At 45.7% G+C, this 57,475-nt stretch carries 56 protein-coding genes and 2 riboswitches (1 of these 58 cut by a window edge); of the genes, 26 read left to right on the top strand and 30 right to left on the bottom strand.

All coding sequences use genetic code 11. The annotated features are described in order from the left end of the window. Both QUB16_RS17295 and QUB16_RS17290 read right to left on the bottom strand, forming a co-directional pair. A protein-coding gene (locus tag QUB16_RS17295; RefSeq protein WP_333317865.1) for a hypothetical protein crosses the window boundary here: on the bottom strand, window positions 1-434 show its beginning. The gene continues 1,489 nt to the left of window position 1, outside the view; the window shows 434 of its 1,923 coding nt (coding positions 1-434); it begins with the start codon at window positions 432-434; its stop codon lies beyond the left edge, outside the window. 34 nt (window positions 435-468) lie between these two features. Further along, window positions 469-1,890 carry a glycosyltransferase family 4 protein gene (locus QUB16_RS17290; protein WP_333317863.1) on the bottom strand — a complete coding sequence of 474 codons (1,422 nt, stop codon included), beginning with the start codon at window positions 1,888-1,890 and terminating at the stop codon, window positions 469-471. 76 nt (window positions 1,891-1,966) lie between these two features. Between QUB16_RS17290 and QUB16_RS17285 the strand changes: the two genes are divergently transcribed. Beyond that, window positions 1,967-2,437, top strand: coding sequence for a tetratricopeptide repeat protein (locus tag QUB16_RS17285; RefSeq protein WP_333317860.1), 471 nt, complete (start codon window positions 1,967-1,969; stop codon window positions 2,435-2,437). Window positions 2,438-2,641: 204 nt separating this feature from the next. Further along, a complete protein-coding gene (locus QUB16_RS17280; RefSeq protein WP_333317876.1) occupies window positions 2,642-3,619 on the top strand; it encodes a glycosyltransferase family 2 protein in 978 nt (325 codons plus the stop codon). Window positions 3,620-3,675: 56 nt separating this feature from the next. On the opposite strand, the gene QUB16_RS17275 is transcribed toward QUB16_RS17280, so the two are convergent. Next, on the bottom strand, window positions 3,676-3,957 hold the full coding sequence (locus tag QUB16_RS17275; protein WP_333317858.1) for an antibiotic biosynthesis monooxygenase: 282 nt from the start codon (window positions 3,955-3,957) through the stop codon (window positions 3,676-3,678). A 338-nt stretch (window positions 3,958-4,295) separates the two neighbouring features. On the opposite strand from QUB16_RS17275, the gene QUB16_RS17270 reads away from it, so the two are divergent. Then, window positions 4,296-4,997: a diacylglycerol/polyprenol kinase family protein gene (locus QUB16_RS17270; protein WP_333317856.1), complete on the top strand. Its 702-nt coding sequence runs from the start codon at window positions 4,296-4,298 to the stop codon at window positions 4,995-4,997. A gap of 160 nt (window positions 4,998-5,157) precedes the next feature. Here the strand turns inward: QUB16_RS17270 and QUB16_RS17265 are convergent, their stop codons facing one another. From QUB16_RS17265 to QUB16_RS17225, 9 genes are all read right to left on the bottom strand, one after another. After that, entirely contained in the window at window positions 5,158-6,006 is an 849-nt protein-coding gene (locus tag QUB16_RS17265; protein ID WP_333317854.1) for an ABC transporter ATP-binding protein, read from the bottom strand. 136 nt (window positions 6,007-6,142) lie between these two features. Then, a complete protein-coding gene (locus QUB16_RS17260; protein ID WP_333317853.1) occupies window positions 6,143-7,009 on the bottom strand; it encodes a methyltransferase domain-containing protein in 867 nt (288 codons plus the stop codon). A 19-nt stretch (window positions 7,010-7,028) separates the two neighbouring features. Next, window positions 7,029-7,469 (bottom strand): hypothetical protein, encoded by a 441-nt coding sequence (locus tag QUB16_RS17255; RefSeq protein ID WP_333317851.1) that lies wholly within the window; start codon window positions 7,467-7,469, stop codon window positions 7,029-7,031. 157 nt (window positions 7,470-7,626) lie between these two features. After that, a riboswitch (cobalamin riboswitch) is annotated at window positions 7,627-7,771 on the bottom strand. A 38-nt stretch (window positions 7,772-7,809) separates the two neighbouring features. After that, window positions 7,810-8,388, bottom strand: a complete 579-nt coding sequence (locus tag QUB16_RS17250; RefSeq protein WP_333317849.1) for a Uma2 family endonuclease — start codon at window positions 8,386-8,388, stop codon at window positions 7,810-7,812. Window positions 8,389-8,636: 248 nt separating this feature from the next. Continuing rightward, complete coding sequence (locus tag QUB16_RS17245; RefSeq protein ID WP_333317847.1) at window positions 8,637-10,049, bottom strand: ABC transporter substrate-binding protein; 1,413 nt, start codon at window positions 10,047-10,049, stop codon at window positions 8,637-8,639. A 296-nt stretch (window positions 10,050-10,345) separates the two neighbouring features. Continuing rightward, window positions 10,346-11,341 (bottom strand): DUF2207 domain-containing protein, encoded by a 996-nt coding sequence (locus tag QUB16_RS17240; protein ID WP_333317845.1) that lies wholly within the window; start codon window positions 11,339-11,341, stop codon window positions 10,346-10,348. Window positions 11,342-11,773: 432 nt separating this feature from the next. Further along, window positions 11,774-12,574 (bottom strand): cobalt ECF transporter T component CbiQ, encoded by an 801-nt coding sequence (gene cbiQ, locus QUB16_RS17235; protein WP_333317843.1) that lies wholly within the window; start codon window positions 12,572-12,574, stop codon window positions 11,774-11,776. Next, window positions 12,571-12,903, bottom strand: a complete 333-nt coding sequence (locus QUB16_RS17230; protein ID WP_333317841.1) for an energy-coupling factor ABC transporter substrate-binding protein — start codon at window positions 12,901-12,903, stop codon at window positions 12,571-12,573. Before QUB16_RS17230 ends, cbiQ begins: the two co-directional genes overlap by 4 nt. A 6-nt stretch (window positions 12,904-12,909) precedes the next feature. After that, entirely contained in the window at window positions 12,910-13,626 is a 717-nt protein-coding gene (locus QUB16_RS17225) for an energy-coupling factor ABC transporter permease (RefSeq protein WP_333317875.1), read from the bottom strand. A 61-nt stretch (window positions 13,627-13,687) separates the two neighbouring features. Beyond that, window positions 13,688-13,834: riboswitch (cobalamin riboswitch) on the bottom strand. Between the two features lie 179 nt (window positions 13,835-14,013). Between QUB16_RS17225 and QUB16_RS17220 the strand changes: the two genes are divergently transcribed. Further along, window positions 14,014-14,733, top strand: coding sequence for a Uma2 family endonuclease (locus tag QUB16_RS17220; protein ID WP_333317839.1), 720 nt, complete (start codon window positions 14,014-14,016; stop codon window positions 14,731-14,733). A gap of 248 nt (window positions 14,734-14,981) precedes the next feature. Next, the gene (locus QUB16_RS17215) at window positions 14,982-16,556 is read left to right on the top strand and encodes an FAD-dependent oxidoreductase (protein WP_333317838.1); all 1,575 of its coding nucleotides are present in this window, start codon (window positions 14,982-14,984) and stop codon (window positions 16,554-16,556) included. A 166-nt stretch (window positions 16,557-16,722) separates the two neighbouring features. Here QUB16_RS17215 and QUB16_RS17210 read toward each other — a convergent pair whose 3' ends face one another. Beyond that, window positions 16,723-18,855 (bottom strand): pentapeptide repeat-containing protein, encoded by a 2,133-nt coding sequence (locus QUB16_RS17210; protein WP_333317836.1) that lies wholly within the window; start codon window positions 18,853-18,855, stop codon window positions 16,723-16,725. Between the two features lie 500 nt (window positions 18,856-19,355). Continuing rightward, window positions 19,356-19,658 carry a hypothetical protein gene (locus QUB16_RS17205; RefSeq protein ID WP_333317834.1) on the bottom strand — a complete coding sequence of 101 codons (303 nt, stop codon included), beginning with the start codon at window positions 19,656-19,658 and terminating at the stop codon, window positions 19,356-19,358. A 97-nt stretch (window positions 19,659-19,755) separates the two neighbouring features. Between QUB16_RS17205 and QUB16_RS17200 the strand changes: the two genes are divergently transcribed. Beyond that, on the top strand, window positions 19,756-20,205 hold the full coding sequence (locus tag QUB16_RS17200; RefSeq protein ID WP_333317832.1) for a hypothetical protein: 450 nt from the start codon (window positions 19,756-19,758) through the stop codon (window positions 20,203-20,205). Between the two features lie 102 nt (window positions 20,206-20,307). On the opposite strand, the gene QUB16_RS17195 is transcribed toward QUB16_RS17200, so the two are convergent. The 4 genes from QUB16_RS17195 to folK all read right to left on the bottom strand — a co-directional run bounded on the left by QUB16_RS17195 (window position 20,308) and on the right by folK (window position 23,889). Then, window positions 20,308-20,955, bottom strand: a complete 648-nt coding sequence (locus QUB16_RS17195; protein ID WP_333317830.1) for a Uma2 family endonuclease — start codon at window positions 20,953-20,955, stop codon at window positions 20,308-20,310. Window positions 20,956-21,069: 114 nt separating this feature from the next. Beyond that, a complete protein-coding gene (locus QUB16_RS17190) occupies window positions 21,070-22,521 on the bottom strand; it encodes an FAD-binding domain-containing protein (protein WP_333317873.1) in 1,452 nt (483 codons plus the stop codon). A gap of 149 nt (window positions 22,522-22,670) precedes the next feature. Continuing rightward, a complete protein-coding gene (locus QUB16_RS17185; RefSeq protein WP_333317871.1) occupies window positions 22,671-23,219 on the bottom strand; it encodes an NUDIX hydrolase in 549 nt (182 codons plus the stop codon). 181 nt (window positions 23,220-23,400) lie between these two features. Continuing rightward, window positions 23,401-23,889 carry a 2-amino-4-hydroxy-6-hydroxymethyldihydropteridine diphosphokinase gene (gene folK, locus QUB16_RS17180; protein ID WP_333317828.1) on the bottom strand — a complete coding sequence of 163 codons (489 nt, stop codon included), beginning with the start codon at window positions 23,887-23,889 and terminating at the stop codon, window positions 23,401-23,403. A 360-nt stretch (window positions 23,890-24,249) separates the two neighbouring features. Between folK and QUB16_RS17175 the strand changes: the two genes are divergently transcribed. Next, a complete protein-coding gene (locus tag QUB16_RS17175) occupies window positions 24,250-24,717 on the top strand; it encodes a hypothetical protein (protein ID WP_333317826.1) in 468 nt (155 codons plus the stop codon). Between the two features lie 284 nt (window positions 24,718-25,001). Beyond that, window positions 25,002-27,350 carry a PhoX family phosphatase gene (locus tag QUB16_RS17170; protein WP_333317824.1) on the top strand — a complete coding sequence of 783 codons (2,349 nt, stop codon included), beginning with the start codon at window positions 25,002-25,004 and terminating at the stop codon, window positions 27,348-27,350. A 335-nt stretch (window positions 27,351-27,685) separates the two neighbouring features. Here the strand turns inward: QUB16_RS17170 and QUB16_RS17165 are convergent, their stop codons facing one another. After that, complete coding sequence (locus QUB16_RS17165) at window positions 27,686-27,919, bottom strand: Uma2 family endonuclease (protein WP_333317823.1); 234 nt, start codon at window positions 27,917-27,919, stop codon at window positions 27,686-27,688. Between the two features lie 152 nt (window positions 27,920-28,071). Next, entirely contained in the window at window positions 28,072-29,526 is a 1,455-nt protein-coding gene (gene larC, locus QUB16_RS17160; RefSeq protein WP_333317821.1) for a nickel pincer cofactor biosynthesis protein LarC, read from the bottom strand. A 204-nt stretch (window positions 29,527-29,730) separates the two neighbouring features. Between larC and QUB16_RS17155 the strand changes: the two genes are divergently transcribed. Then, window positions 29,731-30,396: an L-threonylcarbamoyladenylate synthase gene (locus QUB16_RS17155; RefSeq protein ID WP_333317869.1), complete on the top strand. Its 666-nt coding sequence runs from the start codon at window positions 29,731-29,733 to the stop codon at window positions 30,394-30,396. A 643-nt stretch (window positions 30,397-31,039) separates the two neighbouring features. Here the strand turns inward: QUB16_RS17155 and QUB16_RS17150 are convergent. Then, window positions 31,040-31,324 carry a DUF427 domain-containing protein gene (locus QUB16_RS17150; RefSeq protein ID WP_190738299.1) on the bottom strand — a complete coding sequence of 95 codons (285 nt, stop codon included), beginning with the start codon at window positions 31,322-31,324 and terminating at the stop codon, window positions 31,040-31,042. 97 nt (window positions 31,325-31,421) lie between these two features. On the opposite strand from QUB16_RS17150, the gene recQ reads away from it, so the two are divergent. After that, window positions 31,422-33,617, top strand: coding sequence for a DNA helicase RecQ (recQ, locus tag QUB16_RS17145; protein WP_333317819.1), 2,196 nt, complete (start codon window positions 31,422-31,424; stop codon window positions 33,615-33,617). A 43-nt stretch (window positions 33,618-33,660) separates the two neighbouring features. Then, on the top strand, window positions 33,661-34,254 hold the full coding sequence (locus tag QUB16_RS17140; RefSeq protein WP_333317817.1) for a hypothetical protein: 594 nt from the start codon (window positions 33,661-33,663) through the stop codon (window positions 34,252-34,254). 11 nt (window positions 34,255-34,265) lie between these two features. Here QUB16_RS17140 and QUB16_RS17135 read toward each other — a convergent pair whose 3' ends face one another. Next, window positions 34,266-35,525, bottom strand: coding sequence for an ISAs1 family transposase (locus QUB16_RS17135; protein WP_333271927.1), 1,260 nt, complete (start codon window positions 35,523-35,525; stop codon window positions 34,266-34,268). Between the two features lie 91 nt (window positions 35,526-35,616). Between QUB16_RS17135 and QUB16_RS17130 the strand changes: the two genes are divergently transcribed. The 7 genes from QUB16_RS17130 (at window position 35,617) to QUB16_RS17100 (ending at window position 39,780) form a co-directional block, all read left to right on the top strand. Then, window positions 35,617-36,258 (top strand): hypothetical protein, encoded by a 642-nt coding sequence (locus QUB16_RS17130; RefSeq protein WP_333317815.1) that lies wholly within the window; start codon window positions 35,617-35,619, stop codon window positions 36,256-36,258. Between the two features lie 248 nt (window positions 36,259-36,506). After that, window positions 36,507-37,622, top strand: coding sequence for an AAA family ATPase (locus QUB16_RS17125; protein WP_333317813.1), 1,116 nt, complete (start codon window positions 36,507-36,509; stop codon window positions 37,620-37,622). Then, window positions 37,622-38,311, top strand: a complete 690-nt coding sequence (locus QUB16_RS17120; protein ID WP_333317811.1) for a hypothetical protein — start codon at window positions 37,622-37,624, stop codon at window positions 38,309-38,311. Before QUB16_RS17125 ends, QUB16_RS17120 begins: the two co-directional genes overlap by 1 nt. A 46-nt stretch (window positions 38,312-38,357) precedes the next feature. Beyond that, on the top strand, window positions 38,358-38,660 hold the full coding sequence (locus tag QUB16_RS17115; protein WP_333317809.1) for a UPF0175 family protein: 303 nt from the start codon (window positions 38,358-38,360) through the stop codon (window positions 38,658-38,660). 248 nt (window positions 38,661-38,908) lie between these two features. Next, window positions 38,909-39,106: a DUF433 domain-containing protein gene (locus QUB16_RS17110; protein WP_333317807.1), complete on the top strand. Its 198-nt coding sequence runs from the start codon at window positions 38,909-38,911 to the stop codon at window positions 39,104-39,106. Between the two features lie 9 nt (window positions 39,107-39,115). Next, complete coding sequence (locus tag QUB16_RS17105) at window positions 39,116-39,409, top strand: DUF433 domain-containing protein (RefSeq protein ID WP_332946314.1); 294 nt, start codon at window positions 39,116-39,118, stop codon at window positions 39,407-39,409. After that, a complete protein-coding gene (locus tag QUB16_RS17100; protein WP_333317805.1) occupies window positions 39,409-39,780 on the top strand; it encodes a DUF5615 family PIN-like protein in 372 nt (123 codons plus the stop codon). The genes QUB16_RS17105 and QUB16_RS17100 overlap by 1 nt, the downstream gene beginning before the upstream one ends. A gap of 119 nt (window positions 39,781-39,899) precedes the next feature. Here QUB16_RS17100 and QUB16_RS17095 read toward each other — a convergent pair whose 3' ends face one another. Continuing rightward, the gene (locus QUB16_RS17095; RefSeq protein ID WP_333317803.1) at window positions 39,900-40,853 is read right to left on the bottom strand and encodes a leucine-rich repeat domain-containing protein; all 954 of its coding nucleotides are present in this window, start codon (window positions 40,851-40,853) and stop codon (window positions 39,900-39,902) included. Between the two features lie 135 nt (window positions 40,854-40,988). On the opposite strand from QUB16_RS17095, the gene QUB16_RS17090 reads away from it, so the two are divergent. The 4 genes from QUB16_RS17090 to QUB16_RS17075 all read left to right on the top strand — a co-directional run bounded on the left by QUB16_RS17090 (window position 40,989) and on the right by QUB16_RS17075 (window position 45,653). After that, a complete protein-coding gene (locus QUB16_RS17090; protein WP_333317801.1) occupies window positions 40,989-42,938 on the top strand; it encodes a long-chain fatty acid--CoA ligase in 1,950 nt (649 codons plus the stop codon). 144 nt (window positions 42,939-43,082) lie between these two features. Continuing rightward, window positions 43,083-43,523, top strand: coding sequence for a YlqD family protein (locus tag QUB16_RS17085; RefSeq protein ID WP_333138001.1), 441 nt, complete (start codon window positions 43,083-43,085; stop codon window positions 43,521-43,523). Between the two features lie 173 nt (window positions 43,524-43,696). Beyond that, complete coding sequence (locus QUB16_RS17080) at window positions 43,697-44,992, top strand: dihydrolipoamide acetyltransferase family protein (RefSeq protein ID WP_333317799.1); 1,296 nt, start codon at window positions 43,697-43,699, stop codon at window positions 44,990-44,992. 205 nt (window positions 44,993-45,197) lie between these two features. Next, complete coding sequence (locus QUB16_RS17075) at window positions 45,198-45,653, top strand: hypothetical protein (RefSeq protein WP_333317797.1); 456 nt, start codon at window positions 45,198-45,200, stop codon at window positions 45,651-45,653. A 69-nt stretch (window positions 45,654-45,722) separates the two neighbouring features. Here QUB16_RS17075 and QUB16_RS17070 read toward each other — a convergent pair whose 3' ends face one another. Both QUB16_RS17070 and QUB16_RS17065 read right to left on the bottom strand, forming a co-directional pair. Next, window positions 45,723-47,150 (bottom strand): DUF3370 domain-containing protein, encoded by a 1,428-nt coding sequence (locus QUB16_RS17070; RefSeq protein WP_445251130.1) that lies wholly within the window; start codon window positions 47,148-47,150, stop codon window positions 45,723-45,725. A 316-nt stretch (window positions 47,151-47,466) separates the two neighbouring features. Beyond that, on the bottom strand, window positions 47,467-48,204 hold the full coding sequence (locus QUB16_RS17065) for a PEP-CTERM sorting domain-containing protein (RefSeq protein WP_333317793.1): 738 nt from the start codon (window positions 48,202-48,204) through the stop codon (window positions 47,467-47,469). Between the two features lie 724 nt (window positions 48,205-48,928). Here QUB16_RS17065 and surE point away from each other — a divergent pair. Both surE and QUB16_RS17055 read left to right on the top strand, forming a co-directional pair. Further along, on the top strand, window positions 48,929-49,606 hold the full coding sequence (gene surE / locus QUB16_RS17060) for a 5'/3'-nucleotidase SurE (protein ID WP_333317792.1): 678 nt from the start codon (window positions 48,929-48,931) through the stop codon (window positions 49,604-49,606). A gap of 157 nt (window positions 49,607-49,763) precedes the next feature. Beyond that, window positions 49,764-50,825 (top strand): DNA methyltransferase, encoded by a 1,062-nt coding sequence (locus QUB16_RS17055; RefSeq protein WP_333317790.1) that lies wholly within the window; start codon window positions 49,764-49,766, stop codon window positions 50,823-50,825. Here QUB16_RS17055 and QUB16_RS17050 read toward each other — a convergent pair. The 3 genes from QUB16_RS17050 to QUB16_RS17040 are packed head-to-tail and all read right to left on the bottom strand — an operon-like array spanning window position 50,815 to window position 51,992. Continuing rightward, a complete protein-coding gene (locus QUB16_RS17050; RefSeq protein ID WP_333317788.1) occupies window positions 50,815-51,297 on the bottom strand; it encodes a hypothetical protein in 483 nt (160 codons plus the stop codon). The two genes, QUB16_RS17055 and QUB16_RS17050, sit on opposite strands and share 11 nt — an antisense overlap. A gap of 42 nt (window positions 51,298-51,339) precedes the next feature. Then, window positions 51,340-51,732: a hypothetical protein gene (locus QUB16_RS17045; RefSeq protein WP_333317787.1), complete on the bottom strand. Its 393-nt coding sequence runs from the start codon at window positions 51,730-51,732 to the stop codon at window positions 51,340-51,342. Next, window positions 51,729-51,992, bottom strand: a complete 264-nt coding sequence (locus QUB16_RS17040) for a helix-turn-helix domain-containing protein (RefSeq protein ID WP_190736647.1) — start codon at window positions 51,990-51,992, stop codon at window positions 51,729-51,731. Before QUB16_RS17040 ends, QUB16_RS17045 begins: the two co-directional genes overlap by 4 nt. 1,013 nt (window positions 51,993-53,005) lie before the next feature. Here QUB16_RS17040 and QUB16_RS17035 point away from each other — a divergent pair. Both QUB16_RS17035 and QUB16_RS17030 read left to right on the top strand, forming a co-directional pair. Further along, window positions 53,006-53,878, top strand: a complete 873-nt coding sequence (locus QUB16_RS17035) for a pentapeptide repeat-containing protein (RefSeq protein WP_333317785.1) — start codon at window positions 53,006-53,008, stop codon at window positions 53,876-53,878. Next, the gene (locus QUB16_RS17030) at window positions 53,865-53,990 is read left to right on the top strand and encodes a hypothetical protein (RefSeq protein ID WP_333317784.1); all 126 of its coding nucleotides are present in this window, start codon (window positions 53,865-53,867) and stop codon (window positions 53,988-53,990) included. Before QUB16_RS17035 ends, QUB16_RS17030 begins: the two co-directional genes overlap by 14 nt. A gap of 33 nt (window positions 53,991-54,023) precedes the next feature. On the opposite strand, the gene QUB16_RS17025 is transcribed toward QUB16_RS17030, so the two are convergent. Continuing rightward, complete coding sequence (locus tag QUB16_RS17025) at window positions 54,024-55,238, bottom strand: FAD-dependent oxidoreductase (RefSeq protein WP_333317782.1); 1,215 nt, start codon at window positions 55,236-55,238, stop codon at window positions 54,024-54,026. 228 nt (window positions 55,239-55,466) lie between these two features. Continuing rightward, entirely contained in the window at window positions 55,467-56,999 is a 1,533-nt protein-coding gene (locus QUB16_RS17020; protein ID WP_333317780.1) for an NAD(P)/FAD-dependent oxidoreductase, read from the bottom strand. Window positions 57,000-57,475 lie beyond the last annotated feature (476 nt).

Genomic DNA, 57,475 nt, shown 5'->3' with positions numbered 1-57,475 from the left:
TTATCGCGGGCTCGATCGACGGGAAGTGGCAGGGGTTCTCCGGTTACGAATCCCAATTTGCGGACGCTGGCTTTGATTTGATCGAGAGTTTGGATCGAATCTCTGCTACCTGTAGGCAGGCGCGACCATTCCGGTACAAACTCAGAGATCAACCTGTTGCCATTGGGATCGACAATTAGCTGATAACTCAGCCAAGCGCCGCCTCCCATCAAAGCTGCACAGCCACACAAGACGCTGAGGGCTGTCAAATTAGTTATCAGTCTTTTCCAGGGATATCTGGCGCGAGTTCGGGGAGTAGCTATTAGAAGCTGGGACTCTTGAAGATTTTTGGGGCGTCGGGTTTGGCGCCGCCGTCTTGTCGGAGGAGGAGCAACTTTTCGATTTTCTGGGGGTTTGGCTCGATTTTTTGAGGGGTTAATTTTGTGTTCCATCATGCCATTTTAGAATTTAGATTTTAGAATTTAGAGTTTAAAATTGCAATAGCCGATCGTACTGCCGACCTATGATATCCCAGGTGTATTGGCTTTCAACGAGCGATCGCGCGTTGACAGAGAGCTCCCGTCTTAGCTGCTGATTTTCAAACAAACTGGCGATCGCCTCAACATACTCCTGAACTTTGTTCGCCCGCAAGGCCCTTCTCGGTTGTGGGCCGCCATCGACGGCTAAACCCTCCAAACCTCGATCGCTAGCAACCACGGGAGTTCCCGCAGCCATCGCCTCCAAAGTTTTATTTTTAATCCCAAAACCAATCCGCATCGGCACCACACAAACAGCAGCTTGATGCAAATATTCTGCCACCCTTTGCACCCGACCTACTACTTGAATTCCGGGAAGTTCCCCCAAGGCGAGCACTTCCGGGACTGGCGAAGCCCCTACTAGGGTGAGGGTAGCATCCCGATAGCGCTGCTGCAAAGGCGGCAGTATTTGCAAACTCAGAAACCGCGCCGCGTCAATATTCGGCAAATTGTTCATTGCGCCTGCAAAAATTAAGGTGTGTCCTCCCGGATCGATCGACCGGTACGGAAATTGAGTTAAATCCACGCCGTTAGGAATTACATCTATGGGAGGTACAAAAAAATCTTGTTTTCCTCGCCCTCGAACCGGAGGCGACAGCAATTCTAGGAGTTGCTCTCTGTCTGTGGAGGTTGTCGCAACAATGCGGGAGAATTTGGAACAGTAGCGTTTTTCGTAGCGGGCGAGTAGCGGTAAATTTAGTCGATCGCGCAGGGGTTTTTCCGAGGTGCCGGTTGCTAACATTTCCCTGCAAGTTCCCCAAACGGAACTGTGAATGTTTGCCACTGTCAGCAGTTTTTGCCGCCATTCTGGACGCACGTAAATCTCGTTAACGCTGTGTTCGCAGGTGACAACATCGCATTTGCCTGCTGTTACCAATTCGTCTGCCCAATTCTGCATTGCTTGGGAGTAGCTTGAGAGTACGTTGGGAGGTGTTCCCGACTGCAAAAATCGACCGAATCTGTGGAATTTTCCTATTATTTCAGAGAACCCCCCCTCAGTCCCCCCTTTGTTAAGGGGGGGAGGCAAGAAGCCCTCCTCAAGCCCCTGGTTAAGGGCAGGAAATAACCCCCCCTCAGTCCCCCCCTTAACAAGGGGGGGAGGTAAGAATCCTTCCTCAGTCTCCTGGTGGAGTCTTAGCCCCCCCTTAGCAAGGGGGGGTTGGGGGGGTACTTGCGGGTTGGGAAAAACTGCTAATTCTGTGACTTGCTGGCGCAATGCGTCGATTTGTGCGTCGGTGACATCGGGCGATCGTACAGTGCCGAGAATTACCTCATGCCGCCGGCTCAAGTATTGTAATAAATTAAACGTCCTTACCTGAGTTCCTCCGCGGCTGGGCGGATAGGGAAAAGTCGAGGAAAGCATCAAAATCTTCATGGGATGTGAAATAAATAAAGTTGCCGCTTGCGCGATAAAATTGATTGATAAAATCTTTTTAACAATCTTCGCACCTATGGACGAATTATCTGTTAAGGCGCTGCTGGAAGACTTGAAAAAGTCCGACGAAAGCGTGCGCGATCGGGCAACTACTGAACTCTGGCACACTTGGTTTAACCAGAAAGGTGACTATGGGATGCAAATTCTCAGGCGATCGCAAGTTTCGCTGGATGCAGGCGATGTTCACCACGCTTTGGATTTGCTGACGAAATTGATTGCGGAAGCGCCGGATTTTGCGGAAGCTTGGAACCGACGCGCCGTACTTCACTATACCCAAGGAAATTATAAAAAGTCGATCGACGACTGCGAAATTGTCCTCAAACTGAACCCGGTGCATTTTGGGGCGTTGCACGGTCTGGGTTTGTGCTACGCTGCCTTGGGAGAATACCTAAATGCTATTCAAGCTTTTCGTCGCGCTTTGGAAATTCAACCGTTTGCTTTGGTGAATCAAAAGTTAATTCTTGAATGTACGGCTCGTTTGAGTTAAAATTAATTTTCCTGGCCTGAAAAGTGTTAATGCCAAATTATAAGCTGCTACGCATTTAAATTGAATCCAGATCAGGGTTCTGGGGCCCTTTCCACAATAAGTGTAGAAAAAATGACTGTCAAATTAGATGCACAACAGCTTAGTCACTTTTTAGCAATCTAAAATCTAAAATCTAAAATCTAAAATCTAAAATTGTCTAAGTTAGTGCCGAAAATTAGCGTTTGCATTCCTACTTACAATCGAGTGCATCTGCTGGCTTGTGCGATCGCCAGCGTGCTAGATCAAACTTATACAGATTTTGAATTAATTATCTGTGATGACGGTTCCACTGACAGCACTCCTCTGTTGATGTCGGAATTTGTCGTAGCTTGCGGGGCGGGACGCCATCGCGGGATTCGCTACATTCGCCACCCGCAGAATATAGGCAAGAGTAATAATATGCGATCGGGCTTTGCGGCAGCAAGGGGCAAATATTTTATCAAGTTTGACGATGACGATCGCCTGAGCGCGCAATTTCTAGAGCGGACATCTGCTATTTTAGATAAAGACCCCAGCATCGATTTTGTCAGTACCGATCACTGGGTGATCGACATTAACAACTATATTGATGAAAACCAGACGAAACTCAATTCGCAGCGGTGGGGGCGCACCGAGTTATCGGCTGGAATTATGGAAGATTTGCTATCTGCTGTTTTTCTCAGACAAAGTTTGCAAATAGGGGCGACTTTGTTTCGACGCCGCGCCTTGGAAGAAGTCGGATTTCTGCGGCCGAATTTGCAAAATTGCGAAGATAACGATTTGTTTGTGAGACTTGCGATTGCTGGCAAAAAGTGCTATTACTTGCCGGAGCTGTTGATGGAGTATCGAGTTCATGCAGGACAGCAAGGAGTCGATCGGGCAATTCCGTATTTAAGTGATAAATTGCGCTATTTGACGGGCTACGAGTTTGAGTCGGAGAAGTTGGAAACAGTCAGGCTCAAAAGGATTGCAGAAACTCAATTAGCGCTAGGTTTGCGGCTGATTGAGGTGGGTGAAACTGCAAAAGGGCGCCTGATGGTGCGGGCTGGAAAGTCTGTTTCTGCGGCGAAAATGTGGGCGGGTTTGGGATTGTCGTTGCTGCCCGTCGAGTTGCGTCCAAGGGCGTTTGAGTTCGTGCGGGAGTTGTTGAAACGGGAGTTGTAAAGGCGTAGGATTTCCACAGAATAACCGGCCGTTTCAACCGCCAAGTCTGATTACTTTCACAATACTCCTGACTCTAATTGGTCTAGATAGATAAACTCAGGAGCTTTAACTCCCGCTTCTTCTCTAATTTTAACCAGTCTAGGCGACTCAAAAAACGCCCTAGCATCTGCGATTGATGTCCACGCGGAGAAATGAACAATTTTGTTGGGTTCATTTTCATACTTCAAGACTTGATACGAACGCTCGCCCGCTTCTTTTCGGATGCTTTCAGCATTATCAAATACCTTTTTCCAAGCTTCATATTTTTCTACTTCATGAATAATTAATACATATTGCATAGCAGTCAGATTCTCTGATAATTTCAAAAATTTAAAAAATTAATTTGCTCAGACCAAATAACCTTCTATTCAAAAAGGATTAAAGAAGAGCGACTAAATTATACCTTATCTATATCAACAAAACTAACCGACGCGGGTTAAGATCGTGTTTATAGAAAACCGGGCGGTTGAAACCCCGTCTACATAAACAAAACCCGCCGATGCGGGTTCAAGATAGGTGGTTAAAATTACGTTTGACGCGGGTTATAATTATTGATTCTCTTTAGTCCGCGCAGGCGGACTTCGTTTGACAAGACGCGGTTTCAACCGCCTATTCCACTAAGTTTTCCCTAAATATCGTGTCTATATTTTCTGAAATTCCGACTGTGTGGCTGCAAATTTCCCTCGTGGGAGTCTGGCTGGGCTTGATTTTACTGGTAGCTGAGGGGTTAAATCGCTTTACTTCTGTCGATCCTGAAGTATCGCGGAAGGTTGTTCACATGGGTACTGGAAATGTGATTTTGCTGGCGTGGTGGCTGGAAATACCCGGTTGGGTGGGGATTTCGGCGGGAATTTTAGCAGGCGCGATCGCCCTAATTTCTTATCAAGTTCCGATTTTGCCCAGTCTCAACAGTATCAATCGGAAGAGTTGGGGGACTTTTTTCTATGCTGTTAGTATCAGCGTTCTCGTAGCTTGGTTTTGGCCGCTGCAACGTCAGGAATACGCTGCGTTGGGCATTTTAGTGATGACTTGGGGCGACGGATTGGCTGCTGTCATCGGTCAGAAATACGGCAAACATATTTATCGAGTTTGGGGAATGCAGAAGAGTTGGGAAGGTTCTGGAACTATGTATTTGGTGAGTTTTGCTGTTAGCAGTTTGATTTTGCTGGCGGTTCAAGGCGCAGTTTGGCAAACTTGGGCGGTGTCGGCTGTTGTAGCTTTGGTTGCTGCTACTTTGGAGTCGGTTTCTAAGCTGGGAATTGACAATCTGACTGTGCCCATTGGCAGTGGGGCGATCGCCTTTTTCCTCAATCAATTTTTGATGATTGGTAATGTGTAATCTGAACTTCCCCCCCCCGCCGGCGGCGTTGCTGGATACAGGTATGAATTCAAGATTTCGCAATTGCTATAAGCCAAGTATGGTGAGTTTTGTAACTTCAAGCCACAAGGTAATTCCTACAGTGAATCAGCAACGCCAATTATCAATTGTCTAAGTTCCGTTAAAGCAGGCGACGTGCTTGTAAAATTTGTTGTTGCCATTGCTCGAAAGCGGGGATTTTTGAGCGATCGTCTGTGGGAAACATCGCCCTTATTTGCTCAATTAGCTCGATCGCCAGCGGTACGCCAAGCTGCAATTGTTCCAACACATCCCGCTGAGCAAAAACGCTTTCCGGTGTTCCTTCTAAAATCAATTTTCCTCGATCCATTACAAACACCCAATCTGCCCAGCGGTAGATGAAATCGAGGTCGTGACTTGCTAAAAGGATAGTGGTTCCGGCGCTGTGAATTTGTTGAAGTAAACCGATCAGTTGTCGGGTGTGACGCGGATCGAGATAGGCGGTAGGTTCATCTAACAGCAGCAGTTTGGGCTCCAGAACCATGATATCGGCGATGGAAACCCGCTTTTTCTGGCCCAAACTGAGATTGTGAATTGGTTCGCGGGCGAGTTCGCTTAGATCGAATTGCTCGATCGCCTGCTGCACCTGTTGAGCAATTTCGGATTCTCTCAAGCCTAAATTGTACAATCCATAGGAAATATCTTCTTCTACCGTCGAAGCTACTAATTGATGTTCGGGATTTTGAAAGACGAGTCCGATTTGTTGGCGCAGTTGCATCAAAGATTTGCGATCGTAGCGAAAGGGTTCACCTTGCCAGCTAATGATTCCCTGTTGCGGTTGATATAAGCCATTTGCTAACAGGAAAAAGGTAGTTTTGCCGCAGCCATTTTGACCGATCAGCCCGCAGCGTTTTCCAGCGGGGACTTTGAGGTTTAAATCATGAATTGCCGATCGCGAACCGCAGGGATAGGAGTAGGAAGTGCCAGCGAATTCGAGAATCCATTCAGACATATTCGTTATTTTTTATTTTTTATAGCCTTGTTCCCAGGCTCGGCCTGGGAATAAATACCCGGAGGCTATGCCTCCAATTACCGATTACCGATGAATGATTACCAATTACCGATTACCGATTTCCCTTGTATTTGTGTCAGCCTCGATCGGATTTTGACAACTGCCAAAGTTGCATTTCATAACAGAGATGTTTCTCAAAAAGTTGGCCAGCCTCCAATCCTTCAACCACCAGCTTCTTGAACCAGCGACGAAATATCCAGCGCAGGAATTTGTGGACGGGCGGAACTGCGATCGCAATTAAATCTGCAACATAGAGCATTGTATTTAGTCCATATCGGCGGAAAGTATCGACATACAAATCGATTGTTGGCAAAATATGGGCGGAAATATCCTCTGTTTTTACTAAAGTGAATCCAGCCTGCTTTAAGGCTGCATGAAGTTCCGTAACAACATGACAATTAGAGAACATTCCCTCTTTATAATTAGCATCAGATCGCAGCATATCAGCCAGCAAAACGTAACCGCCCTGATTGAGGATTTTAGCGGCACCGTTAGCAATATCAACAGCCGACATATACTGGCTACTTTCGCTAAAGAGAATAAGATCGTAGAAATGGGTTGCTTTGAAGTCTTCAAACCTCGTGAGGTGGAAGATTGCCCGATCGCCCGTACACTTAAGAAAGCGCTGTTGTTGGAAAGGATCGGGTGCGAGCCCTTCGACTGCAAAACCTCGATCGAGCAAATAAGCCGCATTTCCGCCAATCCCGCAGCCCACATCGAGTATCGTATGAGTGCCCTTGGGGATAGCATCCAACAGTTTTACAGTATAAGCTTGCTGAGCGAGGCGCAATCGTGCGATCGTTAGTTCATCAGCGGGCACAGGTAGAGTTTCCCAATAGCCGTAGTGAAGGTAGGGCGAATCTGTCAGGCCCAAATAGTAATTAAGCGCTGCATTTTGGTAGCGAGTCACCTTGGAAATTTCGATGGATTTTGGCTGCGACATTCGGAAAATTTAGTAAGTTTTAGGATTTCGGGCAGAGTTGAAATTCTTCCCAGCGCTTGCATACTTGTTCATAGCACTCAACAGGAGAAATTGCCAAGTTTTGCAACAAATTGATATCAATCTGACCGTTGGCGATCGACAAAAATATAATTGCTGTCTTGGGTTCGTAGCTATCAATGATAGAGAGCAGATTTGAAACAGTGTTTTCCTCTATTTCTCGTTGTTGCAAATAAACGGTTGCCTCCAAGTCGGAAATAAATTGCAGCTCATACTTTATAGTATCTACGCTCCAATTCACAGAACCGTTAATGGGAGTATTGATTTTGCAAGCAACCAAGCCTCGTCCTCGATGCAAAAAGCCATTCCAAGCAGTATGTCCGATCGACAAAATATTCTGGTGAATAAACAAGTTTTGCCAGTAGCCAAAACTACCCTGCCAAACACTATCTTCAATTCGCATTTCTTTTCCACTAAAATAATATAAGCTTCAGAGCACAGATCGAATTACATCAGCGTTCATCTGTGTTTATCTGCTGATATCTGCGGTTAAAAAAGCCCAATGCAATAATTAAAAAAATAATAAACTCACCATCACCCATACCTCGCAGATGAAAAACATGATTGTAAACAAATCGGCGGGCATCCTGACTCAGAGATGCAACGATCTCATTACAGTTGCGGGACAGCGCCGGATTCGCACCGAACTTTCCCCCTTGCGTCTGATGTGTGTTTTTCATCAGAGCCGATCGATCTACGGGAATATTACCACTATTTGGAAAATTTGACAAAAAACCGTCCGCCTATTCACCCAACTCAATATTTTCATACAAATCGGCAAGCGAAATTTCCACAGCAACAGATGTTAAACTGAGCCGATCGCCCATACAGCTATATTCCGAAAAAATCCACTTATTCGCTTCAGTTTTAGAATATTGCTCGACCTGTAGCCGATACTGGTCGATTAATAAATACTCCTGAAAACTAGGAATACTGCGATAGGCAGCAAACTTTTCATCGCGGTCATAAGCTTTAGTACCTTTAGACAGCACCTCAGCAATTAGCAGCGGATTGGTAATTGTATCCGTCCGTCCAGATTGCAGCTCGATCGGGCGGGCTACCACCATCACATCCGGGTAAGTATAATTATTAAGCTGCGGAACCCAAAGCCGCTGATCCGATGCAAAAATACTGTAAGGTTTACCCTTAAGACTCACCCTCAAAATAGCATTTAAGATGCTCGTAATTTCATTGTGATCCGGTGTGCCGCCAGCCATCAGAACAATCTCCCCATTGATAAATTCATGCCGATCATGAGAATTGATTTCTAATTCTAGATATTCCTCAGCGGTGTAGGTTTTGGTTTCAACTTGCGCGATCATACACAACGCTCTCCTTTAATCTACTCATTTCAGTTTATCTTAAAACTTCTGCTAATTCAACAGAAAAGGAGAATTTAATCATGCTAAGAAACAGGCAAGATGCCTGTTCCACAAAGAGGGAATTTTATTGTGGGGCGTGAGTTTGGCATCAAGAACAGGCAAGATGCCTGTTCCACAAAGATTGAATTTTCTTATGGGGAGTAGGGGTTGGGCCGAAGAGCCCGCCCGTGCGATCGCACTTAACAAACTTACCGCAGCGGGACAAAGTTATAGCCAGTGCTTCCTCCTTGTTTAACTTGCACTAAAATCGGCTTACCAGCCCGATCGCCCGTGGGCAAAAACTTCACATCCTCGCTCGATCCTGCTGTCGAAAAACTCGCATTTCTGAGTGCTTGTTGCAATCCTTCCCGCGTATTGCTTTGCCGCAAGCCAGCGATGACAGCTTGAGTCGCGTCAAAACTCGTTGCTGTTCGCCAATTCACAATGCCTCCCCAACGCTGGCGGGCATTTTCTGGGAAACGGCTACCGGGATTAGTGTCAGGATGCCAGGGAACGGGCAAAACAAGCCCGTCAACGTCTTTTTGTCCGTCTTTTAAAGTTTGAAAGGTGTAGAGCGTAGTGCTGCCGTAGAGTGGCAATTTGCCTCGATTGATGCGAGCCAGAGAGATGGCACGGTCAATGCGATCGATGTGGGGCGCTACCATCAATCCTTGTGCACCTTTGCTGACAGCATCGGCGATCGCACTTTCGGGATTAAAAGAGGGTAATGAAAAGTCGCAAACAGTGGGAACTAATTTGCCGCCAGCAGCAGTAAGAGATGCCACAAATTCATCTTTAAATGATATGTTATCGGGTGCTTGGGAGTCATAACAAATGGCAATATTAGTTTTGCCTGCTGTTTTGACTGCATATTCTGCTAAGGGAGCTGCCATTAAGCTAATATTGGGTACTGTCCGAAAGATGTAGCTGCCAAATCCTGATAGATTATTGGCAAAGCTCGTCGGTGTCACCATTACCAGTTTTTCTTGCTGATAGATCGGAGCAGCTTCGAGAGATGCGTTGCTAGCATTGTGTCCAATTACTGCCAGTATACTCGAATCTTTTGTCAATGTCCTTGCAACATCTCTGACCACTTCTGGACTATTGTCATCGTTGACAATTTCTACTTGCAGTTTTGCGCCGTTTATGCCACCGCTATTATTGATTTCCTCCTGAGCTTGGGCGACACCTCGGAGGATTTCTTGGGCAACATTGGGGTTGCTACCAATGGGGACGCTGACAGCAATTTTCAAGGAAGAACCATTGCTGGCGGTGGCATTATTCAAATAGATAATGGTTTCCGGGTCGTTGCGATTTTGTTGCAGCGATTTCTGAAAATATTGGGCGGCCGCTTGGTAATTTCCCTCAGCAAAAGCTTGAACTCCTGCTTGTTTGTCAGGTGTTGCGTAGGATGTCAGCAATATCTGATTTCCCAAACTGATGCGATTTGCGATCGCTCCGGGTGCGATCGTTGTCGGTGTAGATGTAGATGTAGGTGTATTTGAAGTTTTAGCTTTCAATAAACCGGGAAGGAACTTGTATGCGCCAAACCCAATTAAGCCGATGGCAATAATAAAAACAATGGGCGGTGGGCTGTTTTTTTTGTTAGTATCTTGATACATGATTTTTTCTCTTTATTTTGATACTGTTATTATTCATTCAATTACTGTTTACGTCAATTCATATAATTCATTAATTAAGTTCATAAAAGTCATATTTGTAATAGCTGTTGCAGGAAGTGCGATCGCCCTTATTCAAATCCGGCCCGCTAAACTAACGAGAATACGAGAATTATCAACAATATTTCTGGACGCGCGGGCGATCGGAAACCGGGTTTTTGGCGAGAATACTTGGTTACAACCCGCAGATTCAGTAAAAACCCGGTTTCTTTGCTTGTGATGCGTAACTCCCCTTGATATTAACCACCGCCACCGCCACCACCGCCACCGCCACCGCCACCACCGCCGCCACCGCCACCGCCACCACCACCGCCGCCACTATCATTGCTAATTACTGGAATTGTTTCTTCGTACTCTTTATGGTAAGAGCAGTTTCGACAATTGTGGGTAACTTTCTGCTTTCCTGAACTGCTAGTAGTTGCATAAATCAAAATTTGATGAGTCTGTTCGACATTGAGCGTTTTGCACTCAGGACAGTATCGGTCTTTAATGAATTTGATAATTCCTATAAGAGGGATTGACAAAAAAACCATTAGCGCAATAATTCCTCCCTGTTCGCTGGAAGAGTCTCCTCCTCCCGAAGTAGATTGATATTGACCACCACTTTGTTGCCAAGCAGCTTGAGGTATATTCAGAATCGCCTGGGGAAATGCGATTTGCACTTCTAATTCTTGTTCCGGTGGAATAGGCTGACTTGCCACAATTTCAAATGTTTTCGGATTTACTTGACGAGGAACTGCTGCTGCACCAAAATTCGTAAAGGAGAGAACTTTCCCTGACAAAGCTTCTGGTAATTGCACCGTAACTTTTCCGCTATTAATCGGCGCTTTCCGACCCGCTGCAATGGCTTTCCAATAAACTAAAGTATTTCCACCTTCTAGCTGCAATCCACCTACTACCCGATATTTGATGACAAAAATATGTGAGTCTGGCGGCTTTAATTCATGTTGCCAACGAATCCAAAGTTGATTGTTTTCAGTTCCCGTGGTACTGGGAATTATGTGATTATTTTCAGCAACGGTCACATCTTTAATTTCATCGACCTTATCTAAGGGAATATAGCGATATCGTTCATTGTTGTAGGCTGCTGTGAATACATATTTTTGCGTTTCAGTAACTAACATATCTCCGTTTGTCTGAACGTCGATTGTGACGTTGATGTTATCCCAGTAAAACGGTAGTTGTTGGGCGGCTGCATGAGTGACTGTGACTAGAAAGACGGTCAAGGAGGTCATTAAGAAAAAAACTATTTTCTTGAAAAGTCGTTGATTTATCATATAATTTGTACGGAACAACTGTTGATTACAATTATTCAACAGGTTTCTTTTAAGGTCAATTCATTAAATTCATTAATTATGTTCATAAAAGTCATAGGTTTAGTCCCGTAGTCGGACAATCGAGTAGTTCAATAGTCCGACAGGGAATGAATTCCCTGTCTCAAAGCTAAAGTCCTCTGAAGAGGACTGAAGAAAGTAGGACTTACGCAAAAAGAACCCGTTTCTTCCAAAAATCGTCACTTTTGCGATAAGTATTGACCCAGAAACCGGGTTTTTAGATCCCCGTAAGTTCTGGACAGAACTCATTAGTCCTCATAGCGAGGACTTTAGCTTTGAGCCAGGGGTTTCAACCCCTGGCGGACTAATAGGCCGAGCCTGGGAACGAGTAATTTAATGTTGAAATACCGCGCTTAACAAAGTTAAAACCGTGCAACCAAACACCGCTTCCAATGTATATCTTCGCGAAGGTTTGTAAGGGTAAGAATTCCAAACTCGCAATTCTCCATTAAAGCCGCGCGACGCTAAACTCAGCGATACTTGACGGTAGTTTTCCAAAGTTCGCTGAAGCAATTGCCCGATTAAAATGCTTAAACTGTGCATTCCCCGCTTCCAAGTGCGGTAGCCACAGCGCGAGTTTTGTGCTATCCAAAGTTCATCGGCGATCGCCAATAAGCTAAAAATAAACCGATACATTAGTAATAGCAGTTCTGTGACTAACTCTGGACACCGTAATTGTCTGAGAATTTGCAAGATTTCGGTAAATGGAACCGTCAAGAGGATGAAATACATACAGCTTGTCGATGCGAAGGCGCGGGCAAATAGCAAGCTCACTTGGTATATTCCAGTGCGGCTCACATACAGATAAAAAGTGCCGATGCTAATGCCCCAACCTTGCGAAATATCCCACTGAATTTCCTGGATTTGACTTAACTCAACCGCACCCAGCGCCAAAGCAGGCAAACTTGTCAGCAAAAACATCAACGGTAGCGACAGCAACCGCAAATACAGTTTCCCCGGAATACCCGCATAGACGACGATCCAGACGGCCAACCACAGGCCGATCGACAATTGGACGATCGCCCCAGAAACTAGAGACAGAATTAAAAGGGCGATCGCAAAGGATAACTTGTGACTTGGCGGCAACCCGCGCAAGCGATTGGTATAAGCCAGACTATCAATCTGATGGTTCATTCCGACGGTTTATTATCAGACTGCTGCCGAGATTGCGATCGGCCTTTATACAACCCAATGACGTACCCAACTACGCCAGCCCCCATCGCCGCTTGAGACGCAAACAATAGACTGGAAATTTCTCCGCTAGCCGGCTCAAACAAGTGATTGAACCAAGGTTTATAACCCGGTTGAATTTCCGTAATTGCTTTCTTAGCTTGGTCATCGGCACCGCCGTATTCACCCCGCACAAAAACGAGAGGAAACGCTGCCAGAACAATCACAGCGCCAGCCAACAGCCAATTTTGCCGCGAAGTAGATTGGTGATTTTTTGTAGTTTTTTGACTCACGGCGCCTCACTCCTGTCTCAATAATTTCAAAGTTTCCAACTCCGGCTTCCCGTAAGAATGCAGCCAATTCCAGACCAAGAGAGTCAGCAATCCCTCACTGATAGCCAGGGGTACTTGAGTGATAGCAAAGATGCCAGCAAACTTGAGAAACGAAGCCATAAAACCGCCACTTGCTGCCGGAAAAGCTAACGCTAGTTGAATCGAAGTCGTTACATAAGTCAGCAAATCTGCCAAAGCCGCCGCACAAAAAATTGCCGCCCGCTGGCTACCAGTTCGCAACAGCAATTGATAGATAAAATACGCTGCAAACGGGCCGACAATCGCCATCGAAAACATATTCGCTCCCAGCGTTGTCAAGCCACCATGCGCTAACAGTAACGTTTGAAACAGCAGAACTAAAGCCCCCAGTACAGCCATCACCGAAGGGCCGAACAAAATTGCACCCAAACCTGTACCCGTCGGGTGAGAACAACTGCCCGTTACCGAGGGAATTTTTAAAGCAGAAAGCACAAAAGTAAACGCACCCGCCAAAGCAAGCAATAGTTTAAGTTCCGGGTGTTCTTTTGTAATACGAGTAATCGATCGCAAACCTACTGCAAAAAAAGGCAACGCCACAATCCACCAAAATGCAGCCCATTGCACCGGCAAAAAACCTTCCGAAATGTGCATAGCTGCGGCGGGCGTTGCCGATCCCAGGACAATATAACAACTCAAGCCAGCCATCAATCCCAAGCTGACCAATTTCCGATTTCTGGTCTTCACACTGAACCTCGCAGATGAGACTATGTAAATTAACACATCGGCGGGCATCCTGACTCAGAAAGCGACATGACTCTCATTACAGTTGCGGGACAGCGCCGGACTTGCACCGAACTTTCCCCGTTTCCTCTAACGGCTGCTCCCCATTAGAACCGACTGGTTAGACATAGTTTAGTCGATCGCGTAAGTCTCAGCAAATCTTTTACAAAAATTACTTAAGATTAACTAAGTCAAAATTACCTCTCATCTTCTCTTCTCTTCTCTTCCTTCGCATCTTCGCGGTTCGTTCCATAAATACTATTGCCAAACAAATCAAAGGTATAATGTTAGTGAGTTTTGAGGAAAGCCGCCATGTTAGATTACAAATTTCCGAGGCACTGGCCCTCAGCCGATGAACTACCAGACTCAGATGAAACGCCTGTGGATAACGAACTGCAAGAACTAATACCAGGCTTGTTAAAAGCAATATTGCTCATACTTTGGGCAGATCGCATGGACTGGTTTTTTGGCATAGATATGGGTATTTATCATCACCCTGACGAACCGCCCATTGTCCCAGATGCTTTCTTAAGTTTAGGAGTAGAACGATTTTACGACGAAGAATTGCGTCCCAGTTACGTGCTGTGGGATGAAAATGTCATGCCACTTTTCGTGCTAGAAGTTGTTTCCCCAACTTATCGCAAGGAATACAGCACAAAATTAGACAATTATCAAGCTTTAGGCGTACTTTATTACGTCATTTATTCTTCCCGCCGCCGTCGTAAACCTCATTTGGAAGTACACAAGTTAGTCAATGGGAAGTACGAGTTACAGTCAGGAAATCCAGTTTGGATGCCTGAAATTGGTTTGGGGATTGGTTGTGAAAGGGGAAGTTATTCTGGGGTGACAAGGGAGTGGTTGTATTGGTATGATGCCGATGGAAAACGTTATCTGACTCCTGAAGAACAGGTGAAAGAATCAGCGCAGCGCGCCCAACAGGAATCGCAGCGCGCCGATCGACTGGCCCAACGTTCCGATCGACTAGCTCAGCGATTGCGGGAGTTGGGGATAGATCCTGATAATCTGGGCTGATGGCAATCAAGAGTACCAGACTGACGGACTCTGGACGCTCAGAAACCGGGTTTTTCAACGCCCGATCGATCGTCCTCAAAGGAGGATTTTCTGGAAAAAACCCGGTTTCTGCCTCCAGAAATGTGTGAATTTTATCGCAAAAATCAGGAAATATCTAGCTAGATTTGGGAAAAACAGAAAGTTGGACGGCAAACATTGAGATGCAGCTCGAAAACATGAAAATCAACAGAGGTTATTAAATAATGGTCATGAATCTGCGTTCTTACGATATCATCTGTTTTGGTGATGAAGTTCCAGGAGTTCTAGCTGTTATCTCTGCCTCCAGAGAATATCTTCGCCGAACAAAGCGTTATCCGCGAATTCTACTGATGTCGAAAGCAAGCTTGCAAGAAGGAATTGGCGGGCATTTGGTAAGAGGCGGTCTTGCTTATTTAGATAGAAGTCAGATTAGTGAAGAACTTCAACAATCTTTAAAGTTAGATACCTTTGGTTCACCAGCAACAATCTATAAAGAATTCTTACAAAAATCCGGTGTCACCGCAATTGCACTTGACCCCCGCAAAGCCAGTGCAGCCCTGAAAGAAATGCTGGTAAAAGCTGGGGCCGATCTCCTGAGCAAAGTAGAAATTAAATCAGTCAGTAAAGAAGGTCAAAAAATTGTCAGTATAACCACCTCTCAAGGCGTAGTTTATGCCGGCAAGCAATTTATTGATGCCACTGTCAATGCCGAATTAGCTCAAGCTGCCGGTGTGAGAAAGCTGAAGGGATTTGAAACATTTGGTCTGCCTAATTCAGAACTTCCAGTCACCCTCGTTTTTGAAACCCAAGGACTCAGTGCAAGAGCACTGAAAGAATTCGATTATATTTATCTAAAACGCTTTACCAACCTGGCCGATTCAGAGAGCCAAAAATTTTTGCTGTACGCTGCAGGCAAGGATGCCAAACTAGCAGAAGAACTCCGGCGGGAAATGAGGGACACTCAAGGCAATCTCAAAACTCTGTGGGCGGGTAACGATTACATCGACGTTCGCGCGCCGGCTCTGTCTGTAGCTTACCACTCCTTTAGAGGAAGAAAACTATCTTTTTCTGAAACAGGTGTAATTTTAGATGAGGGAAATATAGCAATACTTCCAAATGACAGACTTTCGTGGAATGCGCTTTTATTTGCAGTCACAGCCAGCGAAGCGGAAGCCTTAGCTAGAAGCGGGAGCAAACCCACGGCTAATATGCAAAGAGAGATGTTATTTATTACAACTTGGCTGAGGAGTTTGGGGGCTACTTCTGTTACTTATGCCTCAGAACTTTATATCAGACACGCCGGCAATGTGACAGGAGTTGTAGAACCTTTAACTGGCGCACAAATGCTGTTAGGTGGCGTACCAGCTAATGAGGCACTGGCAACATTTAGCTATCATTTTGATGTCCGCGGAGGCATCGCGGGTATTGGCGATAAAGCAACTCGTCTAGGATGGTTTAAAAGTCTGAGTTTTAAACAGCCTATCTTTAATGTTGGCATCCGCCACGCATTAATTAAAAACGTTCCTAACCTGGCAGTGGTCAGTCCCTGTTCTGGATTTGAAGGGTTGGCCTGTTCTGTCGGCAGAATTGTTGAATTCAACGCCGCAGTTGGTCAAGGTGTGGGTATCGCTGCGGTTAATGCCATTCTAAATAACAAAAATCTCGCCGATGTATCTAACCGAGAAGTGAGACAAGTTCTCGCCCAAACAGGCCAGTTACCTAGAATTTTTGGAGTTGCAAATAATGGTGATGGAATGCTGTTGGCGCAATTCGAGACTCTTGTCACTTCGGATGCTATTGCATAATCTCAATCCCGGTTGCACTCCTCATGATTATTGATTGTTGACTAAGCTGTTGTGGCATTTAAATTGTATGTCAAAAAATAATCAAACTTTTTTGGGGTGTCCCACCCGCCGTGAATATACAATTTAAATGCTCAACTGTATTAGCCTACTCGTTAACAACCAATCCTTACTTCTTCTGCGGGCAGTTCGGATGAAGGCCTCCCTGCAAACAAATGTAAGCAATTTGACTTTTATCTAAATTCTTAGCCTCCGCAAAATCAACTCCTAGGAATCTACCGGATTTACTACCAGTCGGATTTTGAATAAATTGATCCGAAGCTGCCTTCCCCAGAAACACAGCGCCTTTAAAATTCGCTCCCGCTAAATTGGCGCCCCTAAAATCAACCGAACTCACCTCCGCATTCCGAAAATTCGCATCTTGCAACCGAGCATCTTTGAAATTCACGTTGGCGAGTTTAGTCGAAGTCAAATCGGCATTTTGTAAGTTGGCGCCGCTCAAATCAGCACCGGATAAATCAGCGCCTTGCCATTCCGATTTAGACAAATTTGTCAAGGACAACTGAGCGCCTTGAGCCTTCACTTTTGCCAAACGTGCACCTGACAAATCCGCTCGCGACAAGTTCGCGCTTCCTATATCTGCCCCGGTAAAACTTGCATTTTTTAACAGTGCTTCCTGCAAATTTGCTCCAATTAAAATAGCACTGCTGAAATTAGCTGAATTCAAATTGCCGTTTGACAAATTAGCTTTGTTCATGACAGCGCGCACAAAAGTAGTGCGGTTCATTACAGCACTGTTCAAAGACGCCCCGGTCAAATTTACTCCTTCCAAATTAGCGCCGCTCAAGTCAGAAATCCAATCGTCAAAGGTAGCCGGACGCCTGTCTTCGCCGGTGCCGTAAAAGCGAGCTCCCTGCAAGCTGGCATTGGTTAAATTGGCATTTCTCAACTTAATTCCCGACAAGTCAACTTTGTTTAAAACTAAAGTAAACTGAGATGGGCCGGCAGGACTTTGAGCTAAATCCGTGCGGCTGAGATCGACACCGTTGAGCTGGCTGCTATACACTGTGAGAATTTTGCCGATCGCCCTTTGTACAGTTCGCTGGCGGGCGGCAGCTAACTCGCGTTCCGGGGCCTTGCCGCCAAACCGCAGGGAATCGAGGTCGTTGCTGAGGGCCTGGTTCAACCGCTGCAAGTCAGGCAAAGCTTTCGGGCCGCTACTGACTAAAGCTTGCTGGATCGCGTCCAACATGGCGCGGTTGTCTTCTTGAGCTAGCAAATCCGCTAGCAGGGGTACGGCGCGGGAGTCTTCCACCGCCCCCAAAGCCAAAATAGCCGATCGCCTGCCCGATGCCCCGCTAGCCGATGTGGGAGACAATTTGCTAACTAAAGCCACAAATAATTCGTCGTTCCGCTGCCGGGAATCCCGCAAATTTGCTTGACTTTGAGTGTAGATGAGAGTGCCGACAAACAAAGTTAAAATCAATCCCGCGCTGCCGACGGTAACTATCACTAAAGTTGTGCCTGGGTGTTGGCGCATCCAATTCCACAAACTGGCATTTGTTTTCAGCCCGCTTTGTGGAGTCACAACCAAAGCCGCAATCTGCGCGTCTTCCTCAGTCCAATCTGGACTCTTGACAGGATTGTCAGACAGTTGATTCGATCGAGCGTTGACGACCAAAGTATTCGCGAGGCGATCGTGTCCCGCTTGCCGTTTGTAGCGCCATGCAAAAGCGCCGTCTGCGAGCATTGCCAAGCCGCTGAGCCCCCCTAAAATTAGCAAATCAGGAAACGCACCAGTCAAGCGCCAAATGCCGTAAGCGACGCCCAGAGGCACTCCCCAGCGCCCCAAACTTTCGCGAATTAGCACTTGCCCAAAACCCGGAGGAGTGCCCGACGCTGTGACAACTTTGACGCCGAACCAGCGTTTGGGGAGAGTTTGACCGGTTCTGGCGAGCAAAAACAGTTGCCACCCCGCTAAAACTGCCGGTGCCAGCAGCGCCCCCGACCAGAATAGATTAGTTAGGGGTGCAACTCTGGGGCTGCGATCGCGCACGGGTATGCCCAAAGTACGGGCGACGGTTTCGGATGCTGCTGCTATGGAGGAATTGAGCGGCACGGTTTGAGATTCCTTGTTGACCAATGCCCCGATACTGAAGGGAACGAGGGCGCTGGCCGCAATTAACGAAATTTCCACTGCCCAAGCGCCGCACCTGCGAACCAGCAGTGGCATTTGCTTGGATTGTGTTTGCCAAGACGGATCGGGTTGATTGATGCCGCTGGGCGCGGTGGGGTTAGCCATATTTATAATTTCCTATTGTTAGTCGTTAGTTGGAGGAATCAGGAGATATTGCCAATTTATCAGAAATTTGGGTTTAAAACCCCGTCCTTGGCTTGACGGCTTTCTATTGGATGAGCGTGAATTTACGCTTGGCAAAGCAACCCCAAACCAGGTTATAATTAAGTTGTCAGGGTGAAACTCCATTGCCATCGTGAAACAGTTGAGACACACTTTCAGGCATAAATTTAGGGGCAAAGAGCGGCGAAAACTCGCTATACAGCTAGGGATAAAAAAAATAATATCCCAATACCAGAGAACCAAATACTTTGTTGACTACTGAAGTAAGGCGGGGCACGCCTGAACTCTAGGTTCATATCCTAGTACGCTTGGGGAGATAGACCCTCTGGGATTAACTAAGTTAAGCTCGTCAATTGGTGGTATTCCACGGTTGAAAGGTTTAAGTATTGCCGTAAGGATAGTGAGTAGTAAGGTCAGTCGTGGAGCCAAGAATCACCTCGCCTTTAGGACGGTCGGTGAGTGTCAAACGCTATGTAGATTAGCACTCCGAGAACGGCAAGAGTCATCAGGGCGGAAATTAGCTTTACGATGCTATTGAAGACTGTCAGGACAATTATCGCTGCCAAGGCAAAGGCTGCCACCTGCCCCGGTTTGGGGAGTCTTTGAAACTTGTCCAGTAATTGATTGTAGAAGGTTCCGACGGCTTGATACCTGTCTGAATTTTGTGTGATGAGTGGCGATCGTTCTACTTTAGCTTTTAGTTCTCCGATCGCTTGCTGCCAATTGAAGTTATTTTGAGGATTCATAAAAAAATTCGGAAGTTAGTTTAGATTAAGGTGTTTGGAACCGCCATTATCCCCTACCGTCAAAGAACTAGAACCAAATGCCATTGTGTGAGGAAACATGAAGATCAATTATCCGGGCGATCGTGGCAAACTGTGGTTTAGCTCGATCGTGACCCTAGCCTTGGCAATGATTTTAGCGGATGCCGGTGCCCTTCGGAGCCAACCGCTACAAATTGCTCCGGGATTTCCCGAACCGCTGGGAGTTTCTGGAGTTTCCGGCGGCCCGAACAATAGCGGCGACTGTGGTTTTGTGTCCCAAGGGCCGAACCACGTCATCGAAGTAACGCAGGATTTGCCTTACTGGCGGATTGCAGTACAAACCGCTGGAGCTCCGAGTTTGATGATTCAGGGGCCGAGGGGGCGTTTCTGCGTTCTGCCGGCGAATGCTGCTGCGGGGAATGTAGAATTTTCCGGTTATGGGGACAAGGGGACTTATGTTATTTTTGTGGGCGATCGAGCTCAAGGTCAACACCCTTACTCTCTCTCTATTTCCCAAAAGCGAAATTAAAAATACAACGGAATTAGGACGCTTGCTGTGAGAAAATTGCTTTTTGGCGAGCGTAAATAAGCCGGAGTTCTAACAGCAAGTGCGGGGAATAGGGATTTCATATCAATTTTGTATTTGGTCTTTAACCCACTTGCGAAACAATCTGAGAGTTTGACTCGTACCCACTGTTTGGCTTTGTTCGCAATATTGAGAAATAGCTTCAATAATTGGCAGATTGGGAAAGATCGGACTAATTTCAGATTCAACATATTTCCCATCTTGAAGCACATTAATCAGAAGCTTTTTATTTTCATAGCGCCAGATTTCAGGTACTCCCAAAGCTTCGTAAGCATCGAGTTGAGTTTTGGAAGTTATATCGACTTCAATTGCTAAGTCAGGCGGCGGATCGACAGTTAAGTCGATCCGCTTTTTACCAATCATTAGAGCGTGATTCTGAATGTAAAAGCAGTTGTCAGGTTCAATTCCTTGTAACATACTTTTTCGTTTAAAAGTCGTCGAACCAAAACATTCTCGATCAATTTCAAGTTCTTCGAGTAATATTTTCACCATATCGCCAATGATTTCCTTATTGAATTCATGTTCTGGTAGTGGCATCCTAATCTCCAAAGTTCCTTGACTGTAAGCTATTCTAGAGCCACGGTGTTCTCCCAATTCTTCTAAAATTGCTTCAAATTCCTGCCAGTTGACATCATTAAACAGCACTCTATGTCCTGGGGGTACACTGATTTGCCTTAATTGCAGCGTTACCATTTGAATCTCCGATTTCTTTAAGTTTATTATAACTGATACAATCTTTTAAGTTGAGAGGTGTACAGCGCCCCTTCAACTTAATTTACTGGTAACTATCGCCCAAAATCGAGCTGTCTAATCGGCGTTTTTTTGCTCCTTGAAAAGTTCTTTAAACTTGCGCTGCTGCTCGTTGTGATCTACGATCGGAGAGGGATAATGAAGAAGTCGGCGTTCTAAAGGCGAAATATTTCCTGTTAGCAAAACTTTAGTATCAACGCGGCGCAATTCTGGAACCCAGTGCCGAATATATTCCCCTTCCGGGTCGAATTTCTGAGCTTGACTCGCCGGATTAAATATTCGCAAAGGTTTCGGGTCCATACCGCTTGATGCGCTCCACTGCCAGCCGCCGTTATTAGCAGAAATGTCGGCATCTATCAATTTTTGCATGAAGTATTTTTCACCCCACTGCCAGTTAATAATTAAATCTTTGGTGAGGAAACTGGCGACTATCATGCGGCAGCGATTGTGCATCCAAGCTGTCTGATTTAACTGCCGCATTGCTGCATCGATAATAGGATAGCCTGTTTTGCCTTTACACCAAGCTTGAAAGAGCTTTTCATCGTTCTCCCAAGGAAAGTCTTTGAATGCTTGACGGTAGGGGCCGTCTGCTAATTCTGGGAAGTTATACATGGCGTGTTGGTAAAATTCCCGCCACGCTATTTCCTGTTGCCAAGTACGGATGCTTGTAGACGCTTCTTCGCTGCGGCAAGTGTCCATTACTATCTGGGTAGCTTGCCAAACAGTGCGGATGCCAATTGCACCAAATTTGAGGGCTGCGCTGAGTTGGGATGTGCCGTTAATGGCGGGGAAATTGCGCTGTTCTTGATATTGGTAAATTGCCCGATCGCAAAATTCTTCTAATTTTTGTTGCGCTGCATCTTCTCCTGGTTCTATTACTAATGGGTTTTCCCAAATAAATCCCAAACTAGAGGCTGTTGGCACTGTTTCCATTGCACCTGCTTGGTTGGCGATTGCTTGTTCTTCGGCGGTTAATCCGGTCATTAATTCCAGATAAGTTATCGGCAGTGTCTCTACTGGTTGGGCTTTGGGTTTACTGTTCCATTTTTTCCAAAATGGTGTATAAACTGTGTAGGGAGTCCCTGTACCGCTGCGAATTTCATCTGGGGCGTGCAGGAGTTGATCCCAGAAATTTTGAACTTGAATTCCTGCTTGTTGGAGGGCGTTTGATACAGACAGATCGCGCTGTTTGGCGTAGGGTTCTACATCCCAGTTCCAAAATACTGCTTGAGCATTTATAGCTGTTGCTAATCTCGGTATTCCTAGGATCGGGTCATCTTGAATTATCAGCAATTGGCTGCCTGCTTCCCTGTAACGCGAGGAGAGTTTTTGCAAGCAGCCGATCATGTATGTGACTCTAGCTGGCGCTACGTCATCCCGATTTATGATATTGCGATCGAGACAAAAAATTCCGACTACTTTCGGGCTTTGCTGGCGCGCTGCTGCCAGTCCGATGTTGTCAGAAATACGCAAGTCGCGGCGGTGCCAAAATAAAATTAGATTGGATATATCGGACATTCGATTTTAGATTTTAGATTTTAGATTTTACATTTTACAGTCCTGGACACACGCGGGTTCAAAAACCCGGTTTCTAAGTTAAGATTTATCGGTTTGACGCACGATTTTTATCAGAAACCGGGTTTTTCCCTCAGTCCTATTTAAGTCAAAAATGGACGGGCTAAGAAAAAGCTAGAAATTGATTTTGAATCAATGGGTTCCCCAGCTAAAATAGCTTTTTCTAATTCTTCAGGGGTGAATAAAACTGTCTCCATGTCTTCGTCATCGTCTTGTGCTGGCGGCTTTTCCAGTTTTTCCAAATCTTGGGCTAAGAAAGCATAAATGATTTCGTCGGAATAACCGGGGGCGAGAAAAAATTGCCCTAATTTCTGCCATTTTCCGGCGCGATATCCGGTTTCTTCTTCGATTTCGCGTTTGATAGTTTCGGCAGGGCTTTCATTGATTTCTACCGTACCAGCGGGAAATTCTAAAATTCGCCCTTTTGTGGCAAAGCGATATTGGCGTACCAAGACGAGTTTACCTTCGGGTGTGACGGGAACTGCAAGTGCTCCGCCTGGGTGGCGAATACATTCCCACTCGCCTTCGGAACCGTTGGGAAGACGGAGGGTGGCTACGTCAAAGTTGAATTTGCGCCCTTGGTAAAATAGGCGTTGTTTGAGGAGTTGGGGTAGTTCTTGACCGATCGACATAAGCGACAAGCGAATAATGTTAGGGTGCACCGATTTAAGACATCATAGGCGATCTAATACGATTTTAGATTTTAGATTTTAGATTTTAGATTTGGAATGACTGATGACTATCACAGTTGGCAGCTTAGCTACGGTTGCATTTTTTTTGAAACTGGTACGATCCGTGAATTGTACTCACTTTTTACAGTTGCAATTTTTGCACTCCGGAACAATCTGCGGTTTGCAGGAGTTGGGCGATCGCACTTTTCGTCACCGGATGCACCCAATCCGGGGCAATTTCTGCTAAAGGTACTAATACAAAAGCTCTTTCGGTCATCCGGGGATGAGGTAGAGTCAGTGTCGGAGTTTCTAGGATTAAATTGTCGTACAGCAGCAAATCTAGGTCGAGGGTTCTCGGCCCCCATTTTTCTCGGCGAATTCGATTAAATTTTATTTCAATTTCTAATAAAGCTGCTAGCAATTGTTCGGGTTCTAGTGCAACTTCTAGGATGGCACAGGCGTTGATGTAATCGGGTTGCGGCGGCCCGACGGGGGCGGTTTGATACCAGCTTGAGTGAGATTTTACTGCTATTCCTGGGGTGTTGTTGAGGGTTACGATCGCGTTAGAGAGTGTGGCGAGGGAGTCGCCTAAGTTGCTACCGAGGGCGATCGCACATTTTGTTAGTTTCATAAAGAGGGAAGAAGGAAGGCACGACACGGATTTTGACACGGATACACGGATTAATTATCGAGGGTTCCTTCTGATGTTGAAGGAAGAAGGAAGAAGATTAACGCGGGGGTTGGTTTATCGACATCCTTTGCTGCTGACAAGTATTTCGAGTAAAACTGAGATATTGCACCATTATCAATAACCATTCTAGGGGCGGGCAGGATGCCCACTCCACAAGAAAAAGCACTTGTTGTGGAACAGGCCGGAAAGCCTGTTAAGCGGAAATATGGTGACACAAAATATTATTTTAATTTAAGCTTAACAGTATGTTAAATTTTATTAACTATCATTGACAAGTGTTAGTATTTAGTTTCAAAGATAATGAATTTGTACCTACGCTTATTGTCGGCCGTCATTCTAGCAATTATCAGTTTAACAGCAAGTATATCGATAGCTTTGGCTGAAACCAAAGAGCGCTACCTTACCCTAGATTCGGACGGCAGTCAATCTTTTGCGAGTTTAGTGCAGCAGGCGGAAGATTTAGCGAAAGAGTCGATCGCCCGCGAGTTTCAAGAAAATCCGGCATTAACAGAAGTTACAGTCATCATTACAGCCGATCGCAGCCGACAAAGAGTTCCAGTTTTGCGATCGAGAGTCACCCGCCGCGACTGGCAAAAAGATGCGAGAATCGAACAGTGGACTAGATATTTTGCCGATGCTCAGTTGCTGCTGGGATTCAGAGACGGCAATATTTCGTCCGCCAATTCTGGGTTTTCGCAAGTGATTAATGTACCTGCACCTAGTCGATCGACATCCCGAGAAAATGATCCGGGTTTTCGAGATGATTGAAATATTGGTAATGGGGCATGGGCCAAACAGGGCATCGGGCATTGGTAACAAATAACAAATAACCAACAGCACGACAGGGAAATCACGGATACACGGATAGATGTTTTTTCCTTAATCTCTCTCTATATTCCCAATTACCAATTGCCACTTACAATATTTAACTTGTTGTTAACCTAAATATCTCCCACTTTTAATTAACCTTCAGGTAAACTTCCCTTAATTGAAAAGTGATAGAGTTTCATACGGAATCATCAGATTAGAGATGTTGGTTTGAAAAGGAATTTATGTCTAAAATAACTCGCCGACAACTGCTAATTTTCTTCGGCAGCAGTGCGGCTACCACTGTGCTTGCTCCTGGGCTAACTCAAAAACTGTTCAGCATCAATTCCAGCGCTGCTGAAGCTGTAGTTCCGACATCTTTCACTCCTGTAAGACTTCCCCACCCGCTGCCGATTTATCGAGAACTGCCCAGTTTCATGGCGATGGCGCCGGGGGGACAGGGAACCGTGATGGCTGCCTCACAGGATACTAAATTAACGAGTTACAGCATTGTTGACGATGTGGTTGTGCCGCCGGAATACGAACGTTATGTGATTGTCCGCTGGGGCGATCGAGTTTTCCCCAATCCGGCAGACTATTTCGGCTACAACTCCGACTACACCGGCTTTGTAGGCATTCGCGGCAGCAATGACGACGGTTATCTCTGGGTTAACCACGAGTACGTATCCTTCCCGATGTCGAAAGTGGCACCCGATACCCCGTCAGATCTGGCACCATTTCCATCCGCCGATCGCGCCGTCCTCGGTATAGACTTATCGGTAAAGAATCGGGATACCCTTGGCGAATTCCTGTACAATCTCGGTGGTTCGATCGTCCGCATCACCAAACAGTCTAACGGTAGATTTCAGGCGATCGCCCGCGACCCCCTCAACCGCCGCATTCACGGACTTTCCGGCCTCGGAATCAACAGCCAGCGTTCCGACAAATACAAAGATGTCACCTCCTGGGGAACCAGACAAGGGGATAACGAGTACCTCACGGGCACTGGCCCTGCAGCTACCCAAGTCTTCGCGCAAGTCAACACCGACGGACTCGGCAACCGGATCATCGGTACAGCCTACAACTGTTCCGGCGGCACAAGCCCGTGGGGAACAATCCTCTCCGCCGAAGAAAATTTCCAAGGTAGCGAAGCATTTTTCGTCGGAGTTCAGGAAAATGTCAAACCCAACGGCGCCCAAACCAGCTACGCCAAGGGCACTATCGGTGAGGAATTCGGCTTAGTCGGCGAAAAATACGGCTGGATGGTAGAAGTCGATCCCCTAGATCCGAGTTTCCGCCCCCGCAAACACACTTGGTTGGGCCGTTTCCGCCACGAAAACGTCGCGATTCGCGCCGAAGCCGGCCGCAGATTAGTAGTGTACATGGGGGACGATCGGCGCGGCGGACACACCTGGAAATTTGTCAGCAACGGCACTGTCACAAATCCAGCAGATAAAACCAACAGCCGGTTATTTGAAGACGGCGTTTTGTACGTCGCCCAATACAACCGCAACGGTGCGGGAAGGTGGCTGCCGCTAACATTAAATACCCAAACCAATCCGTTGCGTCCTTCTAAAGTTGGCGAGGCGGAATTAGCAAGTTTTGGCAAAGCTCAAAGAGATGCCGCTACTCGCTTGCCCAAACGCGCCGGAATTGCCGGTCAAACCGAAGACGGCGGTTCTTTTGTAGTAGATACAACCAATGAAGCAACAGCACTTCCGGGCTACCAAAATAAAACTCTGGCTAATTTCTACAGCAGCCAAGGTGCGGTTTTAGTTGATGCTTTCTTAGCTGCTAATTTGATTGGTGGCACTCCGACGGCGCGGCCGGAAGATTTGGAAGTTAATCCTACTACTAAGGAAGTTTTCATTGCTTATACTGACGGCGCACCCGGAAGCGACGGCTATCCAGATTCTCGCATTTTTAATGTTGCTAAATACGGTAGCGCAGTCAACAGCAATCAGCAGTCGGGAGGACTTTACAAAATAATTGAAGACAGTCCCGACGGTGCGGGTTTGACGTTCCGCTGGCAGCGTTTGGCTCAGGGTGGAGAAGCCGGTGCGGTAGATGGGGCGGGATTTGCTAATGTAGACAATTTGGCTTTTGACCCTCAAGGCAATGTTTGGGGCGTGACTGATATGTCTACGAGCACGCACAACGGTTTTGATGTGGGTGCGAGTGGAAAGCCAACGACGATCGACCATAAAAAGACGGGAAATGTGTCAGATTTTACTGGAGTTTTCGGCAACAATTGGCTGTTTTATATTCCCACTTCCGGCCCGAATGCAGGAACAGTAATTCCGTTTGCTTACGGCCCGAATCGGTGCGAAATGACAGGGCCGACTTTTGTGGGAGATACGCTGTTGCTTGCGGTGCAGCATCCTGGGGAAGATTGCCCGATCGATGACGGTACTGTACTGAGTCGGCAAATTGAAATGTTGGATTTGAACGGTGCTGTTTTCAATCAGACTCGGAGTGTGTCTCGCGGCAGTTTGTGGCCGAGCAATATCTCGAATGATTCGCGCAGATCGCCGATGCCGTCGGTGATTGGAATTCGTCGGGTGCGATCGACTCCAACGGGTCAGTTTGTTTAAATCTCACATCTTACACCATTCTCAAGAACAGGCAAGATGCCTGTTCCACAAGAAAATTCACTCTTTGTGGAACAGGCATCTTGCCTGTCCATAAAAAGTTTATTGAGAAGAGTGCAACATCTCAGTTTAAATTGGACTTACGCATCGGGGCTCAGAAACCGGGTTTTTTACGAATCTGGAGTAAGATTAAATGAACCGCGAGGCACGCAGAAGCGAAGAAAGAGAAAGAATAAGATACTGTTTTTTCTTCGCGCTCTTCGTGTCTTCGCGGTTCGTTCAAATAATAAAAAAACTCCCTAGGCTAATTAATATCAAATTCCTTATAAACCGAATTTTTAAGAAAATTGTACTTGGCGATATAAATCGGCGATCGCAATTTCTAGATTCACCGATTCAAGTTGCAAGGAATCGCCCCAACCATACTCGGAGAGAACCCATTGCCCTTGTGGATTCCGCCGAAATATTTCTACTCGTGGCTGTTCAAATTGCACCAAGACATACTCTTGTAGTGTTGAAAATTGGCGGTATTTAGCAAATAAGGGCGATCGTTGAACAAGACGATCGCTCAAAAATGCCCGCTTTCGAGGAATTGCAACAACAAATTTTACCAAGCCGCAGGCTTTAGTTATTTGTTATTTGTTATTGGTTGAATTAAATTCTTGTGGAACAGGCATCTTGCCTGTTCATAAAAATGGTGCAAGATGTAAGTCACTGTAATTGATTAAGTGCGATCGTACCAACTTTGCAGCGCCAAGCGGTGAACTTCGCGCCAACTAATATTTTTAAGTCGGGCCATTTCCGCGCAATCTTCGTATTCCGGCTGTACATTAACAATCGTTTCTCCAGACTTCGCAACTTTGATCTTGACTTCGCCGTATTCTGTTTTAACTGTCTGGATTTCTCGGTGTAAAATAGTTCTTTGTTGAGTCGATCGCCTAATTCCCAAAGTAGTAGTCTCGCGAAAGATCACAGCTTCGCAAGCATCCTCAAATTCTGGATGACAAATCGCAGTTAACAAAACCCCAAGCCGCGACTTTTTCATCACAATTGGGGCAGTAAAAACATCCAGAGCTCCGGCGGCAAACAAAGCATCAAAAACATAGCCGATCGCCTGCGGACTCAAATCATCAATTTGCGTTTCCAATACCGTAATAGTTTCTAGGGAATTGGGAATTGGGAATGGGGAATTGGGAATTGGGAATTGGGAATTGGGCATCGGGAATTGGGAATGACTACCCGTCTTTCCTCCACTCTCCCCCTCTCCCACTCTCCCACTCTCCCCCTCTCCCACTCTCCCCCTCTCCCCCTCTCCCTTCTCCCCAATCCAGAGGCGCAAAATATTAGGAATTGCCAGCATTCGAGAACCTGCACCCAAACCAATGGCCTGAATTTGCATCGACGGTGGCGGGCCGAAACCAGCGGCGAGAGTACAGGCGATCGCAGTTCCCGTAGGAGTGCACAATTCGCGATCGATGCCATTGCTATAAACCGGCACTCGGTGCGTTTCCCACAACCGCATCACCGCCGGCGTCGGCACCGCTAATCGGCCGTGTGCAGCCTTCACCGTACCGCCACCAGTCGGCATCGCCGAAAAGTAAAACTCCTGAATATCCAACCAATCCAAACCCAAACAAGTACCGACAATATCAATAATTGCATCCGTCGCCCCCACCTCGTGAAAGTGAACCTCGCTGGCGGGGATACCGTGTACGGTACCTTCTGCCTCTGCTAATTTGCCAAATACGGCCAAACTCCAAGCTTCCACGCGCGGAGGCAAATTTGCAGAGACGATGATTTGCTCAATTTGGGGTAAATTGCGGTGATGACTGTGGCTAATTTCGGCATCTGCTTCGCCGTGACTGTGAGAATGTTCTTCCCCGTGATGATGGTGATGGCGGGCGTCGAAAGTCGGGGATTCCGTTTCCGAGGGATCGATTTCGGTACCGGGATTTTCTGGTTTTAACGACAAATCTGCAGCTAAATCGACATAAAATTTAGTTGCTTGTTGAGTATTCCGGTGGACTAATTCCGTCCGCAACTGGTACTCTGTCGAAATACCGAGCAAATTGAGTTTTTCGATTAGGTATTCTAAAGGAACGCCGGCGTGGATGAGAGCTCCGATGCACATATCGCCAGCAATGCCGGTTGGACAGTCAAAATAAGCTATTTTATTCATTGTTAACAATTAATTTTTAGCATTGATTGTTTCATCTTACGCCTTGCACCATTGTCAATAAGTCTTGGACGGGCGGGCAGGATGCCCACCCCACAAGAAAATTTACTCTTTGTGGAACAGGCATCTTGCCTGTTCTTGACAATGCTGCAAGATATCGGTTTCACTCTATATTTCGATCGCCCACTTAGCCTGCAATATCTTAACATGGCAACTATTTACGAAGTGCATCCAGTTGCACCCCAAAGAGACCGGATCGAGAAAATTCAAAAAGCTCTGAAAGATGGGGCAGTGATGCTTTATCCGACAGATACAGTTTACGCGATCGGCTGCGATATCAACTCCAAGTCTGCAGTAGAACGAGTCCGCCAGATCAAGCAACTATCCAATGATAAGCCTTTAACGTTCCTGTGTTCCTCTCTCTCAAATATCACCGACTATGCTGCAGTCAGCGATGAAGCATACAGAATTATCAAGCGGTTAATACCGGGGCCTTATACATTTCTGCTGCCAGCTACCAAGTTAGTGCCGCGGTTGGTAATGAACCCAAAACGGAAAACTACTGGAATTCGCGTGCCCGACCAGCGGCTTTGTTTTACACTGTTGGAAGCCTTGGGAAATCCAATTATTTCAACATCCGCTCACATTACCACGGATGATGAAGGTGCAGCACCCGTGCCAGCAGGAAAAGCAGAAAGTTTTGGCCAAGCTGAACTTTTTGACTGTTTTTCAAAGTTAGTAGATGTCATTGTCGATGACGGTTCCGATCCGGGATATCAAGTTTCTACTATTCTAGATTTGACAGCAAGCGAACCGATTGTTGTTCGCCGTGGTTTGGGTGCGGAAGCTGTCGCCGTTTGGGAAAAAGATTAAAATTTGAGGATGCTTTCGCTTCTCCAACAGTCCGCCGGGGGTTCAAAACCCCCGTCGAGAGAGCGAAAGTCCTCTCAAAGAGGACTGTTAAATATAGCGGTTATAAGCTGTCACGCATTTAAATTGCATATTCAGGGCGGGCTCTTAGGCCCAACCCCTACTCCCCACAAGACTTAGATTATTTTTTGACATTCAATTTAAATGCACAACAGCTTACCAATTTTTTATGAGGTTGCATAGAATCCGATCCCCCCTAGCCAAGAGGGCGGGCACGGGGAGTAGGGGTCGCACCGCCCCTACTAAGGGGGAGTAGGGGGTGGACAAGATTCTTCTCAAAGTCAACCCCTACTCCCCTTATTAAGGGGGATTTAGGGGGATCGAGATATGTGCAACTTCACATTAAATTGGTATTATGGTATTGAATTTAATTAAGCTCTGTCCTATATTTTAAAGGATTGACAATTATCAGAGGAGCAATCGCTATCAGTAGATATTAGATATTATTTCTATTTGAACTCATCCCAACTTATGTTATTCCTCCCTAATTTCCCCAGTCGTCTTAAGACGACTTCAGCTATGAGCCAGGGAATTAATTCCCTGGCGGCCTGTCGGAATCGCCAGCTAACAAACCTGCGGAAAAAACCTAAGCTTCTACCTTAACTCCTTTCCAAAAAGCAATATATCCGGCAATATTTTTAGCAGCATCTTTCGGAGTAGGATAGTACCAAGCAGCATCTTTATTAACTTGTCCGCCGACTTCGACACTGTAGTAACTAGCAACACCTTTCCAACCGCAAGTAGTGTGAGTGCTGCTGTCCTTGAAATACTCGCGGTTGATGGCATCGGCGGGGAAATAATAGTTGTTGTCTACAATTTCGCACTTGTCGCTCTCGGCCAAAACGGCACCATTCCAAATTGCTTTCGGCATCAGTTTTTCTGCTTAAATTGAGATTCTCAATTATTGTAACTGTATTTGTGCTCAAAAGGCATAGAATAGTTGAGAAGCCAACAACCAACTACTGCAAATGTCAGCGTCTCATCCGCCAATATCTTCTGTGCCACTGCCCCTGGAACAAGCACTCAAACATTTTTTTGGCTATGACTCTTTCCGCCCGGGGCAGCAGGAAATTGTCGAAGCTGCTTTACAAAAACGGGATATGATGATTGTCATGCCGACTGGCGGTGGCAAGTCTTTGTGTTTTCAATTACCGGCACTGTTGAAACCGGGATTGACAGTGGTTGTGTCGCCGTTAATTGCTCTGATGCAAGACCAGGTGGAGGCTTTGCAGGATAATGGAATTGGGGCGACTTTTCTCAACAGCACTTTGAGTTCTCAGGAAACCCGATCGCGCGAAACAGCAATTCTCGAAGGTAAGATTAAATTGCTCTACGTTGCACCCGAACGCTTGCTCGGTGAGAGATTTTTACCGTTTTTAGATATAGTAGCAAATAAATTAGGAATTTCGGCATTTGCGATCGACGAAGCCCACTGCGTTTCGGAATGGGGGCACGACTTTCGACCAGAATACAGGCAAATGCAGCGAGTGCGCGATCGATATCCCGACATTCCCATTATGGGACTAACCGCCACCGCCACCGAGCGCGTCCGCCAAGACATCATCCAGCAGCTAACTCTGCGAAATCCCTACATCCACGTCGCCAGCTTCAACCGCCCCAATTTATACTACGAAGTTCGCCCCAAAACCAAGCACAGTTTTGCCGAAGTTTTGCAAATTATCCAAAAAAAAGGCGGTTCGGGAATTATCTATTGCCTCAGCCGCAAAAAAGTTGATGAAGTTGCCTATAAATTGCAACAAAGCGGCATCCAAGCCTTACCCTATCACGCCGGCATGAACGATGTCGATCGCGCAACCAATCAAACCCGCTTCATTCGCGACGACGTGCAAGTAATGGTAGCCACAATAGCCTTCGGTATGGGCATTAACAAACCCGACGTGCGGTTTGTAATTCACTACGACTTACCCAAGAATCTCGAAGGATACTATCAAGAATCCGGCCGCGCAGGCCGAGACAACGAACCCGCCCATTGCAGCTTATTTTTCGGCTACGGCGATGTCAAAATGATCGACTACATCATCGAGCAAAAACCCGATCCGCAAGAACAACGAATTGCCCGCCAACAGTTGCGGCGAGTAATCAACTATGCAGAATCCACCGAGTGCCGTCGCACAATCCAGTTAAGTTATTTTGGCGATTCATTCCCCGGCAACTGCGGTACTTGCGATAACTGTTGCAACCAAAAACCAGTAGAAGATTGGACGATTGAGGCAATGAAATTTCTTTCTTGCGTCGCCAGATGCCAAGAAAAATTCGGCATGAATCACATTATTGACGTGCTGCGCGGTTCCAAAAATCAAAAAGTATTGCAATACCAGCACCACAAACTTTCTACTTACGGAATTGGCAAAGATAGAAGTGCCGACGATTGGAAAAAATTGAGTCGTTCCCTGTTAAATCAAGGTTTTTTAGAGGAAAGAACAGACGGATTTCCCATTTTGAAACTGAATGAAAAAAGTTGGGAAATCATGAAACGTCAGCGCACAGTTGAAATCGCAATTGAACCGCAGCGGGAAGTACAGGCAAAAGTTCGTTCTTTGGCAGTAGAAGTCGAAGCTTTATTTACCATACTGCGGACACTACGCAAACAAATTGCCGACGAACAATTTGTGCCACCTTACGTGGTTTTTGCTGATAAAAGCTTGCGAGATATGGCAGAAAAACGCCCGCAAAATCTCAGAGAATTCGAGGAAGTTTACGGGGTTGGTAGCAACAAGCGAGATAAATACGGCAAGGTTTTCTTGGAGGCAATTCGCACTTTTTGCCAAGAACAAGGATTGCCAAGTGGTGCTGCATCTTCTGATGTCGCTAATCTTCCCAATCTTTCCAACGTTGCGTCTTATTCGCAGATGCAAACCTGGGAATTATACCGACAAGGTTTGACAGTTCAAGGAATAGCGAATGCGCGGGGGATGAGTCCTAATACTATTTCTGGGCATCTGATAGAATTGATGGAAATGGGCAGGGAAGTTGATATAAATTTGTTGGTGGAATCGGAACGCCAGCAGGCGATAGTGTACGCTATTGAAGTTATGGGAGATGAAAAACTGAGAGCAATTTATGATTTTTTGGAAGAACGTTATACGTTTGAGGAGATTAAGTTTGTGCGGGCTTGGTGGCGGCAAAATTATGTGGGTTTTTAACCGCAGATGTAGGCTGATTAACGCTGATGGACGCAGATAATTGATGGGAGGAAGGTTGCTCTTCGGCAGACATTACGGCTATCATGTGTTGTTTAGTTCACCCTACTTCATGCCGTTTCACCTGAGTTCGGCTCAGTTAAGGCAACTGCTAGTAATTGAGCAGCCTGCAGCTTACTCATTGCGACTTCCCAAAAGCCTTTTGCACAATAGCTGTAAAAGTTACAAACAGGTAGAAACAATGAAAGCTACTGGTAAGGTGTATACAATTGATTTGGCTGGAAATCAGTATCAAAACCCTCGCTACTTGCAAAGTCGGGCCAGGATTAACTCTCTCATTGACCATTATATGTCATTGGAAGTTTTGAGCGATCGACTTTCCGACCTCCCCCACCAATTTTCCGCCCCGCATCCCCGCCCTTGGGAACCCATAGATTGGCAAGGAATCAATCGCGACCAAATTATTGGTGTCAAGCCAGAAATATTTTTACAAATTTTGGCAAGTGCGGCAGAAATTGAAGCCCCCATCCGCAGCTACGGTAGAGAAAGTTGGTGCTACTTACAGCCTATTTACCCGCAAATGGCGCGGTTTATGGGAGGAATTTTTGATGACAACGGCAACATTTTAGAGACAGGGTAAGAGCATCTCAATTAGGCTTGACACAAGGACTCAGAAGAATCTAATGTAGGGTCAAGAAAACAAGAAAAGAGAACTTGAATCATATAATCGTTATCCATAGCAGTGCGTTTCATTTTTTGTCTGAGACTGCGTTTGTAAGTCAGTTCTCGATTGAGGGCATTAAGAGCGATGCGTCGTAAAAGAGCAAAATTCCGAGGACTGTGGAAAGAGCGAATGCGACAAGCATCCTCAGCGAATGTACAGTCAAGAGTCCAATGAGCCTGGTTTTCAATACCCCAATGTTTTCGGATAGCCAGACCAATAAGTTGAGCATTACTGTGTAAAGAAGTCAAATAAAATTGCACCTCACGGGTAGTTTTGTTCCAGAGATGACGGACTCGTACAACCATGACAACGCTTTGAAGTCCTGCCCATAATCGGGGTTGATAAAGATGATTAATTGCAGAAACCGGAACCGACCAGACTTGACGAATTTCTCGGCGATGGTGTCCTTTTTCGATGCGTTTTTCATAACTGACATCAATGCCTTGAAATTGCTGAGAAGAAGCTGTTTCAAACCATTCTTGAACCTGATTGTAGAGAGTGGGATGATTTGCCTTGAGCGCCAAAACGTAATCTCCTTTCTTGTCGATAATCTTTTTGGCAATTTCTGTTTGTGTCCCCATTGCATCAATAGTGATAATGGAACCGGTGATATCCAGTAATTCTAATAATGCAGGAATAGCAGTAATTTCATTAGATTTATCTTCTACTTTCATCTGTCCCAAAACTAAACGTTGTTCACTCGACCAGGCACTAATAATATGGAGTGCCGATTTACCTTGATTTCGGTCATACGAACCCCTAATGGTCTTCCCATCTATGGGGATTATTTCTCCTCCCATCTTGGTGACAAGGGTTTCTACCCATTGAAGAAAACAACGATTCAATTCTTCTGGGTTAATAAACTCAAATACCCGACGAAAAGTGTCATCAGAGGGAATACCGTGAGGTAATGCCAAAAACTTTTCTAACCACTGTTTTTTGCTAATGCCATAATTTTCCATGTCTTCCCATCCTTGCGCTCCAGCAATTACTGCTAAAATCGCAATTACTAAGATATCTGTGAGTTGATGTTTCTTCGTTCTCTCCACTCTGGGATCTTTAATATCTTGGAAGTGCTGAACTAAACTTTTTTGAATACAAGCGATATCTGCCACTTCTGTTAGCTTTCTCTCAGGAGGAAAATTTTTCTGAGTATCGGCAGTTTTGTTGTCAAAGCCTTGAAACATATAGGGTATTTTTTGAGATTTTCAACTACAGTATTACTGTCATCTCACTGATCTGTGTTAGGAGTCAAGTGTGCTGTCTACACAGTCTCTTATGCTTATTTTGTTAACTTTGTCAAGTTCATATTATACCAAATTAGATGAGCTTACCCTGATTTTAGAGATAGGTGTTTGGGAAAAAGAAGAACGCCAACATTGCCCGACATTTAGGAAAATTTACCAGCAACTTACAGGGGAAAAACTGCAAGTTAAACCCAACTCTGTGAATGGCTGTCAATCCACAGGTGACGCTTGGCAAGATACCTATAAACACGTGATTAGTCGCCTGAGTACCGAGTGGGGAGCTACTTCTGTTTATTTATGGTTGATGGTACACTCAACTGGAGCGTTGCAACAGGCAATTTCCCAGCCTTTACAGGATGAAATCAATCATTTGGCTAAGTTTTGGGGTTTCAGCCGCTGGGCATTCTCCCAGAGTTATTTCAATCAACTGAAAGGCTCTACCAAAAACCTGATTGCTTTGCTGAAACATCATCAGATTGAACGCACGCATGGTAATGATGTGTTTAATACTTCACTCAGTCTCAAGCAGCTTTCTTTGGTGGTGGAATTGACTTTTACATTCACGCGAGTGATGGTGCGTTTGCGGCGCTGGAACCGCGAACTCAGTCGCAGTTATCTCAGACATTTGTTTGGCACTGCGCCGATGGTGGATGCACCTCGCCGTGTCGCTTAAATCTGAGATATTGCACAAGTTTCAGGAACAGGCAAGATGCCTGTTCCACTCATAGTTCAATTTTATTGTGGGGGTAAGGTGCGCCATAAGCACCCAGCTATGTTAAAGTGCTGACATATCTACTCGTTGGCCCGCCATATAGTAGAATGGATGGAGATGGGACGGGGAGCGGTTTTTGAGAGGAGTTTTTAACCGCAGATGTAGGTTGATGAACACTGATGGACGCAGATGATTGATGGGAGGGAGAAATGAGAATTAAAAAAGTAGCTTTTTGGGATAATTTACGAGAGTGGCGTTTTGAACCCATCTATTTTTCCAACTTGGCTTTATTAGTTGGCGTATCTGGTGTCGGCAAAACACAAATTTTGAAAGGAATTTTGAATTTACAACGAATAGCTAATGGTGCTTCATTAAACGGTTTGGCATGGGACGTTACATTCTCGACAGTAAACAATGTAGAGTACCGCTGGCAAGGCGAATTTGAAACAAAAAAAAATCTGCCTATCATTTTTGAGGAACAAGACGAAACTAATGAATTTAGAATTGTTCGAGAACATTTATTAAGAGAAAAAAATGTAATTATAGAAAGAACACCTAATAAAATTATATTTCAGGGAAATAAAACTCCGAAACTATCGCCATTTCAAAGCGTAGTAGAAATTTTAAACCAAGAGGAAGATATTTCACCGGTTCAACAGGGTTTTAATAAAATAGTTAGCTATGATTTAAGTTCATTTGATTTCTTTTACAATATGAGTGTAATGATGTCAACCACCTCCGTAAGCGATGTTTTATTATTAGATTATATTAAGGCAAGTGACTTGCAAATCCAGATGAAACTGGTTCTTGTTTACCGCCATCATCCAGAAATTTTCAATAATATTAAGCGCATATTTATACAGGCATTCCCTCAAGTGGAAGATATTAAAATAGAAGCGGTACAATATGATGATTCATCCCCCAATTTTCCCATTCAGATAAAAGAGAAAGGTGTCAAAGAGTGGATTTTTCAAGAGAATATCTCGTCAGGGATGCTGAAAACCTTAATTCACATTAGCCAACTGTATTTGTCGCCCGAAGGCACTGTAATCCTGATTGATGAATTTGAAAACAGCTTGGGGATTAATTGCATTGATGTTGTGACAGATTTGATTGTGGAAAATAGAAATATCCAATTCATTCTCACCAGCCACCATCCCTACATAATCAATAATATTGGGATGGAGCACTGGAAAATAGTCACTCGCAAAGGTGGGGTGGTAACTGTGAAAGATGCTAAAGATTTGAATTTAGGAAAATCGAGGCATCAAGCTTTTACGCAACTGATTAATCTTGAAGAATACAGCGAAGGAATCAAAGTTTAATGAATCTGTATTTTTTAGTTGAAGGGAAGCAATCGGAGAGAAAAGTTTATCCAGCTTGGCTGGCTCATCTTTTACCGGAATTGCAGCGAGTTGACAATTGCGATGATGTGAATGAAAAAAATTATTACTTGATTAGCGGTGAAGGATATCCTTCATTAATATACGATTTTATCCCGCGTTCGATCGCCGAAATTAACTCAAACGGAAAATACAGCTATTTTGTAGTATGTCTCGATGCCGAGGAAAATACTGTTGCCGAACTCACAACAGAAATTTATGATTTTTTAAGTCAGCACAAATTGAAATTAAACAATGCAGAACTTGTGCTGATATTTCAGAATCGCTGCTTGGAAAGTTGGCTGTTAGGCAATCGCAAGATTTATTCCAGAAATCCTCAAAACAAACCTTTGTTAGATTATACTAAATATTACGATGTTTCAGTTAACTGTCCCGAAAATATGGGCAGATATCAAGATTTTAATACTCACGCTCAGTTTCACGGAGCTTATTTGAGAGCGTTATTTGAAGCTAAAAATATTACCTATTCTAAAAAACGACCGGGAGATGTACTCAAGCCCTTTTATTTGCAACAGCTATTGGCAAGGATTCAAGTTCAGCCGGAACAACTGACTACTTTCCGTCAATTCATCGATTTTTGTAATAAAATTAAAACCGAATTGCAAAATTAAACGATCGCACTTAAAAGACCATCAAAATTAAAATGTACTATAAATCATGCAAATTACGATCGACCTTCCCGACAATCTCCCCCTGACTGAAGCCGATGTGCGACGGGAACTCGCGATCGTACTTTATCAGCAGCACAGCCTCAGTCTCGATCGATCCGCTCAACTTGCTGTAATGTCTGTGGACGAGTTCTACCAACTATTAATCAGTCGCCATATCGTCAGCCCGCCCGCCGATCCCGATGACGATCCTGCCGAACTCGTCTTAGCCAGCCTCCGCACCTCCCTCCAGCAAATTAAAGAAGGCAAATTACATCCTATTTCCGAACTGTGGGATGGCATAGATGACTGACTGAAAGCATCCAGGATACAAGCCCCCGGATTCATACGTGGAGAAATAAAAAACCTGTATCCGATGAAACTTGCCCCCCGAATTTATCCGTGGGGTCAATGCTTCAATTCTTTAATCTAAAATCTAAAATCTAAAATCGATTGACGAGACACCCCAAATCCCGATTCTATTTTCCGATGACTGCAAAACACCTATGCGTAAGTCCTGTTTGTGCTAAAATTGAGAACAGAATTTAAAGGGAAAATGCCATGTCAAAACAAGACATCGCTAAGATCGTGAAGCTCGAACCTGGTAAGCGATGCGGTAAACCTTGTATTCGAGGCATGAGAATTACGGTTGATAACCTGTGGGAATATCTTGCTTCTGGGATGAACGATAGAGAAATCCTAGATAATTTCCCCTATTTCACACAACAGGATATTTTGGCTTATTTGAGTTTTTCGTAAGAGGTAAGTATGTCAACAACTGCGATCGACATCGGCACGCTGGTTGTCAGTACGCCTGAAACCTGTGGAGGGCGTCCCCGCATTGCGGGAACTAGAATTTCTATCGCTCAAATTGCCGTTTGGCATCAACAAGGGATGAGCCCAGAAGCAATACTTGAAGAAATTTCCTATTTAAATTTAGCACAAATTTATGCAGCGCTATCTTACTATCACGCTAACCGCAAGGAAATTGAGGCAGATTTAGCTGCCGAATTAGCTGAGTACGAGCGATTGGAAGCCGATCGCAGGGCTGGGAGAATTTAATGAGCCAGATTCGTTTGTATTTAGATGAAGATACGCTCAGAAAAGCTTTCGTGCAAGCCTTGCGAGAAAATGGGATTGATGTAGTAACTGTTTCAGAAGCCAATAATTTAGGGCGTATAGATGAAGAACAATTGATATGGGCAACTGAGCAAGGTCGAGTCATTTATACTTTTAATAGTCGAGATTTCTGTCGGCTGCACGGGAGCTTTGTTGCAGTAGGTAAAAGTCATGCAGGAATTATTGTTGTGCCGCGACAAAGTTATTCTGTCGGCGAACAGTTGCGCGGTTTGTTGAATTTGATTGGTAGCAAGTCTGGGGAAGAAATGATGAATCAACTGGAATTTTTAGGTACTTACATCAGGCCTGAATAAAGGCATCTAATATTAGGTACGAGCGAGCGCTGGTAATATACGGTTGAACGATCGATCGCGTTTAAAAAAGCAACCAAATTCATAATCACGCTAGGCCGATCGGGCGTCATTTTGAAGTTTTATGGTTTAGCTTGTAGTTCCCACTTACAGATAGACTCTGGCTTGAGAGGACAAGTCTTGGGTGCGATCGGATTTCCACTGAGATGGAGTTCTCTCAGGTTAGTCAAGGATTCCAACGGTTTGATGTCGCTGATGTGATTGTCGCTAAGGGTGAGCAATCTCAGGTTAGTCAAGGATTCTAGCGGTTTGATGTCGATGATTTGATTGTCGCTAAGGGTGAGCCAGTCAAGGGTAGTCAAGGATGCTAGCGGTTTGATGTCGCTGATTTGATTGTCGCCAAGGGTGAGCAAAGTCAGGTTAGTCAAGGATGCTAGCGGTTTGATGTCAGTGATTTGATTGTTGGCCAGGGCGATCATAGTCAGGTTAGTCAAGGATTCTAGCGGTTTGATGTCGTTGATTTGATTGTTGGCGAGCCCGATCACAGTCAGGTTAGTCAAGGATGCTAGCGGTTTGATGTCAGTGATTTGATTGTTGGCGAACCCGATCACAGTCAGGTTAGCCAAGGATTCTAGCGGTTTGATGTCAGTGATTTGATTGTTGTCGAGCCAGAGCCAAGTCAGTTTAGTCAAGGATGCTAGTGGTTTGATGTCGCTGATTTGATTGCTCATGAGCATGAGCCGAGTCAGGTTAGTCAAGGACTCTAGCGGTTGGATGTTGCTGATTTTATTGTCAATGAGTCTGAGTCCCGTGAGACTCGAAAGTTTCCGATCTGCCGCATCGCACTCAGTAGTCTCAGCTTTCTGCAACAGCACATCAACAGTATGTTTAGTTTCAGGACTCAAAGAAGCTTTTTGGCGACACCAATCGGCAAATGTTCGTCTACTATTTCCCGGTTGCGTCTGTGCAACTTCGGCTCCAAGTAGATTTCCAGATAATGCTACGATCGCACTCAATGCAACTACTATCAACCTTGGTAAATTCATCTGTTTCTGTGCAACTATAAGTTTGATCATTTTGTATCCCTAATTTTCTAAATAGACAATGGCAGGTTGGCAAACTGTCACGATACTGCCATAAAGTTGTAAAATAACTGCGATCTTAAACTTATAGCCAATAATTTTATCTCCATAAACTGAGGAAAATACCCTATGAACGGCCCAGCATCTTACACATCGTCTCAAATGACCGATCGCGAACGCGCGAACCTCAGCAAGCTAATTGATTACAGTTCCATTCGATCGATACCCGAAATTTGGGCGATCGTCAAACAGCGATTTCCTCAAACCGTCGCCCTCCACGACCCCCACAGCCAGCCAGAAATCAAATTCACCTACACCGACCTCTACCAGCAAATCCAGCAATTCGCCGCCGGCTTACAAGCCCTAGGCATCGAACCAAATCCCGAAGAAGCAGTCCCTCCCCGCGTCGCCCTCTTCGCAGACAACAGCCCCCGCTGGCTGATAGCCGACCAAGGTATCATGATGGCCGGGGCCGCGAACGTGGTTCGAGGCGCCACCGCCGACCCTCAAGAACTCCTGTACATCATCCAAGACAGCGGCAGCACCGCCTTGGTAGTCGAAAACCTGGCATTACTGAAAAAACTGCAACACCGCCTCCCTGATTTGCCCATTCAACTCATCGTCCTCCTCTCCGACGAAGAACCGGAAACCAGCCAAACCCTAAGCACAGTCAAATTTTCCCAAGTGATGACCACAGGGGCCAACCGTTCCCTCAAACCCTCCAACCACAAGCCTCAAACCCTCGCCACTCTCCTCTACACCAGCGGCACCACCGGCAAACCCAAAGGCGTCATGCTGACTCACGGCAACCTGCTGCACCAACTCAACACCTTGGGCACAATTCTCCAGCCCGAAGGCGGCGACGGCGTACTCAGCATTCTGCCCAGTTGGCACGCCTACGAACGCAGCGTCGAATACTTCCTGCTTTCCCAAGGATGCACGCAAATTTACACCAATATTCGCTATTTCAAACAAGACTTTAAAACTTACAAACCCCAGTACATGGTCAGCGTTCCGCGCATCTGGGAATCGATTTATGAGGCCGTACAAAAGCAATTTCGGGAACAGCCACCTAACAAACAAAAATTGGTGGATTTCCTGTTATCTGCCAGCCAGCAATACATCGAGAACCGCCGCATTTTCCAAGGATTAACTCTCAGTTTGAAACCGGCTTCTGCTTCCGAAAAACTAATCGCCCGCACCAAAAGCATTCTGTTGTCGCCCGTGCACGCCCTCGCCGAAAAACTGGTTTACCAAAAAGTCAGGGAAGCTACAGGGGGACGCTTAAAATGGGCGATTAGCGGTGGCGGTTCTTTGGCCGCGCATATAGACAATTTCTTTGAAATAGCGAATATCGGTTTGTTAGTGGGATATGGTTTAACCGAAACGTCCCCGGTTTTAACCGTCCGCCGCCCTTGGCACAATCTTAAAGGTTCCGCAGGACAGCCTCTAGCCCATACCGAAATTAAAATAGTAGACCCAGAAACCAGACAGCAACTGCCAACAGGCCAGCGCGGTTTAGTATTGGCGCGGGGGCCGCAAATTATGCAGGGTTATTATCTTAATCCCCAAGCGACTGCCAAGGCCATAGACTCCGAAGGCTGGTTCGATACCGGCGACTTGGGCTGGCTGACACCGGGAAACGACTTAATCTTGACCGGGCGGGCCAAAGATACGATCGTCCTCACCAACGGCGAAAACATCGAACCCCAGCCCATAGAAGACGCCTGCCTCCGCAGCCCCTACATCGACCAAATTATGCTAGTAGGTCAAGACCAGAAATCCGTCGGCGCCTTAATTGTCCCCAATGCAGAAGCTGTGCAGAAATGGGCAGAAACTCAGAATCCCCCATTACACGAAATTGACTGGAATAGCAAGACTATTCAAGATTTATTCCGAAAAGAATTGAACCGAGAGGTGCAAAATCGCCCTGGATACCGCGCGGACGATCGCATCGGCCCGTTCCGGTTGATTCAGGAGCCATTTTCGATCGAAAATGGAATGTTGACCCAGACCCTGAAAATTAAGCGCCCGGTTGTGACGCAACACTACCGCGATATGATTGACGGGATGTTTTGAAATATTCGCAGGACTTGGGGAATGGAAAAGAAAAAATTATCCCAACACCCGAGTCCCGAGTCCGAGTCCTCAGTCCTGGGCCATTAGTTCATGTTTACAAACTAATGACTAATGCCTAATTCCTAATTGACAAGCAACAACTTTATGGAACCACAATTACTCTTGAAGCGATCGATTAACGTTAAAGTCGTCGTTACTCCCCGCTGGAAAGAAGAAGCTCAACAGCAACTCCAAGCCCAAATCAACCAAATAGACTCTCAGCTACAACAGTTAGAAATGCAAGGGCAGCGGATGATTTCAGAAATCAAACAGCAAAATCTGCAGCCCCCAGGCCCGCAAGTACAGCAGCAAATAGAAAACATTCAAGTGCAGGTGAATCAAAGAAAAAGCGAACTGTTAGAACAGAAAAACCAAAACCTGCAACAGCTTCAGCAAGTGCAGGTGCTAGACCTGGAACAAGAAGTGAGTCAAGGTCAAATTGACGGCACATTCACTGTCGGGCTCGGAGAAAACTTGATTCAAAAAATGCAAGTAGAAATTCTCCTCCGCGACGGCATAGTCGAAGAAATTCGAGGTGATATTTAGAAAATGGTAAGTGGTAATTGGCGATCGGTAATTGGCAAGTGATTTTGAGTCAACAGTCACACATCAAGAATGCGAGAGACTGGCATAATAATAAGTATTGCCGGTGGCCGAGCGCCAATTATCAATTGCCAAATACCGATTACCTCTTACCCACACAAAAGGACTTTTTACAGATGATTCGCGAAGTTTTCATGCCAGCCCTGAGTTCTACCATGACAGAGGGCAAAATTGTTTCCTGGGTCAAATCCGCCGGAGACAAAGTAGAAAAAGGCGAAACGGTGGTAGTGGTTGAATCCGACAAAGCCGACATGGATGTCGAGTCTTTCTACGAAGGCTATTTAGCAATAATTATCGTACCTGCGGGCGAAGTTGCTCCGGTGGGAGCGGCAATCGCCCTCGTAGCAGAAACAGAAGCCGAAATCGCCGTCGCTCAGCAGCAAGGAGCCGCCGCTCCAACCGCAGCAGCAGCCCCGGCTCCCAGCCCCGCTCCTGTGAGCGCAGCTACATCGTCAGCAGGTTTGCAGCAAAATGTCAGCCGCCAAAACGGCCGCAGCGTCGTTTCTCCCCGCGCTCGCAAATTAGCCAAAGAGTTTAAAGTAGATTTGAATTCTATCAAAGGCAGCGGGCCCAACGGTCGCATTGTCGCAGAGGATGTGGAAGCAGCAGCCGGAAAAGCCCAACCCGCTCCGGTTCAACAACCGGTAACAGTCCCCGCAGCACCCGCCCCCGCCCCCGCAGCACCCGCCCCCGCAGCAGCCAAACCCGCACCCGCACCAGTCCCGGCGGTGGCACTTTCGGGCCAAAGAGTACCGATGAATGCGCTGCAAAATGCGGTGGTGCGGAATATGGAAGCAAGTTTGAGCGTGCCTTCTTTCCGCGTCGGTTACACAATTACTACTGATAATCTGGACAAACTCTACAAACAAATTAAGTCGAAGGGCGTCACGATGACGGCTATGCTGGCGAAGGCTGTAGCAGTAACTTTACAAAAACATCCTCTGCTTAATGCTTGTTATGTGGAGTCGGGAATTCAACACCGCGCTGATATTAATGTGGCGGTAGCGGTGGCGATGGATGGCGGCGGTTTGATTACGCCGGTGTTGCAAAATGCCGATCGCCTCGACATTTATTCGCTCTCCCGCACTTGGAAGGATTTAGTCGATCGCGCCCGCACCAAGCAGTTGAAGCCTGATGAATACAGCACGGGAACTTTTACTCTTTCCAATTTGGGAATGTTTGGAGTAGACAAGTTTGACGCGATTTTGCCGCCGAATCAAGGCTCGATTTTGGCGATCGGCTCTTCGCGGCCGCAAGTAGTGGCAAACGAGGATGGTTTGATGGGAGTGAAGCGGCAAATGCAGGTGAATATTACTTGCGATCACCGGATTATTTACGGTGCTGATGCGGCGTCTTTCTTGCAAGATTTAGCGAAATTGATTGAGACAAATCCTCAGTCTTTGACGCTTTAGCGATCGTCCTAAATCTCCCTTTTACTCTTATTTGCAGGAAAGGGGGATTTAGACTTAGCTTTTAATGAGATGTCTAATTTCGGAATGATTTAACCGCAGAGACCGCAGAGGACACAGAGGAAGAGAAGAGAGAGAGCAATAATTCCGATACCATCCGATACCAACGGATTTGATATTACTCATTAAGACGATGAAGGTGCAAGTTTTGTCTGTTCAACCTGCGATTGGCTCTCATACTCACGAGGTTTTGCTGTCAGTTGGTACGGATACACACAAATTTATTTTTACAACAGAAGTCAATCAAGTGGGAGAACATTTACTTCAGACTACTCGCGGCGATCGCACTTTTTCAGAAGTTTTCCGATTTAATCAGCGGGTAGCGATGAATGTGACAACTCAGGTTGTTAAATACTACAATCGAGAAACTGTCGAATTTCCCGCAGATGTTGGCATTTTTGTTACTCCAGAAACAGCTTTGTCAAAGCAAAAGTCATTTGAAATTAGCAGTTTAGCAAACACTGACTCGCAGCAATCAAAAGCAGTCGATCGAGAAATCCGTCAAAGGGCGATCGCGATTGTTGAGAAGTTACCGGAAGCTGTGCTTGATGAAGCCGTTAAGTTTCTCGAATCTTTGTATGTTAAGGGCGAGCCCGTCGAGTAGCGATCGTACTTTTTGTTGTGAGAAATTCAGCCACGTTTCGCACAGTGTAAATATACAGTCAACCAATAACTAATTACTCGATCGCACAGTCAAAACTTGCGGCGGCGTCGCATCCGGCGGATACAAGAAATCCACCTGCACCAAACGGCGTTCCCCCGGCTTCATATTCACATTCACCAAAGGTTCCCCCTGCTGTCCCCTGCGCTGCACAATGTGAATGTAGCGCGTCAAAGTCTTGCCCGTATCATCCTTAAACATCACCCGCACCGTACCTCGGAAAAATATCCGATTTTCAGGAGGATCGTAAAACATCAATCCCCCCGCTTCTGTATTTGCCTTGACGGGTGTTTGCATTTTAATGCTAACAGATTGGGATTCACGAGATTTGTTGTAAAGCGGAAAAGTTAAGTTGTATTGAATCCCGTAATTACCGTGAGCAGAATAAGCAGTATCGGGATATCGAGCTAACATTTTTGCGCTTTGAATTTGACCGGTGCCAAAAGTCCCCGTATCCGTTGTGCTCAAAGCATAGGAAAATGACTCGCCGCGCTTGGGAATAGTTAAATAATCGGTTCTCGAATTGTCCGTAATTTTAGCTTGCCACTGCGAGCCTTCAGCGACTCCTGCCACGCGGCCATAAATTTTTTGCACCGGATTTTCGCCTCTCGGAGTTGGTGCTAAATCTCTGGGCCCTGCTAAACCTTTGGTATTTAAAATATTTTCCCACTCTTCTAAAGTCGGATATTGCTCGACTCCTTCTTGATTTTTAGGAGCAAACATGGCTAATGAGGCTACATAAACCGAATTGCTGCTCGACATTCGCATCAAGGTCGATCGACCATTGGAAGAAGGCGTGACATTGCCCACAGGTATCGGCAAATTCATCAGCATTCGGCTCTGATTGGCCGGAATCTCGATCGCAGCCGGCAAAATGGCTTGTCTGTATCCCCGCAGCACATCGCTCGTGATGCGGCTTCCAGGCCCCGCAAACACAGTGCCGAATCGATTCTCTAAATACGACGGCAAATCGACAAACAAGGCATCCGGCCGAGTTAAATAAGTTGCTCCTTGCAAGACATTTAAAGTAACAGGTTCGGAGTTAGGATTGTGGACAATTATTCCTTGAAATAAGGTGCGAGTTTCTTCGCGATTTTTAGCCCTGGCGATGTGGTGGGCAAAGATGTCAAATCGGCCTTTGAAGGCAAAGTTTAAATGAGCCGAAGGTACTTGTTTTGATTCCTGGGGAAATGTGGAGAGCAAAATGCCTTCGGTTTGCACGACTTCCGGACTGTTGCTGTTGAAAACCGGGATGTTGTCGAGTTTTCCCGGTAAAACGCGCACTTGCTGAGGCACCGTCACAGTGTTCAGCGGGGCGGTTGTTGGAGGCGCTGGCAAATCCAGTTCGTTTTCCGGTAGCGGGAATTCTCGCTCGATGATGACTTGTTGGGTCGGAGGTGTCGGGATTGCTTGAGCTAAGGGTATAATTGGCAAAAACATTGCTGAGAGCGCGTTTAACTGAACTTGCAGAAGGATTGCCACATAGCAACCGACACAAAACATTACCACAAGTTGGTTGATATTTTCTGGGGATTTTGGGATTTTAGGTCAATTTTTGCGGAAATGCGGGCATCGCAAATTTTTTGTTTTTCACCTTGACAAAATCTACAATTTTGTCAAGGTGAAGAACAAAAATAAGAGCCAGAAGCACGATAGCTGTGCTGGCTCTTATGAGTTGATACTAGAAGTTAAGCTGAATTCACTAGAACTGCGGCGAGCTTTTCTGCCGATGGATGACCCGCACCCCTGATAAAATTTAAGCAAGTGCCTTTTTTGCCTGCTTCCGGCGTGCTGCTACTAAACTTCCCAATCCCATCACCATACCTGCAATAGTGGTTGGTTCGGGCACTGGCTCAGCATCAGCCGAAACTCCGGCCATAACTTTGTCACTGTCACCAACACGAGACCCACTTACATCCTGGAAGCGAACCCCTGCCTTGAGCGTACCATTCTGGAATCCGGTCAAGAAAGCACTTTCTGCCTGAGCCGCACTCAGACTGCTGCCAGTTAGCAAAAAGCTAACCAAAGTTGACTCATTTTTATATAAGCCTCCTTTAACCTTTCCACCTTCAAACTCTTGGCGCGGAGTGCTAATGCCATAGTCGAAACCGTCTTTTTGCAAACCGCTAATTTCAACGTTTTGCCAAAACGATGTAAAAGAGCTGCCTGATGTGGATTGAACCGATGCACTAACGCCACTCAATACGTCAAATGCCACCCCAACGAGAGAAGAGTCTGTTGCGCCACCGGCTGTAGTCTTAGTGCCCGTGGTATTAGTGATGCCTAAATTCAGGAGCAAATCGGCTCCACTTTGGACAAAGTTGAAGTCCAATGTTGCAGTAGCGCCGGTGCCAATGCCGTTGGTAGTACCGTACTCAGGAGCCACGGATAAACTGAATGCTTGGGCTTGCGTTGCAGTTAGTAATGAAGAAGCAATGGCTAAACCAGCGGTAGCTAGACACGCGGTTAGTGGTTGGGCGAAGTTGGTTTTCATAAGAGTAAGACCTTTTTTATATCGCTGGGGGGATTGACTTTATTGATTTCGTCTGGTATATATTTACAACATCGCTCATTTAAAAGTGTTTGTCTATACATTTTTTATACCTTTACCAAAACAATATTCTTCAAGGTTTATTCTTAAACTTTTCGTAAACTCGGTTGTGTTGCAAACGCTAGGATGATTGCGGCAGAAGCATTCCACGGCTAACTATCCGTTATTGCAACTTGCGGTATCATCGGTTATCACAAACGCTACCTACGTAACATCACCAACAGTACGTAATAAGTTATACAGGTCGTGAGGAATATGTTAGCCGATCGCCAGATGAACGCGAAAGTAAAATATAGTTGCACAGTAAGTAAATATAGAATTAGTAACTCTTCCCAGGCGTAGATACTGGGTTTGAGCCACTAAAGCACGGCGTGGAGAGCCTGGGTACCGCTGAAAAAACCTGGTCGAGCCCAGTCTCAGTGCGTAAGTCCACTACACTTAACGTTATGCAGATGCCGCCCAAAAACGGGTACAAGCCCCCGACTAATGTCGTGGAAAGATAAAAATTTTAGACTCTTGTCCAATCTCCCAGATTCATCTGTGAAGTAAATCTAAAATCTAAAATCTAAAATCTAAAATCGACACAATCCCCGCGCCCCCTACAATTTGAAATTGCATCGGCTCGCCCGCCAGTGACACAATAACCTTACAAACAGACAAATTTTCAATGACAATAATTTTAACCAACGACGACGGCATCGATGCTCCAGGGATTCAGGCACTTTTGCAGGCTGTAGAAGGCAAAACAATTATGGTGGCTCCGCAGGGGCAATTGTCGGGCTGCGGGCATCAAGTGACGGCTCACAGTCCGATTCATGTCGATCGCCGATCGGAATTTGAGTATGCTGTAGGGGGAACACCAGCCGATTGCGTGCGTATTGCTCTTCATCACGTTTGTGCGAAGCCGGATTTGGTGCTTTCGGGTATTAACGCGGGCGGCAATTTGGGGGTTGACGTGTACATTTCGGGTACGGTGGCGGCTGTGCGGGAAGCAGCCATGCACGGTATTCCGGGCATCGCAATTTCCCACCGGATTAAAAGGCCACTCGAAATAGACTGGGATGTCGCTACTCGCTGGACATCGCGGGTGTTGGCGGATTTGCTGAACCGGGAACCAAAGTCGGGGTGTTTCTGGAATGTGAATTTGCCACATTTAGCGCCGGGAAGTGCGGAACCGGAAATTGTGTTTTGCCAGCCTTCGACGCAGCCGCTGCCAGTTGTTTACCGGGTGGAGGGAGAATACTTTTATTATGCGGGAGAATATGGCTCGCGCGATCGGGCGGCGGGGACTGATGTTGACGTGTGTTTTGAGGGTAATATTGCGGTGACTGAGATATCGTTGTGATAGATTTGATGGGATTTGATGGGATTGGGCGATCGAACTATTTTTTTTTGTCAACAAAGCGGAAGTAGGTAGGTTAACTTTGGTATCACTAAACCTCAATATCCCAAAATAGGATAAAATATTTGTACTTAATTTTTACAGTCACGTAAGTCAACAAATGAGTCCTAACGCAGAAGCGAATTCTCCCAGCATCTTAAAACGCAAAGCGAGCAGCACTGTTGGTCGTGGCAAAGTAGCTAATCTCAATACCAATTTTAATTTTTCTGCATGGAGTGACGAATACGTTACTTTATATCTCGGCGATAGTCTCCAGCACTACGACAATTGGGAGCAACCTACTGTCATAGTTTCAGATGGAGCTTACGGTATTCTTGGGTTTGAAGGAGATACCTCAGATCACATTGATTTACCTAATTGGTATAAACCTCATATCGAAGCCTGGTCAAAAGCAGCCATACCCTGTACAACACTCTGGTTTTGGAATTCAGAGATTGGTTGGGCTATTGTGCATCCACTTCTAGAAAAATATGGTTGGCGCTATGTCAATTCCAATATTTGGAACAAGGGAAAAGGTCATATCGCAGGGAATGTTAACACACAGAAAATTCGCAGGTTCCCCGTCGTTACAGAAGTCTGCGTTCAATACGTTAGAGAAGTAACAGTTAATGAAGTTACCTTAAAGGCGTGGTTATTGCGAGAGTGGAAACGCTCTGGGTTGCCATTACGACGGGCCAATAATGCTTGCGGGGTGGTGGATGCAGCAACCAGGAAATACTTCGATCAAGGGCATTTGTGGTATTTCCCTCCGACCGAGATGTTTGAAAGGCTAGTGAACTATGCAAATGAGTATGGTAGTCCTCAAGGAAAACCATACTTTTCGCTGGATGGCAATCAGCCTTTAACGGGACAAGAATGGAGCAAGATGCGATCGAAATTTAGATGCCCTCACGGTTTTACAAACGTTTGGGAGCGTCAAGCTTTACGGGGCGATGAGAGAGTTAAAACTCTCTCTGGAAAAGCATTACATCTCAACCAAAAACCTTTGGATCTGATGAACCTTATTGTTGAGGCATCGAGCGATGAAAACGATGTGATATGGGAACCTTTTGGTGGACTTTTCAGTGCAGCTTTGTCAGCACGTAAACTAAAACGAAAAGCCTTTTCTTGCGAGATAGACCCCGACTATTTCTACTATGGTGTACAGAGATTTAATCAATAATTTCATCAATACTCTCTTCTCTAATCTGTAGATAATCTTGTAGGGATTTCTTGATGCTGCCTTCTAGGCGACTTGATAAAAGCTTATTCCACCGACCAACGGTCATACCAGAAACTTCAGTATTGTAGACACGTCGCTTAAATTCCTCAATGCCTGGATGTACAATTCTGTCCATCTTTGCAAAATTTGTATCTAGTCTATATTCATAGCGTATCCGTAGCTCCCGCAGAAGGCGCTGATACTCTCTAGTTGGTTTGTAGACTTTTCCTTGACTACCCCATGAATCAACTATTTTCTCAGCTTCTAAAAACTCCTCAGCAGAGCCTTGGAATTTATATCCACTGGTGTTTGTTTGTTGCAAATTTGCTGTTCTTTGAGTTGTATCTTCCGGCTCTAAAACAAGATAATCTGGCGGATTGTGATAGTGGGTATCTCTCGCTACAGCTACCGATAAACCAGAGACAACGCACACATCAAGAATGCGAGGCTTGCCATAGATGATTTTATCGGGTAGCTATGCCAGGATAGCAACGTAGGTCGGATCGAACCTAAAGTGATTCTGACTATCTTTGAAACGTGCTGTTATCTCTGTTGCTAGTGGGAACCACGCTTTAATTTCTAATCCGGGCGTTGGTTGAACTATGCCGAGGAAAATAGTATCTGGAAAGCCCGGATCTTGCCTATGCCACTTTCCAAATTCAGCGAACTCATTTTGTTGATTCAAGAATTCAACGGTGTTAAATTCGATTAAATTTCCGACTAAGGGCGAAAGCTTTGAGATAACTTTAGACAGGTTAACCGCTGCATCTACGGTAACAGGTTTAGATACATCTAAAACGTCGAAAGTGTTACCCGATAAGCGATCTAGATATTGGGATGCAAGTCTGATTACATCTTGCGTATTCATATCTCGCTCTCACAAGATGCTTCAGATATTTTTTGTGAAATTTTCCTAATAATATCACAAGGATCTACACCAATTACATGAGCAACTAACAGAAACTCAATTACATCTAACCTTCGTTCACCGTTTTCATATTTGGCTACGAAAGACTGGGGCTTTTTAAGAGATTTAGCAACAGACTCCTGAGTTAGTTGCGCTTCTTTACGAGCCGCAATCATACAGCAACGGAAGGTTTCATATTCATCGCTAAAAACAGATTTCATTATACTTGGGGTTTAGCACTGCATATTCCCTAAATATAATAAACCTGTTTTCGGATAATCCCAAAATAGGATATTTTAATATGTTAAAAATCGATCGTAATGACAATTGAACAAAATTAATCGCAATTCCGACAGTGGCAGCTATCTCTACTTGCGGCCATCGGTGCTACCATAATTTTTTTTGTCATCCTTCGGCTTAGCAACACCATCAGGTTGTTTCTTTGGCTTTTTGACTTCTTTGTTGCTTTTTCTTTCTTTTGACATGATCCTTCCTCAATTTTGACTCAGCATAACATAGATTGACACATCTGCCTAACTGCAAGTAGACGAGGTGATGCTATACGGATATTACTCGCTGTTAGTTTTCTACAATCGTCAGTAGATTATGCACTAGGTTTTGAACAAATAGCATCTACCGTTAGGCATATCGATACATCCCTCAGAAGTACACTGTTTGCAATTACTTTTAGCCCCGATCGACTCAAGCAAATATGGAAAAGCACGATCGTCTAACTGCTGCGAGACTACCGAGAAAAATTATGGCTGATTAAGCTGTTGTTCCACATCTAATTTTCATGAAAAATGACAGTAGATAAAATATGGAGCTATGGCCATGCCAGCCTGCGCGACACCTGACGCAAACACAACTAACAAATTTGCAGTCTCCGTTTAAAAAAGCTGTTAGCCACAGTGGACAACAAAAATATTGATTTTACTATTTATTAACACTTCGGACAGGGTTTGATGGCTTACCTACTGAAAATAACGGTTTCACGGATCTCAGTACGATCGCAACCCTTGCCCAAGCACACTAGAGGCTAAGTAAATCAAGGGTTTCAGACTATGACATCAAAACGGTCGGGACTCTGCAAAAAGCACAAAGTATATGTATAAATATAAAGTTGATTCTCAGCTTTCTTGAAAGTGCGATCGCATCCGGTTCCTTTGAGATAAAATATTTATAAAGAGTGTTTATTTATAGATAAATTTCCGCTATTAGGAATGTGACCGGTATGGAAGTAACCGAGCTGCTCAAACAGTACGAAAATGGAAACAGAGACTTTGCTGACGCAAACCTCAGCGGAGCAAACCTCAGCGGAGCTATGTTGGTTGGCGTAAACCTTTCGAGGGCTAACCTGTCGGGAGCTAACCTGAGTCGGGCGCATCTCACCAAAGCAGAACTAAACGGCGCAAACCTTTACAGGGCAAATCTGAGTTTTGCCAAAATGGGCCAAGCCAGGCTAGCCGACGCAGAGCTTACAAAAGCCAATCTCAGCGGAGCTTTCCTCGTCAAAGCAAAACTGCCCAGGGCAAAGTTGAGTGGGGCCCAACTCATCGGTAGCAACCTGCGGAGCGCCATCCTCTGGAACGCCAATTTGTGTACAGCCGACCTGCAATTCATCAACCTGCGGGGCGCCAACCTCACGGGAGCCAACCTCAACTGGGCAAACTGTGGAGGGGCAAAACTCAGCGGTGCAAAGCTTTTTGGCGCTCAACTAACAGGCATCTATCTCAGCAAAGCTTACATCAATGGCATCGACCTGAGCAGGACGGATCTCAATGGCGTCAACCTCAGCGAAGCCAAACTGAACGGGGTAAACTTGGAAGGCTCGAACTTGTTAGCCGCCAATCTCAGCGGGGCTCAGTTGCGGGGCGTCAAGTTGATGGGAGCAGATTTAAGCAGGGCAAATCTGGTGGGAGTTTCTTTGGTGCAGGCAAACCTCGATTGGGCTAGGCTGTGCTATGCAGACTTGAGCGAAGCCGACTTGAGCGGGGCAACATTCACGGGAACCAACTTTGAGGGTACTCAGTTAGCCGGCTCAACAATGCCCCCATCTTTGAGCAATGATGTCTACTTAACAGCAGCACGTGGTGTCGCAGCTTAGCCAGCGGCAAAAATTATCTCGCATCCGAGTGGACGACTCTCGCATTGGTTTAACTTTTGATGCAGACATCACTACTTTTGTGAGAGTGCTGCACCGGCAAGAAATTTACTGATATTTGCGAGAGTTTGTAGCACCACAATTGAACTCACCCGATTAATTTCGCGACTCGCAAAGCAGAGGTAATGGCTCCTTCGTGCAAACCATCCCCCAAATAAGCTCCCGCATGATAAGTGTTGTTCTCGCCATTAGTCTCGATAACTTCATCTCGATATCGAAAAGACTCGACAGTGTACAGCGGCGTGTGATGTTTCTGAATGTGAATAATGTGCTTTTGGCCGATCGACTCCTCCAGATGAAATGCTAAACTGTACTCTCGTGGCGAGGAGATGCCGCAAAGCTGATTCAAGCTCGCATTATATCCCCATCCCTTGTCCGTCTCGAAAAAATCAAATTCAGATAACTTGCGGATACCGTAGCGATCGTACATTGATGTATCCGAATGCAGTACAGTGGTGGCATAACTGGGTTTCCACGCCGAAAACCGCTTCCTTTCCGCCTCCGTCGGATCGGACAACAGCCTCATCACTTGGTCTGGTGGCATCGCAAAAACCACCTTATCAAATTCCTGGATTTCCCCATCAGAAAGCACAATTTTTACAGCATCCGCACTTCTAAAAATATTGGAAATCTCCACATTTAGCCGTATATCGCCCTTAAATCGCTCCAAAATCTTTTCAATGTAAGAATACACCCCGCCTTTAATCCTCACCCAGTTGACCAAGCCATATTCGCGTAGAACAGGCATCGCTAATTCTGCCGGGAAATTGTCGAGCAATTCAAACGGTATCGAGTAGCTGTACATCGTCAGCAACTTCAGCCAATAATTGCGGACGCACGAGCTTTTCAAAGACTCAGAAAGCGACACGCCGTAGAAATCATGCTGTTTAGCAAACCGCATTCTTAAAATAAATCCCGCCGAACGAGCGTAGAGACTATCAAGTCGCAAATACTCGCTCAGGCGTTGGATTCCGGTGAAATTCTTTTGGATAGATACCGCCGACAAAAAGTGAGTGCCATCTTTAAAAAACAGCGCGGAACCAATCTGCACCGGTTCTAATTCAACGCCTAGATCCTGCATAAAAGCCGCGAAATTGTAAAACACCGTCGGAAATTCCAGCACCCCATTTTCTAATATTTCATTGCACTCCGATTGATTGGGTACAACATTTTTGTTCAGCGTCCGAATGTGTCCGCCTAAAATCGGCTGACTTTCCAACACAGTGACGTGATGCCCCTGTTTATCGAGCCAGTAGGCTGCTGCCATACCACTGGCTCCGCCCCCAACAATTGCAATTCTCATAGTTCACTCCTAGATTGATAGAATGGAACATTAATCATCGAATGCTTAAGAGCTGTTGGAGAAACGATCCGATCCCCCCTAACCCCCCTTAATAAGGGGGGGACAAGAACCTTTTTCTAGCTTTCTCTCGTTGCCAGGTTGGATGTGATGCCCTTTTTATTTTTTAGTCTGCGGAGGCAGACTTCGTTTCTGTAGTAGCGATTTCAATCGCCGAGTAACCAATTCCTCCTAGCCTAAAATCGCATCGCCGGATAAACGTTGATAAAGCAGCGCCCCCGTCCAAAATGTCGGCGCAAAGCCTGGATAGCCCGAAGAGGCGTTGCAGAAATAGAAATTGTTGAGGGATGTTTCATGATTTAGTCGATCGACCCCCATGTTGCGCGGCGTCAGGCTGGAACCGTAGGAATTACCGTTAGGACACCAGCAGAAGCGCTCGTTAGTCGTCGGACTTCCGGTAACATGAAAGACCATGTGTTTGCGAAAATTCGGAACATAGTGTTTTTCAACAACATCTAAAATCGAGTCCAGAATCTCTTGTTTCTTCTGTCTGTAAGCTTTGCGATCGCTCTCCCAAAGCTGTTTAAAATAGCTGTAATTAGCAACAGTCAGAAATTCGACAATTTGACAATCTTCTGGACAATCCCGCCGCGCTTGGGTCAGTAAAGTTGGCGTTGTAATTGCAAAACTCGGACGAGAAAAATCATTTTGCTCGTACATTTGAGCAAAAGCTTCATTTAGATCCAAGTGTTCCGTATGAAACGTATTCCACTTGCCAAATCCATAGTCTCGGAGATCGATATCTTTGACAACGCAGTACACCATGTAGTTAGATGCAGAATACTCATAGTTGAGTTTCCGCCGCACTGTTTTAGAGAACTGTTCCTCTCCAATCATCTTGGCCGCTCTTTTCGGGTCAAGGTTGCAAATCACCTTGTCGCCCGTGAATTCATGGGTTTGATGCGTGGTCAAATCCATCGCTTCAACACCGGTTACTGTTCTGTTTGTCACCCTAAAATTCGTGACTTCATGGTTTAATAGAACTTTCCCCCCGTTGGATTCAATGACTTTAACTAAAGAATTGATGACAGATTCAAAATGCTGCGTCGGGTAAAATGCGCCTTCTTGATAGCCTCTAAACAAGGCAATCCAAGCATAGAAAGAAAGCTGATTTGGAGGCAGCAAAAAGTCCGGCCATTGCAGGGCTAATAGGGTTTGGGCGGCTTGCGGGAGTTGGAACTTGTCGAAAACGTCTTGAAGTGTACTATTGAGATGTTGGACGGCACAGAATACGTCACCGAAATTTTTGAGCAATTCAATTGGTTTGACGGGAGGAGCGAGTTTTCTGAGTCCCTCGCCGGTTTTCTCGACTTCGTTGACGAATTGGCGAATTCTCTCGCCCGCTTCGGGAAACAGCGCCGACAATCTGCGGATCAGTTCCTCTGGTTCGGAGGGAATATCCAGCGCATACCCAGGCATTCTCATGTGGTCGTAGCCATTCGGATCGTACCGTTCAAAGGTGACATCTCGATCGAGACCGAGTTTTTTGAGAACTCGATTGACTGTATGTCCTTCGCCGCAGTCCCAAACGTAGTGGAATTGGGCATTAAAGGTGTATTTTTTGGCCATCGTAAAGGTGTGACCAAAGCCTCCGGGATGTTCGTGAGCTTCGAGGATGTGTACGGTTTTGCCGGAGTTTGCCATCAAAGCTCCGAAAACCAGTGCTGATAAACCACTGCCGACGATGAGGTAATCTGTTTTCATGGTAAATTTCCTCGATCGATTGAATCGGGCGATCGTTGTCTATTTAAACTGAGATATTGCAGCATTCTCAATAATCTTTTTATGAACAGGCTTTTCGGCCTGTTCCACAAGAAAATTTATCTCTTGTGGAACAGGCCGAAAAGCCTGTTCTTGAGAATGGTGCAAGATGTGAGTTTAAACTAACTCTCAATTCTGAGAAAATTCTGAAGTCCAGCAACAATTTTTTGAGGCGCGCTGGCTAAACTATTGTATTAAAGCCGGATTGCGGTTGCTGTTAAGATTAATTAAGCTGCTGTGGATGGAAGTTATAGCTGCGGAGGCGGACTGGAAAGCCCGCCCCACAAGGGAAGAAACCGAATTTATACCTTTGTTCTTAGTCTTAAGGTATAGAGTAGCCTATCTAAGTAGGACTATGTTAATGGGAGCATCTCAGTTTTGTAAAAAGCATTTTTTTTATTGTAGTGCGAGCGTCCCCG

Origin of the sequence: Microcoleus sp. D3_18a_C4 (genome assembly GCF_036702415.1) — a bacterium.
In the GTDB taxonomy this organism is placed as follows: domain Bacteria; phylum Cyanobacteriota; class Cyanobacteriia; order Cyanobacteriales; family Microcoleaceae; genus Microcoleus.
This window is presented reverse-complemented; position numbering and strand designations above follow the sequence as displayed.

Bases quoted from the DNA above. Each gene is read 5' to 3' on its own strand.
- QUB16_RS17290 (WP_333317863.1), bottom strand. From the start codon at position 1,890: ATGAAGATTTTGATGCTTTCCTCGACTTTTCCCTATCCGCCCAGCCGC.
- QUB16_RS17285 (WP_333317860.1), top strand. From the start codon at position 1,967: ATGGACGAATTATCTGTTAAGGCGCTGCTGGAAGACTTGAAAAAGTCC.
- QUB16_RS17275 (WP_333317858.1), bottom strand. From the start codon at position 3,957: ATGCAATATGTATTAATTATTCATGAAGTAGAAAAATATGAAGCTTGG.
- QUB16_RS17265 (WP_333317854.1), bottom strand. From the start codon at position 6,006: ATGTCTGAATGGATTCTCGAATTCGCTGGCACTTCCTACTCCTATCCC.
- QUB16_RS17260 (WP_333317853.1), bottom strand. From the start codon at position 7,009: ATGTCGCAGCCAAAATCCATCGAAATTTCCAAGGTGACTCGCTACCAA.
- QUB16_RS17255 (WP_333317851.1), bottom strand. From the start codon at position 7,469: ATGCGAATTGAAGATAGTGTTTGGCAGGGTAGTTTTGGCTACTGGCAA.
- QUB16_RS17250 (WP_333317849.1), bottom strand. From the start codon at position 8,388: ATGATCGCGCAAGTTGAAACCAAAACCTACACCGCTGAGGAATATCTA.
- QUB16_RS17245 (WP_333317847.1), bottom strand. From the start codon at position 10,049: ATGTATCAAGATACTAACAAAAAAAACAGCCCACCGCCCATTGTTTTT.
- QUB16_RS17240 (WP_333317845.1), bottom strand. From the start codon at position 11,341: ATGACCTCCTTGACCGTCTTTCTAGTCACAGTCACTCATGCAGCCGCC.
- cbiQ (WP_333317843.1), bottom strand. From the start codon at position 12,574: ATGAACCATCAGATTGATAGTCTGGCTTATACCAATCGCTTGCGCGGG.
- QUB16_RS17225 (WP_333317875.1), bottom strand. From the start codon at position 13,626: ATGGCTGGCTTGAGTTGTTATATTGTCCTGGGATCGGCAACGCCCGCC.
- QUB16_RS17220 (WP_333317839.1), top strand. From the start codon at position 14,014: ATGTTAGATTACAAATTTCCGAGGCACTGGCCCTCAGCCGATGAACTA.
- QUB16_RS17215 (WP_333317838.1), top strand. From the start codon at position 14,982: ATGAATCTGCGTTCTTACGATATCATCTGTTTTGGTGATGAAGTTCCA.
- QUB16_RS17210 (WP_333317836.1), bottom strand. From the start codon at position 18,855: ATGGCTAACCCCACCGCGCCCAGCGGCATCAATCAACCCGATCCGTCT.
- QUB16_RS17205 (WP_333317834.1), bottom strand. From the start codon at position 19,658: ATGAATCCTCAAAATAACTTCAATTGGCAGCAAGCGATCGGAGAACTA.
- QUB16_RS17200 (WP_333317832.1), top strand. From the start codon at position 19,756: ATGAAGATCAATTATCCGGGCGATCGTGGCAAACTGTGGTTTAGCTCG.
- QUB16_RS17195 (WP_333317830.1), bottom strand. From the start codon at position 20,955: ATGGTAACGCTGCAATTAAGGCAAATCAGTGTACCCCCAGGACATAGA.
- QUB16_RS17185 (WP_333317871.1), bottom strand. From the start codon at position 23,219: ATGTCGATCGGTCAAGAACTACCCCAACTCCTCAAACAACGCCTATTT.
- folK (WP_333317828.1), bottom strand. From the start codon at position 23,889: ATGAAACTAACAAAATGTGCGATCGCCCTCGGTAGCAACTTAGGCGAC.
- QUB16_RS17175 (WP_333317826.1), top strand. From the start codon at position 24,250: ATGAATTTGTACCTACGCTTATTGTCGGCCGTCATTCTAGCAATTATC.
- QUB16_RS17170 (WP_333317824.1), top strand. From the start codon at position 25,002: ATGTCTAAAATAACTCGCCGACAACTGCTAATTTTCTTCGGCAGCAGT.
- larC (WP_333317821.1), bottom strand. From the start codon at position 29,526: ATGAATAAAATAGCTTATTTTGACTGTCCAACCGGCATTGCTGGCGAT.
- QUB16_RS17155 (WP_333317869.1), top strand. From the start codon at position 29,731: ATGGCAACTATTTACGAAGTGCATCCAGTTGCACCCCAAAGAGACCGG.
- QUB16_RS17150 (WP_190738299.1), bottom strand. From the start codon at position 31,324: ATGCCGAAAGCAATTTGGAATGGTGCCGTTTTGGCCGAGAGCGACAAG.
- recQ (WP_333317819.1), top strand. From the start codon at position 31,422: ATGTCAGCGTCTCATCCGCCAATATCTTCTGTGCCACTGCCCCTGGAA.
- QUB16_RS17140 (WP_333317817.1), top strand. From the start codon at position 33,661: ATGGGAGGAAGGTTGCTCTTCGGCAGACATTACGGCTATCATGTGTTG.
- QUB16_RS17135 (WP_333271927.1), bottom strand. From the start codon at position 35,525: ATGTTTCAAGGCTTTGACAACAAAACTGCCGATACTCAGAAAAATTTT.
- QUB16_RS17130 (WP_333317815.1), top strand. From the start codon at position 35,617: ATGCTTATTTTGTTAACTTTGTCAAGTTCATATTATACCAAATTAGAT.
- QUB16_RS17125 (WP_333317813.1), top strand. From the start codon at position 36,507: ATGAGAATTAAAAAAGTAGCTTTTTGGGATAATTTACGAGAGTGGCGT.
- QUB16_RS17120 (WP_333317811.1), top strand. From the start codon at position 37,622: ATGAATCTGTATTTTTTAGTTGAAGGGAAGCAATCGGAGAGAAAAGTT.
- QUB16_RS17115 (WP_333317809.1), top strand. From the start codon at position 38,358: ATGCAAATTACGATCGACCTTCCCGACAATCTCCCCCTGACTGAAGCC.
- QUB16_RS17110 (WP_333317807.1), top strand. From the start codon at position 38,909: ATGTCAAAACAAGACATCGCTAAGATCGTGAAGCTCGAACCTGGTAAG.
- QUB16_RS17105 (WP_332946314.1), top strand. From the start codon at position 39,116: ATGTCAACAACTGCGATCGACATCGGCACGCTGGTTGTCAGTACGCCT.
- QUB16_RS17100 (WP_333317805.1), top strand. From the start codon at position 39,409: ATGAGCCAGATTCGTTTGTATTTAGATGAAGATACGCTCAGAAAAGCT.
- QUB16_RS17095 (WP_333317803.1), bottom strand. From the start codon at position 40,853: ATGATCAAACTTATAGTTGCACAGAAACAGATGAATTTACCAAGGTTG.
- QUB16_RS17090 (WP_333317801.1), top strand. From the start codon at position 40,989: ATGAACGGCCCAGCATCTTACACATCGTCTCAAATGACCGATCGCGAA.
- QUB16_RS17085 (WP_333138001.1), top strand. From the start codon at position 43,083: ATGGAACCACAATTACTCTTGAAGCGATCGATTAACGTTAAAGTCGTC.
- QUB16_RS17080 (WP_333317799.1), top strand. From the start codon at position 43,697: ATGATTCGCGAAGTTTTCATGCCAGCCCTGAGTTCTACCATGACAGAG.
- QUB16_RS17070 (WP_445251130.1), bottom strand. From the start codon at position 47,150: ATGTTTTTGCCAATTATACCCTTAGCTCAAGCAATCCCGACACCTCCG.
- QUB16_RS17065 (WP_333317793.1), bottom strand. From the start codon at position 48,204: ATGAAAACCAACTTCGCCCAACCACTAACCGCGTGTCTAGCTACCGCT.
- surE (WP_333317792.1), top strand. From the start codon at position 48,929: ATGACAATAATTTTAACCAACGACGACGGCATCGATGCTCCAGGGATT.
- QUB16_RS17055 (WP_333317790.1), top strand. From the start codon at position 49,764: ATGAGTCCTAACGCAGAAGCGAATTCTCCCAGCATCTTAAAACGCAAA.
- QUB16_RS17045 (WP_333317787.1), bottom strand. From the start codon at position 51,732: ATGAATACGCAAGATGTAATCAGACTTGCATCCCAATATCTAGATCGC.
- QUB16_RS17040 (WP_190736647.1), bottom strand. From the start codon at position 51,992: ATGAAATCTGTTTTTAGCGATGAATATGAAACCTTCCGTTGCTGTATG.
- QUB16_RS17035 (WP_333317785.1), top strand. From the start codon at position 53,006: ATGGAAGTAACCGAGCTGCTCAAACAGTACGAAAATGGAAACAGAGAC.
- QUB16_RS17025 (WP_333317782.1), bottom strand. From the start codon at position 55,238: ATGAGAATTGCAATTGTTGGGGGCGGAGCCAGTGGTATGGCAGCAGCC.
- QUB16_RS17020 (WP_333317780.1), bottom strand. From the start codon at position 56,999: ATGAAAACAGATTACCTCATCGTCGGCAGTGGTTTATCAGCACTGGTT.